Source organism: Streptomyces roseicoloratus (genome assembly GCF_004117935.1).
GTDB classification, from domain to species: domain Bacteria; phylum Actinomycetota; class Actinomycetes; order Streptomycetales; family Streptomycetaceae; genus Streptomyces; species Streptomyces roseicoloratus.
The window spans coordinates 1-57,671 of record NZ_SDOY01000110.1 but is presented as its reverse complement, the minus strand read 5'-3'; the positions used below and the strand labels follow the sequence as shown (position 1 = coordinate 57,671).

Here is a 57,671-nt window from a genome sequence, read left to right as displayed (position 1 = left end):
CATCCGCAGGATCTTCCCGCCGAGCGAGCCCTTGTCCTGGGCGAGCCCGGTCCGGCCCGTCTCGCCGGTCCCCGCGTACAGCATCCCGTCCGGTCCGAAGGCGATCCGCCCGCCGTTGTGGACGAAGCCCTTCGGGATGCCCGTCAGGACCGGCTCCGGCGCGCCGAGCCGGTCGCCCGCCCCGCCGCCGTACCGCATCCGGACGATCCGGTTGTCCTCGTCCGCCGTCAGGTACGCGTACACCCAGCCGTCCCGCACGGCCAGGCCCATCAGGCCGCCCTCGCCGCCCGGCACCACCCCGGGCACCTCGCCCAGCGGGGTCTGCCGGCCCGTCCGCCCGTCGACCCGGGTGATCGTCCGCTCGTCGCGCGAGGAGACGAGCAGGTCACCGCCGGGCAGCCCGGCCAGGCCCCACGGCGACTTCAGGCCGTCGGTCAGCGTGCCCGCGACCCGCACCGTGCCCGCGGCGGGCGCCGGCGGCGGGGAGGCAGGCGGCGGCGAGGAGGCGGACGGGGGAGCGGAGGCGGACGGGGGAGCGGAGGCGGAGGGACCGACGGCGTCCCCGTCCCCGTCCGACGCACATCCGGCGGCCAGCAGCAGTGCGGCGACGCCCGCCACAGCGGCCACGAACCCCCGGCCCCGGCGTCCTTCGCGGTCTCGCACGTGGTTCCGAACCATGCTGCGGCCCCTTCCGGCGCGGCGGCCCCTCGTCGTGAACGCCGCTCGTCCCGATCGGGTTCCCGCCATCGGCGGCGTGAACCCGCTGCCGCCCGGCGGACCGGGGCCGGACAGGCCCCGGGCCGAAGAGGACGGCTCAGTCCCAGGATCCCCTGGCCGCCGGCAAAGCCGCGATCTCCGCGAGGTCCGTCGTGTCGAGGCGCAGGTCCGCGGCCCGCGCGTTCTCCACCGCCCAGCGTTCCCGCTTGGCGCCCGGGACCGGGATGACGTGCGGGCCGCGGGACAGCACCCAGGCCAGGGCGACCTGCGCCGGGGTGACGTCCGCGCCGTGCCGGGCCGCGATCCGGCGCAGCCCCGCCACCAGCGGCTGGTTCGCCGCCATCATCTCGGCGGTGAAGCGCGGGTGCCGGGCGCGCGGGTCGTCCGCCTCGAAGCCGCCGCCGGGCGTCAGCGTCCCGGTCAGGAACCCGCTGCCCAGCGGCATCGCCGCCAGGAAGCCGACACCGCGTGCCGCGCACCACGGCAGCAGCCGCCCCAGGGCCTCGGGCGACCAGACCGACAGCTCCGCCTCGACCGCGCTCACCGGGAAGACCTGCTGGATCCGCTCCAGCTGCCGGATCGTTCCCTCGTAGCCGCCGCCCGGCGCGCCCCGCCGGGCGGACCGGGCGTCCACGGCGCACAGACCGAGCGCGCGGACCTTGCCCGCCCGCACCAGGTCCGCCATCGCGCCCCAGGTCTCCTCCACCGGCACCTCGGGATCGGCGCGGTGCAGCTGGTACAGGTCGATCACGTCGGTCTGCAGCCGCCGCAGCGAGGCGTCGCAGGCCCTGCGGACGTACGCGGGACGGCCGTTGGCCACCATGTGCCCGTCGCCCACGAGCAGCCCGCACTTCGTCGACACGAAGGCGTCCGCCCGGCGCTCCTTCAACACCCGCCCCAGCAGCAGCTCGTTGGTGAACGGGCCGTACATGTCGGCGGTGTCCAGCAGGTTCACACCGGCGTCCAGGGCCGCGTGCACCGTCCGCAGCGAGCGGTCGCCCCGCCGTTGCGAGGCGCTGTACGCCCAGCTCATCGGCATGCATCCGAGGCCCACCGCCCCCACACCGAGCGCCGCCGCCCCGATCGTCCTGCGCTCCACCTGCCGGTACCCCTCCCTGTGCAGCCCCCAAAGTAACCAATGGCGCACGGGATTCTTCGCATAGCCTCCCGGTCATGACACTCGACGACACCGCCGCTGACGTGTGGCTTCCGATTCCCGCGGACGAGATCGACGGACTTCCCGAACCGGGCGCGTCCGGCCTGAACTACCGCTTCTGGGACGGCGGGCCGGAGTTCCCCGCCGATCCCGCCCGCTGCGCCTTCTACGTCGTGCCGTACATGAAGGGCGAGGAGGTCGCCGTACGGCCGCTCGGCGGCATGGCCTCGGTGAGGATCGTGCAGACCCTCTCCGCGGGCGTCGACCACGTCACCCCCGGCATCGGCCTGCTGCGCCCCGGCGTGCGCCTGTGCAACGCGAGGGGCGTGCACGAGGCCAGCACGGCCGAGCTGACGCTCGCGCTCGTCCTCGCCTCGCTGCGCGGCATCCCCGGCTTCGTGCGCGGCCAGGACGCCGAGGAGTGGCGGGCCGGCTTCTACCCGGCGCTCGCCGACAAGTCCGTGCTGATCGTGGGCTACGGATCGATCGGCGCGGCCATCGAGGACCGGCTCGCGCCCTTCGAGTGCGCGCGGGTGACGCGCGTCGCGCGCTCGGCGCGCACCACCGTTCACGGTCCGGTCCACCCGCTCACGGGGCTGCCCGCGCTGCTGCCCGAGGCCGACGTGGTGGTGCTCTCCACGCCGCTCACGCCCCAGACCCGTCACCTGGCCGACGCCGGCTTCCTCGCCCGGATGAAGGACGGCGCCCTGCTCGTCAACGTGGCGCGCGGCCCGGTCGTGGACACCACCGCGCTCCTGAAGGAGGTGGAGAGCGGCCGGATCACCGCGGCGCTCGACGTCACCGACCCGGAGCCGCTGCCCGCCGGACACCCGCTCTGGCACGCTCCCGGCGTGCTGATCAGCCCTCATGTGGGCGGCTCCACCTCGGCGTTCATGCCGCGCGCCAAGCGGCTGATCGCGGCGCAGGTCACCCGCTTCGCGGCGGGCGAGGAGCCGGCGAACGTGGTGCTGACCACCTGAGCCGGCGCCGGAGGGCGTGCGCCCCCGAACGCGCTCCTCACAAGCCCCCTGTCCGTCACGGAGAGTACTGTGACCCTGTCCCTGAGTGACGATCCTGGTGTATGGTCCCGGAGCGGGGGACTGCGTCGAGAACGGGCAGACGCTGGGGAGCGAAGTGACGGGACATCAGATTCCGAGGGGGGCGACGGGTGAAGCACGGCCGGGCGTCCCACGATCCGACGCGGCGGTGCCGCCGGCCATCCCCGCGCGCCTCACAGCCGCCCTGCCGGACCGGCCCGTCCCGGACCAGCCCGACCGCACGTCCGGGGCCGACCGCACGTCCGGGGCCGACCGTGCCTCCCGGGCCGACCGTGCCTCCGTGTCCGGCGGTCCACCGCCGGTCGCGCCCGGACCCGACCGTGTCGCCGAGCCGGGCGCCGTGGCCGCACCCGTACCCGTGCCGCGCGCGGGTGACGGCCCGCCCGGCGGGGGCGGCGGACGGGGTGCCGGTGGCGGCGGGGCGCCGCCCGGGGATTCCGCGCCCGACAGCCTCTGCGGGCGGCACGACGAGGTCTCCGGCGGCTGCGGCGGGCACGAGGCGGCCGCGTCGGACCGGTCGCGGACCGGGTTCGCCGGCCAGTCCGCGCACGAGCATCCCGGCGAGGCCCCGGAGGAAGCGGTGACCACCGGCACGCTCGCCCGGCGGCGGCCCGTCGCGGCCGGCGGGCCTGGGCCGCGGGCCCGCACCGGCGCACCCGGGCAGCCGGGGCCGGGCCAGGACGGGGCAGTCGCCCAGATCGGCCTCGGTCTCCTCTGCGGCGGATACGCCACCGGCGCCGCCCTCGGCTGGGGATCCGAGCAACTCGCCCTCGTCATGGGTGACTTCGGCCTCAGTGCCGCCGCGCTCGCCGCCGCCGTCTCCTGCTTCCGCTACGCCCGGGGCCACGGGCACGGCTTCCGCCACGCCTGGTACCTCTTCGCCTTCTCGTCGTTCATGGCCGCCGCGGGCAACGCCGTCTGGGGCTGGTACGAGGTCGTGCTCCGCCGGGAGGTGCCGAGCCCCTCCGTCGCCGACCTGTGCTTCCTGCTCTTCGCGCCGCCCGCCATCGTCGGCCTGCTCGTCCTCGCCAAGAAGCCCGTGACCCGCGCCGGCTGGGTCTGTCTGGCCCTCGACGCCTGGCTGATCGGCGGCTCCCTGCTGACCCTGTCCTGGAGCCTCGCCCTCGCCCACACCGCGTACGTGCCGGGCGAGAGCGTGGCCCGGGCGGCGCTCTCGCTCGCGTATCCGCTGCTCGACATCGTGCTCGTCAGCATGGTCCTGGCGCTGCACTTCCGCCGCTCCCACATCAACCGCTCCGCGATCAACACCGCCATCGCCGCCCTCGCGCTCACCGTGCTGTGCGACGCGCTGTTCACCTCGCCCCTGCTGCGCGAGCACTACAGCTCGGGCCAGCTCCTCGACGCCGGCTGGTTCGCGGGCTCGCTGCTGCTCGCCTACGCGCCCTGGGGCGTGCGACGGCACGCCGAACCGCCGCCCCCCGCCGTCCGCGCCCGGCAGCCCCACAGCCGCCCGCTCGCCGGGTCGCTCGCCGCCCTCACGCCGTACCTCGCGGCCGCGGTCTGCACGCTCGGCATCCTGTACAACGTCGTCGAGGGACGCAGAGTGGACCGCGTCGTCGTCCTCACCGGCTGCACGGTCGTTCTCGCGCTGGTCGTCCGCCAGGGCATCATGCTGCTCGACAACATCGCCCTCACCCACGAACTGGCCCAGAAGGAGAACCACTTCAGGTCCCTCGTGCAGGGTTCGAGCGACGTCATCATGATCGCCGCCCCCACCGGGATACTCCGCTACGTCAGCCCCGCCGCCGCCGGAGTGTACGGCCGCGAGGCGGAGGAGCTGATCGGGTCCGAACTGGCCTCGCTGATCCACCCCGAGGACCTGGGCGCCGTCGTGCACGAGGTGCGCCGCTTCCTGGCCGCGCCGCCGTCCGAGGAGCCCACCACGCGGATCGAGTGCCGCTTCCGGTCCGGCCGCGGCGACTGGCTCAACGTCGAGTCCACCGTCAACCGCCACCAGGGCGGCCTGATCTTCAACAGTCGTGACGTGACCGAACGCGTGCGCCTCCAGGCCCAGTTGCGGCACAACGCGGAGCACGACCCGCTCACCGACCTGCCCAACCGGGCCCTGTTCACCGAGCGGGTGCGCGCGGCCCTGAGCGGCCGCCGGGCCTCCGACCCGGGCACCGCCGTGCTCTTCATCGACCTCGACGGCTTCAAGGCCGTCAACGACCGGCTCGGGCACCAGGCGGGCGACGAGCTGCTCGTCCAGGCCGCGCGCCGGCTCCACGACTCCGTACGGGCCGGCGACACCGCGGCCCGGCTCGGCGGCGACGAGTTCGCCGCGCTCATCCTCGGCGACGGCGGCCGTGACCGGGCCGAACGGGAGCGCCGGGTGCACGAGATCGCCGACCGGCTGCGGCGCACGCTCTCCCAGCCGTACCGCGTCGACGGCGGCGAGGTGCGGGTCGCCGCCTCCATCGGCGTGGCCTTCGCCGAGCCCGGCATCGGCGTGGGCGACCTGCTGCGCAACGCCGACCTGGCCATGTACCGGGCCAAGGCCGGCGGCAAGGACCGGGTCGAGCTCTACGCCCCGCAGATGCAGGCCGAGGTGGTCCGGCGCACCGAGCTGGCCGCCCGGCTGCGGACCGCGCTGCACGACGGCGAGTTCGCCCTGCTGCACCAGCCCGTGGTGGACCTGGGCACCGGCCGGATCGCGGCCGTCGCCGCGCAGGCCCGCTGGCGCTCCGCCCAGGGCATCCTCTTCACCCCGGCCGAGTTCCTGCGGGCCGCGGACGACGGCGAGCGCACCGCCGAGCTGGGCCGCTGGCTCCTGGAGGAGGCCGTGGAGCAGGCCGCCGAACGGGCCGGAACCGGCCACCGCACGCCGGTGACCGTCCGGGTCTCCGCGCGCCGCCTGCTGGACCGCTCCATGCCGCTCGGCTCCGTCGAGTCGCTGCTCACCCGGCACGGGCTGCCCTCGGGTTCCCTGATCCTCGAGCTGGCCGACAGCGACCCCCGGGACCCGAGGGTCTCCTTCGACGAGCTGGAGCAGCGGCTGGCCGCGCTGCGCCGGCTGGGCGTGCGGATCGCGCTCGACGGGTTCGGCAGCGGACACGCCGCCATCAACGCCCTCCGGAGGCTTCCGGTCGACATACTGAAGCTGGACCGGGGCCTGGTCGAGGGCATCGTGGAATCGGCCAGACTGCGGAAGATCACCAGCGGGCTGCTGAGGATCGCGGGCGACCTCGGGATGCAGTCCGTGGCCGACGGCGTGGACATGCCCGAGCAGGTCATCGCCCTGCGTTCCATGGGCTGCACCCACGGGCAGGGCATGGCCTTCTCGGGGCCGCTGGACGAGTACCGGCTGCGCCGCGCCCTGGTGCGGGACGAGTACCCGCTGCCCGGCGAGGTGGCGTTGACCGGCGGAAACCGTCCCCCGTCCCGTTCACATTCTGAGACTCCCGTCCCACCCACTTGACACTGACCGTGCGTCGGGGGGAGGGTCAGTGCCATGCGCACCCGAATTCTCGTACTTGGACAGCGCGTCGGCTGAGGCAGGCCCGGTAGAAGGCCCGCCTGAAACGCACCCGACGCGCTCCCCTCGCTTGCCTCCCGGCACGAGGGGTTTTTTGTTGCACCGAATCAACGCAAAATCGACGTAAACCCTCGCAAAACGCCTCGCACACCACCTCGCACAAACCCTCTGCTTCGAGAAGAGAATGCTGATGACCGAGCAGGCCACCGGGCACCATCCGCAGCCGCGGACCCGTAGCGGCGCACAGCCCGCCACCACCGTCGAGCACGTCACGGGTGCGCAGTCCCTCATTCGCTCTCTCGAGGAAGTGGGCGCCGACACCGTCTTCGGCATCCCCGGCGGCGCGATCCTCCCGGCGTACGACCCGATGATGGACTCGACGCGGGTCCGCCACATCCTGGTCCGCCACGAGCAGGGCGCCGGACACGCCGCCACCGGCTACGCGCAGGCCACCGGCAAGGTCGGCGTCTGCATGGCGACCTCGGGACCGGGCGCCACCAACCTGGTCACCCCGATCGCCGACGCCCACATGGACTCCGTCCCGCTGGTCGCGATCACCGGCCAGGTCGCCTCCAAGGCGATCGGCACGGACGCCTTCCAGGAGGCGGACATCTGCGGCATCACGATGCCCATCACCAAGCACAACTTCCTGGTCACCAGGGCCGAGGACATTCCGCGGACGATCGCCGAGGCCTTCCACATCGCCGCCACCGGCCGCCCCGGCCCGGTCCTGGTCGACATCGCCAAGGACGCCCTCCAGGCGAAGACCACCTTCAGCTGGCCGCCGCAGACCGACCTGCCCGGCTACCGCCCGGTCACCAAGCCCCACGCCAAGCAGATCCGCGAGGCCGCCAAGCTGATCACCGCCGCCAGGCGGCCCGTCCTGTACGTCGGCGGCGGCGTCATCAAGGCCGGCGCCACGGCCGAGCTGAAGGTCCTCGCGGAGCTGACCGGCGCGCCGGTCACCACCACCCTGATGGCCCTGGGCGCCTTCCCCGACAGCCACCCGCTGCACGTGGGCATGCCCGGCATGCACGGTGCGGTCACCGCCGTCACCGCGCTGCAGAAGGCCGACCTGATCGTCGCCCTCGGCGCCCGCTTCGACGACCGCGTCACCGGCAAGCTGGACAGCTTCGCCCCGTACGCCAAGGTCGTCCACGCCGACATCGACCCGGCCGAGATCGGCAAGAACCGCACCGCCGACGTCCCGATCGTCGGCGACGCCCGCGAGGTCATCGCCGACCTGGTCCAGGCGGTCCAGGCCGAGCACAGCGAGGGCAACAAGGGCGACTACGCGGCCTGGTGGAGCGACCTCAACCGCTGGCGCGAGACCTACCCGCTCGGCTACGACCTGCCCGAGGACGGCAGCCTGTCGCCGCAGCAGGTCATCCAGCGCGTCGGCGCCCTCGCCCCCGAGGGCACGATCTTCGCCGCCGGCGTCGGCCAGCACCAGATGTGGGCCGCCCACTTCATCGACTACGAGAACCCGCGCACCTGGCTGAACTCCGGCGGCGCCGGAACGATGGGCTACGCGGTCCCGGCCGCCATGGGCGCCAAGGCCGGCGCGCCGGACCGCCCGGTCTGGGCGATCGACGGCGACGGCTGCTTCCAGATGACCAACCAGGAACTGGTCACCTGCGCCCTCAACAACATCCCGATCAAGGTCGCCATCATCAACAACGGCGCCCTCGGCATGGTCCGCCAGTGGCAGACCCTGTTCTACAACCAGCGCTACTCCAACACGGTGCTGCACTCCGGCCCGGACGACGTCAACCCGGAGGCGCGGGGCACCCGCATCCCGGACTTCGTCAAGCTGTCCGAGGCCATGGGCTGTGTCGCCCTGCGCTGCGAGGACCCGGCCGACCTCGACAAGGTCATCGAGGAGGCCAACGCCATCAACGACCGCCCGGTCGTGATCGACTTCATCGTCCACGAGGACGCCCAGGTCTGGCCGATGGTCGCCGCCGGCACCTCCAACGACGAGGTCATGGCCGCGCGGGGCGTCCGCCCCGACTTCGGCGACGGCGAAGACGACTGAGACGAAGAGCGAAGGAAGAGACCCACACCATGTCCACCAAGCACACGCTCTCCGTCCTGGTCGAGAACACGCCCGGCATCCTCGCCAGGATCGCCGCCCTCTTCTCCCGGCGCGGCTTCAACATCGACTCGCTCGCCGTCGGCGTGACCGAGCACCCCGACATCTCCCGCATCACCATCGTGGTCAGTGTCGAGGACCTGCCGCTGGAGCAGGTGACCAAGCAGCTCAACAAGCTGGTCAACGTCCTGAAGATCGTCGAACTCGAGCCCAGCGCCGCGATCCAGCGCGAGCTCGTCCTGGTGAAGGTCCGCGCCGACAACGAGACCCGCTCCCAGATCGTCGAGATCGTCCAGCTGTTCCGCGCCAAGACCGTGGACGTCTCGCCCGAGGCCGTCACCATCGAGGCCACCGGATCGAGTGACAAGCTGGAGGCGATGCTCAAGATGCTGGAGCAGTTCGGCATCAAGGAGCTCGTCCAGTCCGGCACGATCGCCATAGGGCGTGGCGCCCGGTCCATCACGGACCGTTCGCTGCGCGCCCTCGACCGCAGCGCCTGACAGCAGTCCGCAGGCGACGGCGGACCGCGGGTCCACTCCCCGGTCCGCCTGTCGAGACCCGAAAACTTCACTCCCGCACCCCGCCGTACGGTGGGAGCAACACCAGCACCTCAAGGAGATTCCCAGTGGCCGAGCTGTTCTACGACGACGACGCCGACCTGTCCATCATCCAGGGCCGCAAGGTCGCGGTGATCGGATACGGCAGCCAGGGCCACGCCCACGCGCTGTCGCTCCGTGACTCGGGTGTCGACGTGCGTGTCGGTCTGCACGAGGGCTCCAAGTCCAAGGCCAAGGCCGAGGAGCAGGGCCTGCGCGTGGTCTCGCCGGCCGAGGCCGCGGCCGAGGCCGACCTCATCATGATCCTGATCCCGGACCCGATCCAGGCCAAGGTCTACGAGGAGTCGATCGCCCCGAACCTGAAGGACGGCGACGCCCTCTTCTTCGCCCACGGCTTCAACGTCCGCTTCGGCTTCATCAAGCCCCCGGCCGGCGTCGACGTCGCGCTGGTCGCCCCGAAGGGCCCGGGCCACCTGGTCCGCCGCCAGTACGAGGAGGGCCGCGGCGTCCCCGCGATCGCGGCCGTCGAGCAGGACGCCACCGGCAACGCCTTCGCGCTGGCCCTGTCGTACGCCAAGGCCATCGGCGGCACCCGTGCCGGCGTCATCAAGACGACCTTCACCGAGGAGACCGAGACCGACCTCTTCGGCGAGCAGGCCGTCCTCTGCGGTGGCGCCAGCGCCCTGGTGAAGGCGGGCTTCGAGACCCTGGTCGAGGCCGGCTACCAGCCGGAGATCGCGTACTTCGAGTGCCTCCACGAGCTGAAGCTGATCGTGGACCTCATGTACGAGGGCGGCCTGGAGAAGATGCGCTGGTCCGTCTCCGAGACGGCCGAGTGGGGCGACTACATCACCGGCCCGCGCGTCATCACCGACGCCACCAAGGCCGAGATGAAGAAGGTCCTCGCGGAGATCCAGGACGGCACCTTCGCCAAGAACTGGATGGACGAGTACCACGGCGGTCTGAAGAAGTACAACGAGTACAAGACCCAGGACGAGCAGCACCTCCTGGAGACCACCGGCAAGGAGCTGCGCAAGCTCATGAGCTGGGTGAACGACGAGGAGGCGTAAGCCTCCCGGCGCGGGGCCGGACACACCGTCCGGCCCCGCGCCACATCGTTGGACAGCCCGTCCAACCACGGACGGGTGATCCTTCCAACGAGGCGTACGACTCGCGTCGACGCACCACTACACTGCTCAACAACATCGCGTCTGGCCCACAGCGTCGTGCGCTTCCACGCGGCAAGCCCCCTCCACCGCTGCGGCCGTCGGGACGGCCGTCCGCACTGCCTTTGTGAGGACTCACGTGAGCTCGAAACCCGTCGTACTCATCGCTGAAGAGCTGTCGCCCGCCACCGTCGACGCACTGGGACCGGACTTCGAGATCCGGCACTGCAACGGCGCCGACCGCGCCGAGCTGCTCCCCGCCATCGCCGACGTCGACGCCATCCTGATCCGCTCGGCGACCAAGGTCGACGCGGAGGCCATCGCCGCCGCGAAGAAGCTCCGGGTCGTCGCCCGTGCCGGTGTCGGCCTGGACAACGTGGACGTCTCCGCCTCCACCAAGGCCGGCGTCATGGTCGTGAACGCCCCGACCTCCAACATCGTCACCGCCGCCGAGCTCGCCTGCGGTCTGCTCGTCGCCACCGCGCGCAACATCCCGCAGGCCAACACCGCGCTGAAGAACGGCGAGTGGAAGCGCTCCAAGTACACGGGCGTCGAGCTCAGCGAGAAGACCCTCGGCGTCGTCGGCCTCGGCCGCATCGGCGTCCTGGTCGCCCAGCGCATGTCCGCCTTCGGCATGAAGATCGTCGCGTACGACCCCTACGTGCAGCCGGCCCGCGCCGCCCAGATGGGCGTGAAGCTGCTGTCCCTGGACGAGCTCCTCGAGGTCGCCGACTTCATCACCGTCCACCTGCCGAAGACCCCGGAGACCCTCGGTCTCATCGGCGACGAGGCGCTGCACAAGGTCAAGCCGTCCGTCCGCATCGTCAACGCCGCCCGCGGCGGGATCGTGGACGAGGCCGCCCTCTACTCCGCCCTCAAGGAGGGCCGGGTCGCCGGCGCCGGTCTCGACGTGTACGCGAAGGAGCCCTGCACGGACTCCCCGCTGTTCGAGCTCGACCAGGTCGTCTGCACCCCGCACCTCGGCGCGTCCACCGACGAGGCGCAGGAGAAGGCCGGCATCGCCGTCGCCCGCTCGGTGCGCCTGGCGCTCGCCGGCGAGCTGGTCCCGGACGCGGTCAACGTCCAGGGCGGCGTCATCGCCGAGGACGTGAAGCCGGGTCTGCCGCTGGCCGAGAAGCTCGGCCGGATCTTCACCGCGCTCGCCGGCGAGGTCGCGGCCCGTCTCGACGTCGAGGTGTACGGCGAGATCACCCAGCACGACGTGAAGGTGCTCGAACTCTCCGCGCTCAAGGGCGTGTTCGAGGACGTGGTCGACGAGACCGTGTCGTACGTCAACGCCCCGCTGTTCGCGCAGGAGCGCGGCGTCGAGGTGCGCCTGACCACCAGCTCCGAGTCGCCCGACCACCGCAACATGGTCACCGTGCGCGGCACGCTCGCCAGCGGCCAGGAGGTCTCGGTCTCCGGCACCCTCGCGGGCCCGAAGCACCTGCAGAAGATCGTCGCGGTCGGCGAGTACGACGTGGACCTGGCCCTCGCCGACCACATGGTGGTGCTGCGCTACGAGGACCGTCCGGGCGTCGTCGGCACGGTCGGCCGGATCCTCGGCGAGGCCGGTCTGAACATCGCGGGCATGCAGGTCTCCCGCACGAACGAGGGCGGCGAGGCGGTGGTCGTGCTGACCGTCGACGAGACCGTCCCGGCGAACGTCCTGTCGGAGATCGCCGAGGAGATCGGCGCGGCCTCGGCCCGCTCCGTCAACCTGGTCTGATCCGCCGGGCGGCCCGGTCCGCTCCGGGCGCCGCCCGCCCGCTCGCACCCCGTACCCGGTCACTGGACATCCGTCTTACACGGTTGTCTAGCGGCCGGGTACAGTGCTGTCATGGGACACAAGGAAGACCTGCTCGAAGGCGCCAAGCGCTGCCTCCTGGAGAAGGGCTACGCCCGCACCACCGCCCGTGACGTGGTGGCCGCTTCGGGCACCAACCTGGCCTCCATCGGCTACCACTACGGCTCCAAGGACGCCCTGCTCCAGCAGGCGTTCCTGGCGCTGACCGAGGAGTGGGGCGACCAGGCCGGCGCGGCGGGCGCCGAGGGCGGTGCGGCGCTGCCGGCCGACCCGTACGAGCGCTTCCACGCCGTCTGGGAGCAGGTCATCGCCGCGGCCGGGCCGAGCCGGCCGGTCTGGAAGCTGCAGACCGAGGTCGTCACCCGCATCGACGACGACGAGAAGCTCCGCGAGGCCATCAAGGAACCGCAGCGGCAGGGCCGCCTCGGCATGGCCCAGGGCTTCCTCGGCGTCGACCCGGAGGAGGACCCCGAGAAGGCCAGGGTGGCCGGCCTGCTCTGCCAGGCCCTGGCGACCGGCGTGATGGTCCAGTGGCTGGTCGACCCGGAGACGGCGCCGACGGCGGACGACCTGACGGCGGGGCTCAAGGTGCTGATGGGGGCGGACGGCTGACCCCAACCTGCCGTGGCGGGGGCCGAGTTGTCTAGGGTGGACGGTCCGTGCAGCTCGACCTGCTCCGACCTCGGATGCCCTGACAGGGAGGCCCCGATGCCAGCGTCCCCGCCGCCGGAATTACCCCGGGACTCGTCGCCGGACGCGCCGCCGAGCGCACCGCCTCCGGCTCCGGCCGGGGCTCCCCGGTCAGGCCGGGCTCCGGCCGGGGATCCCGCGCCGTCACAGAGCCCCGGGCCGTCACAGAGCCCCGGGCCGTCACAGAGCCCCGGGCCGTCACCGGCCACCGGGCCTGAGCCCGCGTCCGCCGCACCTCGCCCGCCGGCGGCACCCGCATCCGCGCCCACGACGCCGCCCGTCACCGCGCCCCCGGCTCCCGCATCCGCGCCCCCGGCTCCCGCCACCGCGCCCCCGGCGCCGCCGGCCGAGCCGTCGTCCCTGGCCCTGGCCGTTGACGCGCACGTGGGCGGGACGGCGCATCTGACGCCGCGCAAGCGGCTGAAGGCCGTCGCCTGGTTCCTCGCCGGTGCGGCGGTGCTGGGCGCGCTGGCGTACGGCGGGTCCTTCGTCCTGGACCGGCTGACGCAGCCCAGCCGGGCGGAGCAGGACCAGCGGACCCAGGAGGACCTGGACCGGGCGGAGGCCCCGTTCACGGCCGGGGTCGACTACGACGACACCCCGCCCGGCCCCTGGAAGGTCGTCCTCGACCGCCCGCTGACGGCGGCCGAGCAGCGCAGGATCGCCGCCATGAGGGACCCCGGCGCCGCCCGCGAGTACCTCACGTCCCTCGGCGGGCGCACGCTCCGCTTCCCCGCCGCGTTCGAACGCCGCACGGACCTGGCGATGACGTACTACCCGCGCGACGCGACCGTCCTCCACGTCAACCTGTTCAGCAAGCGGCAGACCCAGCTGACGATCACGGCGATGGAGGCCGTGAACGTCTCCTGCCGACCGCCCACGGCCCGGACCGTCCTGGTCCTCCCGCCCCAGGGCGGCGCGGCCTATGACGGCGTGCTGTTCGACCTCGGGAAACCGGGCGCCGTCCCGATCATCACCGACGAGGGCGACGACCAGGGCCGGCCGTACTTCGGGCCCCGGAAGATCGACCTGGGCGACGGCGCCTCGCCCGGCGGGCTCCGCGTCGAGGCGGTCGCCAAGGGGGAGTCCTGCACCTGGGAGATCAAGGCCAAGTACCGGGACGCGTACCAGAGTTTCGGTTCGGTGATCCTCAAGGACGGCACGAAGCCCTTCTTCGCGGAGGCGGCGCCGGACCGGCCCGAACAGCTCTGGTACTGGGAGGCCTCCCGGCCGAACGGGCAGCAGTGGGTGCCGTGCCACCGGAAGCCGGCCGAAAGCGTCTGCGACGAATGGCGCCGGCTGCGGGCCGAGGCCCGTGCGGACCAGGGGTGATCGCATGACCGGGAGCCGGACCCGGGCGGTGCTCGCGGCCGCCGCCCTCCTCGCCGTCGTGACGGGCTGCACCGCCCGGCCCGCCGCGGACCCCGCCGCCCGCACCCCGACGCCCCGGGCCGCGCCGGGGCCCTGGGGCAGGGACCGGGTGGTGTCCGCGGAGTGCCTGAAGGGCGCGCGGTACGTCGCGGTCCGGGTCCAGTCATGGGACCCGGGCAGCTGGAAGCCGGTCGCCGAGCGGCTCTTCGACGTCCCCGAGTCCGTCGCCTTCTGGCAGGAGCCGGGCAAGGAGGCCGTGCTGACACCGCTGTTCGACCTGTGCCGGGAGAACCCCACGGACGCCGTGTACACCTCCGACGCCCTCGAACGCGTCGTGCCCCGCGTCCGGGCCGTCTTCGACCGGGACTTCACCAGGATGGCCGTGGTCCTGCGGACTTCCGACGGCCGGGGCACGCACGTCGGCTTCGTGGACGCGAAGGGGCTGACCGACCTCACCGCGCGGGACGCGCGCCCGGGAGCGAGCCGACGGGAGCAGAACGCCGTCCTCGCACCCGACGGCAGCCGCGTCTGGTTCACCTACGAGACCGCGGACGGCCGGGCCAGGATCGGCAGCCGCTCCGTCACCGGCGGCGCCGCCCTCCGCGACGAGGGGCCGGCCGCCGCCGCGAACCTGCCGCTCGTCGTCCTGGACGGGCCGCCGGCCCGCGCCGTCCAGGCGGAGATGGTGCACGTGTCCCCGGACGGGCGCCGCATCACGGCGGCGACCGAGGGCGGCGGTCCGGCGCTGCTCGACGTCCCGGCCCGGTCCACCGCGCTGACGGAGGCCGCCGCCGGTCGCCCCGGGGGCCTCGGCGCGTGCCTGCACGCGGTCGGCTGGTCGGCGCAGGACCGGCTGCTGTGCCGCACGCGGACGGGCGCGTTCCGGACCTTCGGCACCGCGCCGGGCGCCGGACCCGGGCCCGTCCTGACGGTGGCCGGCGGCGCAGGCGGCGAGGGGCTCGTCGTCTCCCCGGACGGCAGCCGCTTCCTCCTCGTCCAGCACCCGCCCGGCGATCCGTACGCCGGCTTCCGGGGGTTCCGGGTGGCGGGTACGGAACCGGGCGCACCCTCCGTGAAGGTGCCGGCCGAAGCCCTGAACGGCCACAGCCTGTTCCTCGAATGGCGCTGAGCCGCCCGGCGGACCTCGGCCCGGCCTACAGCCGCGCCGCCTTCAGCGCCATGTGCAGCAGCAGGCGGTCCTCGCCCGCGTCCAGGTCGAGGCCGGTGAGCTGTTCGACGCGGGAGAGGCGGTAGTAGAGCGTCTGGCGGTGGATGCCGAGGGCGCCGGCCGTGCGGCTCGCCTGGCCCGCGTGGTCGAGGAACACCTCGGCGGTGCGGGCCAGTTCGGCGTGGGCCGGGGCGAGCAGGGCGCGGACGGCCGGGTCCGGTTCGGCCGGGGGCAGCGCCGTGAGCATCCGGTACGGGCCGATCGCGGCCCACTGGGCGAGCGGACCCAGGTGCGGCTGGGCGGTCGCCGCGCGGGCGGCCGCGGAGGCCTCGCGCCAGGACGCGTCGAGGTCCGCGAGCCCGCGCCGGGGCGGGGCGATCCCGGCGACGGCCGCCGGACCCGCCGTGTCGCGCAGACGTCCGGCCGCGGCGGTGGCCGGGGAGAGGTTGTCCCCCGACCGCAGCCGCACGAGCACGGCGAGCGCCCGCGGCGCACCGGGCCCGGCGCCGGACGCGTACGGGGCGGGGCCGGCGGCGTACGGGCCGGAGGAGCCCGCCCCGGCCGCGGCGCCCGCACCCGCGCCCGCGCCCGTACCGGCCGGCGGGGCGGGCCCGGCGACGGGGCGCCACGGCAGGTCGCAGAGGGCCGCGGCGGCGGGGACCGCGCGGGGCGACGGGGCGGTTTCGCCGGGCCAGGGGGCGAGGCAGACCAGGGCGTGGAGGCCGTCGGCGTCCGGGCCGAGGGCGGTGCGCAGGGCGGCGACGGCCATGTCGTACTGCCAGCCGCGTTCCGCCGTCAGGGTGGCGCGCAGCTCGCGGGAGAGGTCGGCGCCGGCCCGCTCCTCGTCGGCGAGCAGCTCGCCGATCCGGGCGGCGACGTCCATGGCGGCGTTCAGCCGTTCGTGCGAGGGTCCCGGCTCGGCGTCGAGCAGCCAGACGTAGCCGAGGACGACGCCCCGGTGGCGTACCGGCAGACAGATCCGGTCCCGGTAGACGCCCGCGTCCGGGGCGGCCGGGATGCGGACCGGGCCGGTCGCCCGGGTGATGCCGAAGCCCTCGAACCAGGCGCGGACCGCCGGCGTCGACTTCCTGGTGAGGATCGAGCGCGTGCGCACCGGGTCCATGGCCGTGTCGTCGTCACTGTCGTGGGCGCCGAAGGCGATCAGCCCGAAGTCGCGGTTCTCCAAGGTCGCCGGAGTGCCGAGCAGCGCCGAGATCTCGTCGACCAGCTCCTGGTAATCGCCCTTCACGGCGCCATTCTCGCACCGATGCCGCCCGTGCTTCAGACATATGTCTGAGAGCGGGGCCACGGATGCGTGACAGCTGTAGATGGCGGACGATCGGAGCGATCCTTAGGTTTCACGGTGGTTATCCGTGCTGTTCCCGTTTCGTACCGAAAGATCGGGTACGGCGCCTTTCGTCACCCTGCCCTCTGGAGGTCCCCGTGCTGGGTCCCGTGATCCTCGCCGCGTCGCGCAGCGACAAGATGCGCCGTTTCGTGTCGGCCGCGCCCGGGACCAAGCAGGTCGTGGCGCGTTTCATCGCCGGCGAGACGGTGAACGACGTCGTCCCGATCGTCCAGGACCTGGCCGCCCGCGGCCTGGAGGTCACCCTCGACGTCGTCGGCGAGGACATCACCACCGTCGAGCAGTCCCACGCCGCCCGTGACGCGTACCTGGAGCTGATCGGCCGCCTCAAGGAGCTGGGCCTCGGCGAGCGCGCCGAGATGTCCGTGAAGCTGTCGATGTTCGGCCAGTCGCTGGACGTCGAAGGGGGCGGGTCCGGAGGGCTCTCCGCCGAGGGCGTCGGCGGGCGACGGGCGGGCGGCCACGAGCTGGCCCTCGCCAACGTGCGCCCGGTCGTCGCGGCCGCCGCCGAGATCGGCACCACGGTCACCCTCGACGCCGAGGACCACACCACCCTCGACTCGATGTTCGCCATCCACGAGGAGCTGCGGAAGGACTTCCCGCAGACCGGCTGCGTCATCCAGGCGTACCTCTTCCGCACCGAGGAGGACGCCCGCCGTCTGGCCGCCGCCGGCTCGCGCGTGCGGATCGTGAAGGGCGCCTACAAGGAGCCCGCGTCCGTCGCCCTCCAGGACAAGGCCGAGATCGACAAGGCCTACGTGCGGATCATGAAGATCCTCATGGAGGGCGAGGGCTACCCGATGATCGGCTCCCACGACCCGCGGCTGATCGCCGTCGGCCAGGAGCTGGCCCGCCGCGCCGGGCGCAAGCCGGACGAGTACGAGTTCCAGATGCTCTACGGCATCCGCACCGAGGAGCAGAACCGGCTCGCGGCCGAGGGCCACCGGATGCGCGTCTACACGGCCTACGGCACCGACTGGTACGGATACTTCATGCGCCGCCTGGCGGAGAAGCCGGCCAACCTCCTCTTCTTCGTCCGCTCGATCCTCACCAAGGGCTGAGCCCACACCCCTCAGAAGGAGTTCCGCGAACCATGGACGCTGTGACCCAGGTCCCCACTCCGGTCAACGAGCCGGTGCACGGCTACGCCCCCGGCTCGCCCGAGCGCACCCGTCTGGAGGCCAAGCTCAAGGAGCTGGCCGACAACCCCCGCGAGCTGCCGATGACCATCGGCGGCGTCAAGCGCATGGGCGGCGGCGAGGAGTTCAAGGTCGTCCAGCCGCACAACCACAAGGCCGTCATCGGCACCTTCCGCGGTGCCACCCGGCAGGACGCCCAGGACGCCGTCGACGCCGCCCTGGCCGCCGCCCCGGCCTGGCGCGCGATGTCCTTCGACGACCGCGCGGCGATCATCCTGCGCGCCGCCGAGCTGCTGGCCGGCCCGTGGCGCGAGACGCTGGCCGCCTCCACCATGCTCGGCCAGTCGAAGACCGCCCAGCAGGCCGAGATCGACACCCCGTGCGAGCTCGTCGACTTCTGGCGCTTCAACGTGGCGTACGCCCGCCAGATCCTGGCCGAGCAGCCGTCGGCGAACTCGCCCGGCGTCTGGAACCGCCTCGACCACCGCCCGCTCGAGGGCTTCGTCTACGCGATCACGCCCTTCAACTTCACGGCCATCGCGGGCAACCTGCCCACCGCCCCCGCCCTCATGGGCAACGTGGTGGTCTGGAAGCCGTCCCCGACCCAGACCCACTCCGCCGTGCTCCTCATGGAGCTCCTGGAGGAGGCCGGTCTGCCGAAGGGCGTCATCAACCTGGTGACCGGCGACGGCATCGCCGTCTCCGAGGTGGCCCTGAACCACCCCGACCTGGCCGGCATCCACTTCACCGGTTCGACCAGGACCTTCCAGCACCTGTGGAAGACGGTCGGCACCAACATCGAGAAGTACCGCTCCTACCCGCGGATCGTCGGCGAGACCGGCGGCAAGGACTTCGTCGTCGCCCACCCGAGCGCCGACCGCGCCATCCTGAAGACCGCGCTGACCCGCGGCTCCTTCGAGTTCCAGGGCCAGAAGTGCTCCGCGTCCTCGCGCGCGTACATCCCGGCCTCCCTCTGGAACGACGGCTTCAAGGAGGAGTTCGCGGCCGAGGTCGACGGCATCAAGATGGGCGACGTCACCGATCTGTCGAACTTCATCGGCGCCGTCATCGACGAGCGTGCCTTCGCGAAGAACAAGGCCGCCATCGACCGCGCGAAGAACGACCCGAGCTGCACGATCGTCGCCGGCGGCACGTACGACGACTCCGAGGGCTGGTTCGTCCGCCCGACGGTCATCGAGTGCACCGACCCGGAGAACGAGGTCTTCACGACCGAGTACTTCGGCCCGATCCTCGCCGTGCACGTCTACGAGGACGAGAAGTACGACGAGATGCTGACCCAGATGGAGTCGGTCTCGGACTACGCCCTCACCGGCTCGGTCATCGCGAACGACCGCGCCGCCGCCGCGTACACCATGGAGAAGCTGCGCTTCGCGGCCGGCAACTTCTACATCAACGACAAGTCGACCGGCGCCGTCGTCGGCCAGCAGCCCTTCGGCGGCGGCCGCGCCTCGGGCACGAACGACAAGGCGGGCGCCCCGCAGAACCTGATGCGCTGGACGCTGACCCGCGCCATCAAGGAGACGCTGGTCCCGCCGACGGAGTACGGCTACCCGCACATGGGCTGACGCCTCCGCCCCGCCTCCCGCACCGGAGGCGGCCCTGATCACCGCCCCTCTCCTCGGTCCCCCAACCGAGGACGGGGGCGGTTCTCATGTCCGGGGGCGTGACCCGGTGTCCGGCCCGCCGTGCTCGCGCGGACTCACGCGCTCGTGACGACGTGCCGGGTGAGGAAGTCGTCGATCAGCGAGGCGATCCGCGGGGCATGGGTCTCCAGGGCGAAGTGGCCCGTGGGCAGGAGGTGGACCTCGGCGTCCGGCAGGTCGCGACGGAAGGCCTCGGCGCCGGCCGGGACGAAGACCTGGTCGCCCTCGCCCCAGGCGGCGAGCAGCGGGACCCGGGAATCGCGGAAGTACTCCTGGAAGGCCGGGTACAGGGCGATGTTGGAGCCGTAGTCGGCGATCAGACGGGTCTGGATCTCGTCCTGGCCCGGGCGGGCCATCATCGCGGCGTCGTGGTGCCAGGCGTCGGGGTCGAGCAGCTCGCGGTACGCGTCGGGGACGCCGGTCTCGTACTGCCAGTGGATGCCGTCGAGGGAGCGGACGGCGCGGACGGCCTCCTCGGTCTCGGGCGTCCGCTCGGCGATCAGGGCGAGGACGGGGGCCCAGGCCTCCGCGCCGAGCCCTTCCTCGTAGGCGTTGCCGTTCTGGCTGATGATCGCGGTGATCCGCTCGGGGCGGGAGAGGGCGAGGCGCAGGCCGATGGGGGCGCCGTAGTCCTGGATGTAGAGGGCGAACCGGTCGAGGCCCAGGGCCTCGGTGAACTCCTCGGTGAGCGCGGCCAGGGCGGCGAAGGTGTAGTCGAAGGCGTCGGCGTCGGGGGCGTCGCTGTGGCCGAAGCCGAGGTGGTCGGGCGCGATCAGGCGGTACCGGTCGGCGAGCCGGGGCATCAGGTCACGGAACATGCGCGAGCTGGTCGGGAAGCCGTGCAGCAGAAGCAGGGCGGGCGCGTCGGCGGGACCCGCCTCGCGGTAGTGGATCGCGTGGCCGCGGACGGTGACGAAGCGGTGGCGGACCGGGAGCACGGACATGACCTCTAACCCCTTACGTACTGACGAGCGGTTACGAGGAGAGTCAAGCGTCCCCGTGTCTAACCTGTCAAGAAATTTTTGATGGTTAGAGGGTCCGCGGTGTGAGACTGGGCGCGTGACGATCTGGACCGCACCCACCCACGAACTCGGTACCGTCCGGCTCCGCGCCGTCCGGGAGCTGCTCGACCTCGCCTTCGAGGGCGACTTCTCGGACGACGACTGGGACCACACCCTCGGCGGCGTCCACGCCTGGATCGAGGACGAGCGCGGCCTCGCCGCGCACGGGGCCGTCGCCCAGCGGCGCGCGCTGCACCGGGGACGCTCGTACCGCGTCGGGTACGTGGAGGGCGTCGCCGTCCGCGCGGACGTGCGGCGGCGCGGACTCGGGGGCGCGGTGATGGGGGAGCTGGAGCGGGTGATCGACGGCGCGTACCTCTTCGGGGCGCTCTCGGCGTCGGCCGCCGGCGCGGCGCTCTACCGGGGCCGTGGCTGGCGGCTCTGGGGAGGCCCGCTCGAGGCGCTGGGCCCGGACGGGATCGTGCCGCTTCCCGATGAGGAGGACTCCACGTACGTCCGCCCGGCCGCCGGCCACCCGCTCCCGGACCACGGCGCCCCGCTCGTCTTCGACTGGCGGGACGGCGACGTGATGTGAGGCGACCCGGGCGGCGTCGGGCCGACGCGAGGCGCCGCCGGTCCTCGGGGCCCCGGGCCACCCTGGGGGCGGCGATCCGAGAGGAACCGCCCGGGGCCTGCCCGGGCCAGGATCCGGAAGACCGGCCTGAGCGTCCAGCCCTTCCCTGGCGACCAGCATCTTTCCGGTGTTCTCGCCGCGCAGCATGCCCAGGGACGCCGTCACGATGTTCTCGAAGCCCTCGACCACCGTCGTGTCGAGCTCCAGGCGACCGGACCGGAGGTGGGGCACGGCGAAGTCGTGGAGCTCCTCCTGGGCGTCCCGGTGGTTGCTCACCAGGAAGCCCTCCAGGCGGATGCTCTTCTCCACCAGGTCGAAGAGGTTGCGCGGGGCCGGCGGGGGAGCGGACAGGGAGTGGTACTGGGCGACCGCGCCGACCCAGGCGATCCGGCCGTGCTCGCGCAGGGCGGCGATCGAGGCCTCCAGGTGGTCACCGCCCACACCGTCCAGGACCACGTCGAGGCCGTCCGGGGCGGCCTTCGCGAGGAGTTCGGTGACCGGCCCGTCGTGGTGGTCGAACGCGGCGTCGAAGCCGAGCCGCTCGGTGAGGTAGGCGACCTTCCGCGCCGAGCCCGCGCTGCCGACGAGCCGCCCGGCGCCGAGCAGCCGCGCGAAGCGTCCGGCCGCCGTGCCGACCCCGCCGGCCGCCGCCGAGACGAACAGGTCCTCGCCGGGCTGCAGCCGGGCGACCCGGGTCAGGCCCACGTAGGCGGAGAGGCCCGTGCCGCCGAGCAGGCTGAGGTGCGCGGCCAGCGGGACGCCGGGGCCGAGGTCCGGCACCGGACGGACCGCGGACCGGGTGACCAGCGCGTGGGTCCGCCAGCCCTCGCGGTGCAGCACGAGGTCGCCGGGGCGCAGCGCCGGGTCCCGGGAGTCGAGCACCCGGCCGAGGGTGCGGCCTTCCATGGGCGCGTTCAGGGTCCACAGGTCGTCGCTGTCCATGGCCTCGCGGTGGTACGGGTCCACGGACCAGAGCAGGTTCTCGACCAGGGCCGTGCCCGGCTCGGGCGCGGGCACCGGGGACTCGACGAAGGCGAACAGGCCCGGAGTGGGGAAGCCGTCGGGTCGGGCGGTCTGCTGGACGGTGATCATGGTCTCGTTGGTCATGTCGCAGACCGTAGGAAGGAATCCGGCGGCCGGGCAGTAGGGTGCGTCGATGGCCACTGGCCGATCCATCGATCCTGCTCATAGTCCGAGGTGAGAGCCGAGATGACCGACCCCGAACGCTCGTACCCGGCGCCGCGTGAACTGCGTGTGCTGCTCGCCGTGGGACGCGAGGGCGGCTTCTCCGCCGCCGCGGCCGCGCTCGGCATGACGCAGTCCGCCGTGTCCCACTCCGTCCGCGCGAGCGAACGCAGGCTGGGTGCCGTCCTCTTCGTGCGGGGCCGCACCGGGGCCGTGCCGACGGCGGCCGGCGAGCGGGCGCTCGCGTACGCCCGGAGGGTGCTGCGGCTGCTGGACGTGATGGCGGCGGAGGTGCGGGGCGCCGCCACCGGTGGGGGCGAGGGCGGCGGGAGCGGGGTCGTCGCCGGGCCGCTGCGGATCGCGGCCTTCCGCAGCGCGGCCCTGCATCTGCTGCCGGGCGCCCTGGGGCGCCTGACGGCCCGTCATCCGGAGCTCGCGCCCGAGGTACGGATCGTCCGGGAGGTGGGACGCGGCACGGCGGGCGAGGTCCTCGACGGGCGGGCTGACCTCGGCATCGCGACCATCGGCACCACCTCGCCCGTGCCGCCCGGACTGGTCGGCGGCGTCCTCCTTGAGGAGGGGTACGCGCTGGTCCACCCGGCCGGGCATCCGGCGCCGCGCTCGCTGCCCCTGGTCGACTGGGTGGAGAACTGCAGCTCGTACACCCGGGAGTGGTGGGCCGCCCAGGAGTGGCTGCCGGCCGCCACGGTGGAGGCCGAGGACGACGGAGCGGTGCTCTCGATGGTGAGCAGTGGTTTCGGCATGGCCGTGATGCCGGAACTGTCCCTGACCGGAGCACCGTCCTCGGTGGAGATCACCGATCTCGGACCGGACCGCCCGACCCGCTCGGTCGGCTATGTCACCACCCCTGAGCTGGCGAAATCCCTCGCCGTCCGGGCGCTGATCCGCGAGCTGCGCGGCCGGGCGGACTGATCGCCGTCTCAGATAGTAGGAAGTCCGAGTAATTGTGGAGACAGATGCGGGGTTCTCGCCTAGCTTTGTAGGAGCCGAACGTCCCGCTCCATCGAGCGCAGGCGGACGCGAGCGCGACGCCCCCAGGCAGGCAACCCCTGCGGCGGCGCTCCCCGCCCCCTTCCGGCGCCTTCGATCACCATGCCGCTCCGCACCCGCACGTCCGGAGCACGGATCTCGAGGAGTCGATCCCCCATGGCCGCTCAGACCACCCGCCGCGTCCGCCACGCCGCCGCCCACTCGGCCGACGAGGCCCGCAAGAACGCCGCCGCCGCCCTCCAGCGCGCCCTCGACCGCCGCGACAACGGCGGCTCGACCGGTCACTGACCCGGCCCTCGGCGGGCGTCGGCCGGGTGCCCGCCCGCGCGGGCGCCGCCACCGCTCCGTCGCGCGGCCGTCCGTTCGTCCACATGGTGGACGGAGCGTGTCAGACGATGGGACGAAGAGTAGGGTGCCGACATGTCTCACAGCATCAATCTCGCAGTCATTCCCGGCGACGGCATCGGCCAGGAGGTCGTGGCCCAGGGCCTCAAGGTCCTCGCGGCCGCCCTTCCCCAGGACGTGAAGCTGGAGACGAAGGAGTACGACTTCGGCGCCCGGCGCTACCACGCCACCGGTGAGACCCTCACCGACGCCGACCTCGACGCCCTCAAGCAGCACGACGCGATCCTGCTCGGCGCGATCGGCGACCCGTCGGTCCCGTCCGGCGTCCTGGAGCGGGGCTTCCTCCTGAAGCTGCGCTTCGCGTTCGACCACCACGTCAACCTGCGCCCCTCGAAGCTGCTCCCCGGCGTCGCGACCCCGCTCGCCGGCCAGCCCGAGATCGACTTCGTCGTCGTCCGCGAGGGCACCGAGGGCCCGTACACCGGCAACGGCGGCACCATCCGCAAGGGCACCGAGCACGAGGTCGCCACCGAGGTCTCGGTCAACACCGCCTTCGGTGTCGAGCGCGTGGTCCGGGACGCCTTCGCCCGCGCCCAGGCCCGCCCCCGCAAGAAGCTGACGCTGGTCCACAAGAACAACGTGCTGACCTTCGCGGGTCACCTGTGGACGAACATCTTCCAGAAGGTCGCGGCCGAGTTCCCCGAGGTCACGACCGACTACCTGCACGTCGACGCCGCGACGATCTTCCTCGTCACCGACCCGGCCCGTTTCGACGTCATCGTCACCGACAACCTGTTCGGCGACATCATCACCGACCTCGCCGCGGCCGTCTCCGGCGGCATCGGCGTCGCCGCCTCGGGCAACATCAACCCGACCGGCGCGTTCCCGTCGATGTTCGAGCCGGTCCACGGCTCCGCGCCGGACATCGCCGGGCAGGGCAAGGCCGACCCGACGGCCACCGTCCTCTCCGTCGCCCTCCTGCTGCGCCACCTCGGCTACGAGGCCGAGGCCGCCCGGATCGAGGAGGCCGTCGCCGCCGACCTCACCGAGCGCGGCGACGCGGTCCGCAGCACCGAGGAGATCGGCGACGCGCTCGCGGTACGCGTAGCGAGCTGACCCGCCGCTGACCATCTCACCCAGCCGCCGGGTCGCACCTCGCACCCGGCGGCTGTACCTGTGCGGTCGCGGGGTGCCACCATCGAACCCCGGACCGCGTACACACCGTTTCGTGCACCGGCCCCCACGCGCGATAATCGAACGTGGGGCCGCGGCATGCGGTAAAGCTCGGACGTCCTAGCAGTGCTTGCGAGACTGCGGAGCGGCGTGAGCGCGGTCCGACCCACACAACCGGTGAAGGACAAGCACTCATGACGACGCCCACCATCGAGCTCAAGCCCTCCTCCAGCCCGCTGTCCGACGCGGAGCGCGAGGCGATCCTGGCCAACCCGGGATTCGGCCGCCACTTCACCGACCACATGGTCACCGTCCGCTGGACCGAGGGCCGCGGCTGGCACGACGGCCAGCTCGTGCCGTACGGCCCGCTCTCCCTCGACCCGGCGACCAACGTCCTGCACTACGCCCAGGAGATCTTCGAGGGCCTGAAGGCCTACCGCCGCCCCGACGGCTCCGTCGCCAGCTTCCGCCCCGACGCCAACGCCCGCCGCTTCCAGCGCTCCGCCCACCGGCTCGGCATGCCCGAGCTTCCGGTCGAGACCTTCATCGAGGCCTGTGACGCCCTGGTCCGCCAGGACCAGGCCTGGGTCCCGGAGCACGGCGGCGAGGCCTCGCTCTACCTGCGCCCGTTCATGATCGCCACCGAGGTCGGCCTCGGCGTCCGCCCGGCCAACGAGTACCTCTTCGTCGTCATCGCCTCGCCGGCCGGCCCGTACTTCCCGGGCGGCGTCAAGCCCGTCTCCATCTGGGCCTCCGAGGACCGCGTCCGCGCCGTCCCCGGCGGCATGGGCGACGCCAAGACCGGCGGCAACTACGCGGCCTCCCTGCTCGCGCAGGCCGAGGCGGCGGAGAAGGGCTGCGACCAGGTCTGCTACCTCGACGCGGTCGAGCACAAGTGGGTCGAGGAACTCGGCGGCATGAACCTGTACTTCGTGTACGGCAACAAGATCGTCACCCCGGTCCTCAGCGGCTCCATCCTCGAGGGCATCACCCGCGACTCGCTGCTCCAGGTCGCCCGCGACCTCGGCTACGAGGCCGAGGAGGCCCGCGTCTCCATCGACCAGTGGCAGGAAGACACCGCCGACGGCACCCTCACCGAGGTCTTCGCCTGCGGCACCGCCGCCGTCATCACCCCGGTCGGCACGGTCAAGTCCGCCCGCGGCGAGTGGCAGCAGTCGGGCGGCGAGCCCGGCGAGGTCACGATGCGGCTGCGCGAGGCGCTGCTCGGCATCCAGACCGGCAAGGCCGAGGACGTCCACGGCTGGATGCACGAGCTGGGCAAGTAGCACGCGCGGCAGGCCCCGACGACGACGGCCTGTCCGGCCACGATCGCCGGACAGGCCGAGGTCCCGGTCCGCGGGATCGGTCCGCACTCCGCGGTCCGCACTCCGCGGTCCCGGTCCGCGGTTCGCGGTCCGCGGGGCTACGACTCCGAGTCCACCAGGGCGCCCGGGACGGTCACCGTCCCGGGCGCCTCCGCGTCGTCGGCGGCAGCCCTCGGCGCCGCCGTCAGCACCGCGTACAGCGCGCCGCCCACGATCCCGGACAGCACGAAGCTGCAGTCGATGCCGCCGGTGAGCGCGAGCAGCGGGCCCTCGTAGAGCGGGGTCGAGACGGCGGCCAGGCCCACGGCCGCGCCGATCGCCCAGGAGACCGTGGCGCGCGGGTGCCAGCCGGCCGAGAACCAGTAGACGCCGCCGCGCGAGCGCCGGTTGTAGACCTGGAGCGCCTCCGCGTCGTACGCGCCGCGGCAGCGCACGTGTCCGATCAGGGTGATGACCGCCCACGGCGTGCCGATCGCGGTGAGCAGCAGCACGAAGGAGGTCATGGCGGTCTGCGCGTCCGAGGCGAAGTGGCCGAGGAAGACGAACGCGGTGGCGACCGCCGCGACGACCAGGGTGGCGCGGGCCCGGGTGGCCTTCGGCAGGATCGCGTCGAGGTCGAGGCCCATCGAGTACAGCATCAGTCCGGCGTTGCCGACGGAGCCGGCGGTCGCGGCGATCAGCAGCGGGACCAGGTACCAGGCGGGCGAGGCCGCGACCAGCGGCCCGGCGTAGTCGGTGCCGGCGCGGGCGGCGAGCGCGGTGAAGGTGCCGAAGAGCTGCGGCACGAGCAGGCCGACGAGCAGGCCGAGACAGGTGGCCCGCCAGACCTTCTTCGGGCTGTGCTTCTCCGGCGAGACGTACCGGGTGTAGTCGCCGAGCAGCGTGATGAAGGCGACCGGGCCGCTGAGCCCGGCGGCGACCGCCGAGAGCAGCCAGGTCGGCCAGAACGAGCCCAGCAGGTACGGGGTGTCCGGTACGGCCGCGGTGGTGAAGTCGCCCGCGTACGCGACGAGACCGACCGCGAGCAGCACGGTCATGGCAACGGCCAGGGCCTTGCTCAGCTTGAGCAGCAGCCGGTAGCCGTAGACCGCGCCGACCACGGTGAGCGCCGCGAGCAGCGCGTACACGGCGGCGTGCGCCGCGCCTCCGGTGGGCAGCCCGACCAGGCGCTCCAGCGTGCCGACCATCACGTCGCCGCCGATCCACAGGGTCAGCGCGGTGTAGCCGAGGGAGAGCAGCAGGCCGACGACCGAGCCGACCAGCCGTCCGCGCACGCCGAAGAAGGCGCCGGACGAGGTGGACAGGTTGGTGGCGGTGCGCAGCGAGATCAGCGCGAGCGGGGCGGTGACGGCGATGCCGACGAGGGTGCCGGCGACCACGGACGTCACCGAGGCCCACAGGCCGAGGCCGAAGGAGACCGGCAGCCAGCCGAAGACGATCACGCCGAGGCAGAGGTTGGAGCCGAGCAGGATCGAGACGAGGTCGCGGGGACCGCTGGTGCGTTCCACCTCGGGGATGGTGTCGACTCCGCGCTGTTCTATCGCCATGGGGACTCCCGGGGGACTGGGGTGGGGGCGGGGCGGGGGAGTGGGGGGTTCGCCGGAATTTAGAGCGGCACTCAATGTCTGCCAATGTGACGCATCGGCGGCGGCCACGTCAATGCTTGGAAGATGGCTCGACAACATTTAGAGTGGCACTCAAACAGGAGGTGTACGGAAGTGCGACTGACCCCCACGGAACGCGACCGGCTGCTGCTCTTCGGTGCCGCCGAGCTCGCCCGCGCCCGGCGGGCCCGCGGCCTGCGGCTCAACGTGCCCGAGGCCACGGCCCTCATCGCGGACACCGTCTGCGAGGCGGCCCGCGACGGCAAGCGACTCGCCGAGGCGATCGAGGCGGCCCGCTCCGTCCTCGGCCCCGAGGACGTGCTGCCCGGTGTCGCCGACGTCGTCACCGAGGTGCACGTCGAGGCCGTCTTCGACGACGGGTCCCGGCTCGCCGTGGTCTCCGACCCGATCGGCGGAGGCTCGCTGGGAGCGGACGCGCCCGGCGCGCTGCTGCCCGCGCCCGCGGACGAGGAGCCCGCCCCGGCGCTCACCCTGACCGTCCGCAACACCGCCGCCGTCCCGGTCAGCGTCACCTCGCACTTCCACTTCTTCGAGGCCAATCCGCGCCTCGACTTCGCCCGCGCCGCCGCCTACGGCATGCGGCTCGCGATCCCGGCCGGAGCCTCCTTCCGCTTCGACCCGGGCGGCGAGGCCGAGGTCGGCCTCGTGCCCATCGGCGGCGCCCGGGTCGCCATCGGCTTCGCCGGCCTCGTCGACGGCCCGCTGGACGCCCCGGGAGCGCGGGAAGAGGCCCTCCGCAGGGCCGCGGCCTGCGGTTATCTCGGCGCGGGCACCACCCCCGACTACCTGTCCTCGGCGCCGTTCGCGACCCCGAAGGAGGAGAGCTGATGGACCCCTACGAGTACGCCTCCGTGCACGGCCCGCGCGCCGGTGACCGGGTGGTCCTCGGTGACTCCGGACTCGTCGTGCGCGTCGAGTCCGACTCCCAGCGGCGCGGCGACGAGTTCCTCGCCGGCTTCGGCAAGACGGCCCGCGACGGACTCCACCTGAAGGCCGCGGCCGTCCGCGAGACCTGCGACGTGGTCATCAGCAACGTCCTGCTGCTCGACGCCGTGCAGGGCATCCGCAAGGTGTCGATCGGCATCCGCGAGGGCCGCATCCACGCCATCGGCCGGGCCGGCAACCCGGACACCCTCGACGGCGTCGACGTCGTCGTCGGCACCGGCACCTCGATCGTCTCCGGCGAGGGCCTGATCGCCACCGCCGGAGCCGTCGACACCCACGTCCACCTGCTGTCGCCGCGCATCATGGAGGCCTCCCTCGCCAGCGGCGTCACGACCGTCATCGGGCAGGAGTTCGGCCCGGTCTGGGGCGTCGGCGTCAACTCGCCGTGGGCCCTGCGCCACGCCTTCAACGCCTTCGACGCCTGGCCGGTCAACATCGGCTTCCTCGGCCGCGGCTCCTCCTCCGACCCGGCCCCGCTGGTGGAGGCGCTCGCCGAGGGCGGCGCGTCCGGCTTCAAGGTCCACGAGGACATGGGCGCCCACACCCGGGCCCTCGACACCGCGCTGCGGGTCGCCGAGGAGCACGACGTCCAGGTCGCCCTGCACTCCGACGGCCTGAACGAATGCCTCTCCGTCGAGGACACCCTCAAGGTCCTCGACGGCCGGACCATCCACGCCTTCCACATCGAGGGCTGCGGCGGCGGGCACGTACCGAACGTCCTCAAGATGGCGGGCGTGCCGAACGTCATCGGCTCCTCCACCAACCCCACACTGCCCTTCGGGCGGGACGCGGTCGCCGAGCACTACGGCATGATCGTCTCCGTCCACGACCTGAAGACGGACCTGCCCGGCGACGCCGCCATGGCGCGCGACCGCATCAGGGCCGGGACGATGGGCGCGGAGGACGTCCTGCACGACCTCGGCGCGATCGGCATCACGTCGTCGGACGCGCAGGGAATGGGAAGGGCCGGCGAGACCGTACGCCGGACCTTCGCCATGGCCGGGAAGATGAAGGCCGAGCTCGGGCCCATGGAGGGCGACGGCGCGCACGACGACAACGCGCGCGTCCTGCGCTATCTGGCCAAGCTCACCATCAACCCGGCGATCGCCCACGGCCTCGCACACGAGATCGGCTCGGTCGAGGTCGGCAAGCTGGCCGACATCGTGCTGTGGCGGCCCGAGTTCTTCGGCGCCAAGCCGCAGCTGGTGCTGAAGTCCGGCTTCCCCGCGTACGGGGTCGTGGGCGATCCGAACGCCGCCACCGACACCTGCGAACCGCTGGTGCTGGGCCCGCAGTTCGGCGCCCACGGCGCCACCGCGGCCGACATCGCGGTCGCCTTCGTCGCGCAGGCCGCGATCGACCTCGGCGGCGACCGGCTGCCCACCCGGCGCCGGCGCGTCCCGGTCCGCGGCACCCGCGGCATCGGCCCCGCCGACCTGCTCCTCAACTCGCGCATCGGCGACGTCCAGGTCGACGGCCACACCGGCCTCGTCTCGCTCGACGGCTCGCCGATCCGCTCCGAGGCGGCCGAGTCCGTCTCCCTGAACCGCCTCTACTTCCTCTGACCCGCTAGGACCCGAACCCATGACGTACCGCATGCCCGCCGAGTGGACGCCGCACGAGCGCACCTGGATGGCCTGGCCCACCCACAACTCCACCTTCACGAACGAGGAGGAGCTGGCCGCGGCCCGCGAGGCCTGGGCATCCGTGGCCCGCGCCGTACGCCGCTTCGAGCCGGTCACCGTGGTCGTGGCCCCCGGGGAGGCCGCCTCGGCCCGCGCCCTGCTCGGCGACGGCGCGGAGCTCCTGGAGCGCGAGCTCGACGACGCCTGGATGCGCGACATCGGCCCCACCTTCGTCACGGACGAGCAGGGCGGACTGGCCGCCGTGGACTGGGTGTTCAACGGCTGGGGCGGCCAGGACTGGGCCAGCTGGGAGCACGACTCCAAGATCGCCCGCCATGTCGCGGACGCGGCCGGCGTCCCGGTGCTGAGCAGCGCCCTGGTGAACGAGGGCGGCGCGATCCACGTGGACGGCGAGGGCACCGTGCTCCTCACCGACACCGTGCAGCTCGGCTCCGGCCGCAACCCCGAGTGGAACCGCCAGGAGGTCGAGGCCGAGATCCACGCGAAGCTCGGCACCACCAAGGCGATCTGGCTCCCGCACGGCCTGGCCGGCGACTACGGCCTGTTCGGCACGCAGGGCCACGTCGACATCGTCGCCGCCTTCGCCCGCCCCGGCACCGTCCTGGTCCACAGCCAGCAGAACCCGCTGCACCCCGACTACGAGCGCTCCCGCCTCTACGTCAACCTCCTGCGCGGCCAGACCGACGCCCAGGGCCGCCCCCTGGAGGTCATCGAGGTTCCGGCCCCGACCGTCCTCAAGGACGAGGAGGGCGACTGGGTCGACTACTCGTACATCAACCACTACCTCTGCAACGGCGGCGTCGTCCTCTGCGCCTTCGACGACCCGCACGACGAGGTCGCCGCCCAGATCTTCCGCCGCCTCTTCCCGGAGCGCGAGGTGGTCCTGGTCGACGCCCGCGAGATCTTCGCCGGCGGGGGCGGCATCCACTGCATCACCCAGCAGCAGCCGGCGGTCTGAGCGGACCGGTACGCGCGCACCCGGCTCCGCTCCGTCCCGGACGGGGCCGGGGTGCCCGGAAGGCCCGGCGGGCAGTCACCGCACCACGGCCCATCCTGTAGAACGTACGAGTGAGTCAGAGCAGCGACCCGACCCCGACCCCGGCCCAGAAGCCGACCCCGACGCCCGCCCCCGCCGCCCACCCGCGCCGGCGCAACCAGGCCGCGCCGCCCCGTGAGGACGTGCTCGCCGCGGCCATGGACACCATCGCCGAGCGCGGGCTCGACGGGCTGACCATGGCCGGACTCGGGCGGCAGGTCGGAATGAGCAGCGGGCACCTGCTCTACTACTTCCGCACCAAGGACGAGCTGCTGCTGCAGACCCTGGAGTGGAGCGAGGGCCGGCTCGGGGCCGAACGCAGCGCCCTGCTGTCCGCGCCCCGGACCGCTCGGGAGCGGCTCGACGGATACGTCGACGTGTACGTGCCCGACGGGCCGCGCGACCCGCACTGGACGCTCTGGCTCGAGGTCTGGAACCGCTCGCAGAACGCCGACGACGACGCCCGCGCCCGGCAGGCCGCCATCGAGGGCGCCTGGCACCGCGACCTCGTCGCGATCCTCGCCGAGGGCGTGTCGCGTGGCGAGTTCCGGCCGGTGGACCCCGACCGGACCGCGCACCGGATGCGGGCGCTGCTCGACGGCTTCAGCGTCCACGTCGCGGTCGGGCTGCCCGGCACCGGACGCGACCAAGTCCTCGCGCACGTAACGGAGTTCATCGCCGAAACCCTGCTTCCGTGACCGTTAGGCACGTAAGTACACATGATCGTTGTCCCGTGCACCCTTGTTGCCGCAGGGCAGCCTCCGGCACGGTTCGGGGCCATGGGACGAGAACACTGGAAGAAGATCTGGGTCGGTTCGGCCGGCAACATGGTCGAGTGGTTCGACTGGTTCGTCTACGCGAGCTTCGCGACCTACTTCGCGGGGGCGTTCTTCCCCGAGGGCAACGACACCGCCAAACTCATGAACACCGCCGGCATCTTCGCCGTCGGCTTCTTCATGCGCCCGGTCGGCGGCTGGCTGCTCGGCCGGGTCGGTGACCGCAAGGGCCGCAAGGCGGCCCTGACCCTCACCGTCACGCTGATGTCCGCCTCGGCCCTGCTCATCGCCGTCGCCCCCACCTACGCCGTCGCCGGCTACGGCGGCGCCGCCGTCCTCCTCGTCGCCCGCCTGCTCCAGGGCCTCTCCGTCGGCGGCGAGTACGCCGCCAGCGCCACCTACCTCACCGAGGCCTCCGCCCCGAAGCACCGCGGTTTCGCCTCCAGCTTCCAGTACGTGTCGATGACGGCCGGCCAGATCCTCGGCCTCGGCCTGCAGATCGTCCTCCAGCGGACCATGTCCGCCGAGGCCCTGCACAGCTGGGGCTGGCGCGTCCCCTTCATCGTCGGCGCCCTCGGCGCGGCCGTCGTCTTCTACCTGCGGCGCACCATGCTGGAGACGGAGGTGTACGAGGAGAGCGCCGACGCCGGCGTCGCGAGCGCCGACAAGGGCACCGTGAAGGCCCTGTGGGCGCACAAGCGGGAGGCCTTCCTCGTCATCGCGCTCACCATGGGCGGCACGGTGGCCTACTACACGTACACCACCTACCTCACCAAGTACCTCTCCAACTCCGCCGGACTGCCCAAGCAGACCGCGACCCTGGTCTCCTTCTGCGCGCTGATCGTCTTCGCCTGCCTCCAGCCGCTGGCCGGCCGGCTCTCCGACCGGATCGGCCGCCGCCCGCTGCTCATCACCTTCGCGGTCGGCTCCACCCTGCTCACCGTGCCGATCATGACGATGCTCCAGCACGCGGGTTCCTTCTGGCCGGCCCTCGGCCTCTCCCTGCTCGCCCTGGCCGTCGTCACCGGCTACACCTCGATCAACGCCTGCGTGAAGGCCGAGCTGTTCCCCACCGGCATCCGCGCCCTCGGCGTCGCCCTGCCGTACGCCATCGCCAACGCGCTGTTCGGCGGCACGGCCGAGTACGTGGCCCTGTGGTTCAAGGACGCGGGCGTCGAGTCCGGCTACTACTGGTACGTCGCCGGCTGCGCCGCCGTCTCCCTCGTCGTCTACCTCACCATGCGCGAGACCCGCGACATCGACCTCGGCAGGGTCGGCCGCACCGCCCCGGGCGAGCCGGCTGCCGCCGCCGCGCCCGTACCGTCGGGCAAGGCCGCCGTCGATTCCGCATCGTGAGATTCGCGTCCACCGCCGCGCGCGGGTGTGGCAGACTGCCGACGTGCTTGCTACCGCCATGATTATCGGCAGCAGCGCGCCGGTCCGCAGTGACCGCTGACCGCGGGACCCCAACCCCCGCGGCGGTGGACACCGTGCCCCAGACCCGCGCGCAGACCTCTCGCACCCGCGAGGGGCTTTTTCGTTTTCCGGCCCCACCATCGCCGGAAACGGACAGCGCGTGAGAATGGGGGCAAGTGGATCCAGACCTTCCGGAGCCACATCCGACAGGAGCCAACACAGTCATGACCACGGAGAACGGTGAGAGCGGGCGCCAGGGCGCCGGGCACGTCGACGACAGCTTCCATGTCTTCGACACCACGCTGCGCGACGGCGCGCAGCGCGAGGGCATCAACCTGACGGTCGCGGACAAGCTGACCATCGCACGCCACCTCGACGACTTCGGCGTCGGCTTCATCGAGGGCGGCTGGCCCGGCGCCAACCCGCGCGACACCGAGTTCTTCGCCCGCGCCCGCCAGGAGATCGCGTTCCAGAACGCCCAGCTCGTCGCCTTCGGCGCCACCCGCCGCGCCGGCGGCAACGCCGCCGAGGACCCGCAGGTCAAGGCGCTGCTCGACTCCGGCGCCCCGGTGATCACCCTCGTCGCCAAGTCGCACGACCGGCACGTCGAGCTCGCGCTGCGCACCACCCTCGACGAGAACCTGGAGATGGTCCGCGACACCGTCTCCTACCTGCGCTCCCAGGGCCGCCGCGTCTTCGTCGACTGCGAGCACTTCTTCGACGGCTACAAGGAGAACCCCGGCTACGCCAAGGCGGTGGTGCGCACCGCGCACGAGGCCGGCGCCGACGTCGTCATCCTCTGCGACACCAACGGCGGCATGCTCCCCGCCCAGGTCCAGACCGTCGTCGCCACCGTCATCGCCGACACCGGCGCCCGCCTCGGCATCCACGCCCAGGACGACACCGGCTGCGCCGTCGCCAACACCCTCGCCGCCGTGGACGCCGGCGCCACCCACGTCCAGTGCACCGCCAACGGCTACGGCGAGCGGGTCGGCAACGCCAACCTCTTCCCGGTCGTCGCGGCCCTGGAGCTCAAGTACGGCAAGCGGGTCCTCCCCGACGGCGCCCTCGCCGAGATGACCCGGATCTCGCACGCCATCGCCGAGGTCGTCAACCTCACCCCGTCCACCCACCAGCCGTACGTCGGCGTCTCCGCCTTCGCGCACAAGGCGGGCCTGCACGCCTCGGCCATCAAGGTGGACCCCGACCTCTACCAGCACATCGACCCCGAGCTGGTCGGCAACACCATGCGGATGCTCGTCTCCGACATGGCCGGCCGCGCCTCCATCGAGCTCAAGGGCAAGGAGCTCGGCGTCGACCTGGGCGGCGACCGCGCCCTGGTCGCCCGGGTGGTCGAGCGGGTCAAGGAGCGCGAGCTCCAGGGATACACGTACGAGGCCGCCGACGCCTCCTTCGAGCTGCTGCTGCGCGAGGAGGCGGAGGGCAGGCCGCGCCGCTACTTCCGCACCGAGTCCTGGCGCGCGATCGTCGAGGACCGCCCGGACGGCACCCACGCCAACGAGGCCACCGTGAAGCTGTGGGCCAAGGGCGAGCGGATCGTCGCCACCGCCGAGGGCAACGGCCCCGTCAACGCCCTCGACCGGGCGATGCGGGTCGCCCTGGAGCGGATCTACCCGCCGCTCGCCAAGTTCGAGCTGGTCGACTACAAGGTCCGCATCCTCGAAGGCCGCCACGGCACCGAGTCCACGACCCGGGTCCTGGTCACCACCAGCGACGGCAACGGCGAGTGGGCGACCGTCGGCGTCGGCGAGAACGTCATCGCGGCCTCCTGGCAGGCCCTGGAGGACGCCTTCACCTACGGACTGCTGCGGGCCGGCATCGACCCGGCCGAGTAGGAGGCCGTCGTCTCCGGGCAGGCTTCCGGATCCTCTCGGACAGAGGCCGCGGGTCCGCCCGGCACAGACGATCGTGGTGCGAAATGTCTGGTTTGCTCCAATCGGGGGTAGCGTCAAGGCATGAGGACCAGGCCGCTCCACCTCGCGTCGGCCCTCGCGGGCCTCGCCCTGCTGCTGCTCCTGGTCCTGGCCCCGTCCGCGGGGGCCAGGGCCACGGGCGTCTCCGACGCGGCCGCCGCCCTGAAACAGGGCCCGGTCTACGTGGACCCCGGCGCCGCCGACCAGCTGCCGGCCTCCGAGGCGGCCGCCCTCGCCCAGAAGATCAAGGACGCCGACAAGCCGCTCTTCGTGGCCGTGCTGCCCGCGAACGCACAGTTCCCGCCGGAGAACCTGCTGCGCAACCTGCGCACCGAGACCGGCGTGACCGGGCTCTACGCCGTACGGCTGGGCGACGGGTTCAACGCCGCCGCCGACCCCTCCGTAATGTCCCGCGACGCCGTGGGCAACCTCGTGACCGCCGTGCGCCAGCCCGGCGTGGACGCCGGGACCGAGCTGGACAACTTCGTCGACCAGGCACTGCCCACCATGCGCGGCTCGGCCCCGGCCTCGTGGGGCACGGCCGCCGGCGACGACGGCGTGCCGGTGGCCGGTCTGGTCACCCTCGGCGCGGTCGTCGTGGCGGGCGGCGCCGGTGCCTACGCCGTCACCCGCCGCAACCGGCTCCGCCGGGAGGCCGAGGAGCGCGCCGCCCTCGACCGGCTGCGGGTGGTCGTGGACGAGGACATCACCGCCTTCGGCGAAGAGCTGGAGCGGCTCGACTTCCACCCGGCCGAGGCGGGCGCCGACGACGCCATGCGCGGCGACTACGAGCGCGCCCTGGACGCGTACGACAAGGCGAAGTCCCTCATGGGCTCCGCCACCCGCCCGCACGACGTACGCCCGGTCACCCGGGCCCTGGAGGACGGCCGCTGGTCGCTCGCCGTCCTCGCCGCCCGCCGCGAGGGACGGGCGCTGCCCGAACGGCGCCCGCCGTGCTTCTTCGACCCGCGCCACGGCCCCGCCGCCGAGGACCGGACCTGGGCCCCGGCGGGCGGCTCGGCCCGCCAGGTCCCGGTCTGCGCCGCCGACGCGGCCCGCCTCGACGACGGACTCGACCCACGCGCCCGCACCGTCGACACCGACGACGGCCGACGCCCCTACTGGGAGGCGGGCCCGGCCTACGGCCCCTGGGCCGGCGGCTACTTCGGCGGCGGCATGCTCCCCGGCCTCCTGGTCGGCACCATGCTCGGCTCGATGCTCTCCACCCCGGCGTACGCGAGCGAGTACGGCGGCGGCGACTTCCAGGACTTCCAGGGCGGCGACTTCTCCGGCGCCGACTTCAGCCCCGGCGACTTCGGCTCGGGAGACTTTGGCGGCGGCGGGGGCTTCGACGGCGGCGGAGGCTTCGACGGAGGCGGCGGGTTCTAGGCCGGTCCCGGCCGAGGGGCGGTCACACCAGTGGCTTCACCGACATCAGCAGATGGCGGTGGGTGCTCTCGCCGTCGTCCGTCGCGTCCGTGATCAGGGCGCGCTGGCCCGGGCCGAGGAGGTGGAGGGTGAGGCGCGGGGCGTCGAAGGAGGCGAGGGCGTCCAGGAGGTACGCCGGGTTGAAGGCGACCGTCATCGCCGGGGCGCCGGTCAGCGCGGCGGGCAGCCGCTGGGAGGCGACGTCGTCCTCGTAGCCGGCCTGGAGGTGGACGGTCGTGCCGTCGAAGGCGAGCTGGACCGGGCTGTCGCCCTCGGCGACCACCGCCACCCGCTTCACCGCCTCGACCAGCGGGGCCCGCTCGGTCACCGCCACCGCGTGCTCCCCGAGCGCGAACAGCTTGTCGTGCCGGGGCAGGCGGCCGTCCAGGAGCCGGGTGGTGGCGCGCAGGCCGTCGCTCTCGAAGCCGAGCAGCCCGCCGTCCAGGGCCAGCCGCAGGGTGCCCGCACCGGCGAGCGAACGGGCGATCTCGGTGAGCCGGCGGGCCGGCACCACCACGTCGAGCGGCGCCTTGGAGCCGTCGGCGCCGGCCTCGGGCTTCCACTCCATGGTCCGCACCGCGTACCGGTAGCGGTCGGTCGCGGCCAGCGTCATCGTCGTGCCGTCCAGGCCGAGCCGTATCCCGGTGAGCACCGGCAGCGCGTCGTCCCGCCCGGCCGCCACCGCCACGTGCCCGACCGCCGCGGCGAACGCGTCGGCGGCGACCTCGCCGCGCGCGGCGGGCAGCGCCGGCCGCTCCGGGTAGTCGTCCAGGGGCAGCAGCGAGAGCCCGAAGCGGGCCGCGCCGGCCGTCACCGCGAGCCGGCCGCCGTCGGTCGCGCAGCCGACCGGGCCGTGCGGCAGCACCTTGCAGATGTCGAGCAGCCGCCGCCCGAGGACCAGCGCCCGGCCGTCCCGCAGGACCTCGGCGTCCACCTCGATCCGTGCCGAGGCCTCGTAGTCCAGGCCCGACACCGCGAGCCGTCCGTCCGCCGCCTCCAGGAGCAGGCCGCCGAGCACGGGCACGGGGGAGCGGGCGGGCAGCACGCGGGCGGCCCAGGCCACGGCCTCGGTCAACACCCCGCTGTCGATACGGATTTCCATGCCGCCGACGCTAACGGCCGCCACTGACAACGGCCGGGGCACTGACCACGGCCGGGGCACTGAGAGCGGCCGGGGCACTGACCACGGCCGGGGCACTGAGAGCGGCCGGGCACTGACAGCGGCCTCCACCGGCAGCCGCCGGGAATGACGGCGTGCCCTTGATCGTTGGGCCCTTCGAGACCGCACGCGCGAAGACGAGGGGGAGTGCGCGATGAGCGAGGTCCACGGCACCGTGGCGCCCGGATTCGAGTCCGTACGGGAGGAGTTCGCGGGTGTCGTCGCGAGGGAGGCACGGGACGGCGGCGCCCAGCTCGCGGTCTACCACCGGGGCCGGCCCGTGGTCGACCTGTGGGGCGGTGACGGGGTCGACGGCGACGCGCTGCTCGCGCTCTACTCCTGCGCCAAGGGCGTCACCGCACTGGTCACCGCGCTCCTCGTCCAGGACGGCGCGCTCGAACTCGACCGTGAAGTGGCCTCCTGGTGGCCGGAGTTCGCCGCCGAGGGCAAGGGTGCGGTCACCTTGCGCCAGCTGCTCGCCCACCGCTCCGGGGCCATCGGCACCGCCGACGGCTTCACCCCCGCGGAACTCGCCGACGACCGCCTGGTCGCCGCGCGGGTCGCCGCCCACCGCCCGTACTGGGAGCCGGGTGCCGGCCACGGCTACCACGCCCTGACCTTCGGCGCGCTGGTCGGCGAGGTGGTGCTGAGGGCCACCGGCCGCACGGTCCGGGAGCACTACGAGGAGCGGATCAAGGAGCCCTACGGGCCCGACTACCACCTCGGCCTGCCCGAGGAGCTCGAGGCCCGTTTCCGCCCGGCGCTCCCGGCGAGGCCGACGCCCGCCCAGGAGGCCTTCCAGGCCGCGAACCCGGTCGCCGCCGACAGCCTCCTGGCCGTCGCGTTCGGCCTGCACGCCGAGCCGCCCTTCGACATCGTCGGCTACGGGAACTCCCGCGCGGTGCACGCCGCCGCCCCGCTCTCCGGCGGCGGCGTCGGCAGCGCGCGCGGCCTGGCCCGGGTGTACGCGGCGGTCGCCGGCGAGCTCGACGGCCGGCCGCCGCTGCTGAAGCCCGAGGTCCTGGCCGAGGTGTCCCGGCCGCACTCCACCGGCACGGACCTGGTGACCGGCGAGCGGAACGCCTTCGGCCTGGGATTCGTCCCGCTCGCCACCCGCCACCCCGAGCTGGGCACGACCGCGGTCGGTCACAGCGGCGCCCCCGGAGCCCAGTCCTTCGCCGATCCGTCCCGGGCCCTCGCCTACGTCTACGCCCGCCGCCGTTTCGCCTTCGCCGGCGGTCCCGGCGCTCCGGAGAACGACCGGCTCATACGCGCGGTGACGGCGGCTGCGGACCGGGCCGCGACGGCCTGAGCGCGACGGCCCGAGCGGGACGGCCGGGAAACACCACCGCCCGGCAGCCCTGGGGGCTGCCGGGTCCGGAGGGGTGCCGCTGGCTGGCCGGCCGGGGCCGGTGGGGCTCAGGCGGCGTTCTTGACGGCGGAGATGTCGAAGTTCAGCTTGACCTTGTCGCTGACCATGACGCCGCCGGTCTCCAGGGCCGCGTTCCAGGTCAGGCCCCAGTCGGAGCGCAGGATCTCGGCGGAGCCCTCGAAGCCGACCCGCTCGTTGCCGTAGACGTCGGTCGCGGAGCCGTTGAACTCCAGGTCGATGGCGAGCGGCTTGGTGACGTCCTTGATCGTCAGGTCGCCCTTGACGCGGTACTTGTCGCCGCCGAGGTGCGCGGCCTCCGTGGAGCGGAAGGTCATCAGCGGGAAGGCGTCGGCGTCGAAGAAGTCGCCGCTGCGCAGGTGGTTGTCGCGGTCGCCGATGCCGGTGTCGATCGAGGCGATCCTGACGTCGATGGCGGCGCTGGAGCCGGCCGGGTCCGAGCCGTTCAGCTTCAGCGTCCCCTCGTGCTCGGTGAAGCTGCCGCGGACGTTGGTGACCATCGCGTGGCGGACGGTGAAGCCGATGCTGCTGTGCGCCGGGTCGATCGCGTAGTCGCCGGTCAGCGCGGCCAGGGCCGGGTCGACGGGGAGGGTGGCGACGGCGGTGGCGGCGGACTCGGTGGTGTTCTTGCGGCCGAAGAGACCCATGACGTGCTCCTTGGGGGCGGTGTGGGGGAGGCGCTTCTCGCGCTTTCGTTGAACCTTCAACGACATCGACCATAGACCTATTCCGTTCAAGTTTCAACATCTTTGGAAAAGGATCATCCGGACGGCCGTCTCCGGTCCCGTACGCCCTCTGGCGGACGCGCGTAGAACTCGGGCACCATCTCCCCTGCGCGGTCCGCACCGCGCCCGCACCGCGAGCACCACCTGCACAGCGTCCCCGTCCCCACGGTCACCCGCAGGAGGCCCCGTGAAGCTCCGCCCCGTCCTCACGGCTCTCGCCCTCGTCCTCGGCGCGCTCTTCGCGCCCGGCTTCGGCGTCCTCGCCACCGCCACCGACGCCCATGCCGTCACCAAGATCAGCCACGCCACCGCGACCTCGATGTTCCGCGAGGTCGGCATCACCTGGTCCTCGTCCGGCGGCTGCTCGAACCGCTACAACGCGACCTGCACGTCGTTCGACCAGCTCAACCTCGCCACCGCGCAGGGCGCCCAGACCCTCAAGCGGGCCAGCGGCTGCGCCCTCAACATCACCGGGGGCGCCGAGACCGGCCACGCGAGCGGCACCTACTCACACTGGAACGGCTACAAGCTGGACATGTCCAAGTACACCTGCGTCGGCAACTACATCAAGAACACGTTCACCTACATCGGCCTGCGCGGTGACGGTGCCCCGCAGTGGAGGTCCGGCGCCGGCAACGTCTACGCCGACGAGGGCAACCACTGGGACGTGACCTTCTACAACTGCGGCGGCTGCTGACCCGCCGACGGCGCCACGGCGGGCTTGTGTAGAAAACCTACAATCACCCGGGGTGTCTGGCTGTCGACTCGAGCTGGTGGGCCAGATGGTTCTGTCATGCCCCGCCAGGATTCGACACGGAGGACTGTACGGAGTCGACGGCGGGGTTTTCTTGTGTGAGTTCGTAGGGTCGGTACATGACCGTTGTGGACCAGATCCCGAGCGAGCCCGCTGACGCCCGTGGCCGTGTGGCCGAGCTCCACGAGCTGCGCGAGCAGGCTCGTCGAGGCCCGAGTGACCGGGCGACCGAGGCGCAGCACGCCAAGGGCAAGCTGACCGCTCGCGAGCGCATCGAGCTGCTGCTCGACCCTGGTTCCTTCAGCGAGGTCGAGCAGCTGCGCCGGCACCGCGCGCAGGGCTTCGGTCTGGAGGCCAAGAAGCCGTACACCGACGGTGTCATCACCGGCTGGGGCACGGTGGAGGGCCGCACGGTCTTCGTCTACGCCCACGACTTCCGGATCTTCGGCGGCGCCCTCGGCGAGGCCCACGCCACCAAGATCCACAAGATCATGGACATGGCCATCGCGGCCGGTGCCCCGCTGGTCTCCCTGAACGACGGCGCCGGCGCGCGCATCCAGGAGGGCGTCTCCGCCCTCGCCGGCTACGGCGGCATCTTCCAGCGCAACACCAGGGCCTCCGGCGTCATCCCGCAGATCTCGGTGATGCTCGGCCCGTGCGCCGGCGGCGCGGCCTACAGCCCCGCGCTGACCGACTTCGTCTTCATGGTCCGCGAGACCTCGCAGATGTTCATCACCGGTCCGGACGTCGTCAAGGCGGTCACCGGCGAGGAGATCACCCAGAACGGCCTCGGCGGCGCCGACGTCCACGCCGAGACCTCCGGCGTCGCGCACTTCGCGTACGACGACGAGGAGACCTGCATCGCCGAGGTGCGCTACCTCCTGTCGATGCTCCCGCAGAACAACCGCGAGAACCCGCCGACCGCCCCCTCCGAGGACCCGGCCGACCGCCGCTCGGACGTGCTGCTCGACCTCGTGCCCGCCGACGGCAACCGCCCGTACGACATGCACAAGGTCATCGAGGAGCTCGTCGACGAGGGCGACTACCTGGAGATCCACGAGCGCTGGGCCCGCAACATCATCTGCGCCCTCGCCCGCCTGGACGGCCAGGTCGTCGGCATCGTCGCCAACCAGCCGCAGTCACTGGCCGGCGTCCTGGACATCGAGGCGTCCGAGAAGGCCGCGCGCTTCGTGCAGATGTGCGACGCGTTCAACATCCCGATCATCACCCTTCTGGACGTACCCGGCTTCCTCCCTGGTGTAGACCAGGAGCACGGTGGAATCATCCGGCACGGCGCGAAGCTGCTGTACGCGTACTGCAACGCGACCGTGCCCCGGATCTCGCTGATCCTGCGCAAGGCGTACGGCGGCGCCTACATCGTCATGGACTCCCAGTCCATCGGTGCCGACCTGACCTACGCCTGGCCCACCAACGAAATCGCGGTGATGGGTGCCGAGGGCGCCGCCAACGTGATCTTCCGCAAGCAGATCGCGGAGGCCGAGGACCCCGAGGCCATGCGCGCGCGCATGGTCAAGGAGTACAAGGCCGAGCTCATGCACCCGTACTACGCCGCGGAGCGCGGCCTGGTCGACGACGTCATCGACCCCGCCGAGACCCGCGAGGTCCTGATCAAGTCCCTCGCGATGCTCCGCACCAAGCACGCCGACCTGCCGTCCCGCAAGCACGGCAACCCGCCTCAGTAAGAGGAGCCCACGAAGTGACCACGCCTGCCACGGACAACCTTCTCCGCGTCGAGAAGGGCCACGCCGACCCCGAGGAGCTGGCCGCCATCACCGCGGTCCTGCTCGCCCGCGCCGCCGCCCAGCCCGGCGAGCCCGCCCACCGCGGCCGCTCCACGGCCGGCTGGCGCCGCCTCGAGCGCGAGAACGGCTTCCGCGCGCCGCACAGCTGGCGCTGACGCCGGCGCGCCGGCGACGACACGGCGGAGGGCCGGAACCCATCGGGTTCCGGCCCTCCGCCGTGTCACGGCCCGTGCCACCGCCGTGCACGAGTAGTCAGGAGATCAGCGCCTGGATCAGCGCGATGACACCCCAGACCACGCCGATCAGGACGCCGAGCACGATCGCCAGGAAGGTCAGTCCCAGGGCGATGTCGCCCTTGGTGAGAGGCGGAGGCGTCTCGCGGGCGCCGGCCGCCGCCTCGGAGGAGCCGGCGGAACCACTCCCGGTCGCCTTGCGCGCCGCGTTCGCCGTCCCTCCGGCCGGCGTGGCCTTGGGTGTCGAGGTCTTGGCCGTCGTGGCTTGGGGCGCCGTCGGCGGTGCGTTCTTCGGCGTCGCCGTCGTCCTCGCCGTCGGCTGGGACGCGGCCTTCGCGGCGGTCGGCTTGGTGGTCGCCTTCGAGGACGGGGTCGCCGCCGGTTTCGACGACGCCGCGGACGCCGCGGATGCCGAGGACGAGGCCCTCGACGACGAGGCCCTCGACGACGAGGCCGTCGAGGACGCCGTCGGGGAAGTCGACGCCGTGCGCGACGAGCCCGTGCCCCGGCCGCTCCTCCCGGCCCCGCCCGGACCCGCGACGAACGGGTCGTGGTGACCGTTCGCCGCGTGCGCGCACCACGGGCAGGACGTGAGGTGCCCGCCGTAGTGGTGGGCCGGCACCGTGCGGCACTCGACGACGGACTCCTTCGCCTCGTCGAGCGCCTGCAGCCACTCCGCCGACGAGGGACGGCGTGCCGGCTCGCGCCAGCCCGGGCCGAAGGCCTGCCGGGCGAGCCGTGCCACCTCGGGCGGCAGCCACCGGACCGGCAGCTGCCGGTCCGGCACGCGCATCCGGTCGGGACACACCAGGAACGAGCTTCCGGCGAGGATGTTGTCCTTACGGGTCGACTCGGCCGGCCCTTGTCGCGGAGTGCCGTCGTACGGGTGGTTGCCCGCGGTCAGCAGCTGGTAGACGAGCACCGCGAGCGCGAAGTCGTCCGAGTGCCGGGTGGCCGGCCCGCCGCTGTGCCGCTCGGGCCCCGCACAGTCGTCCGTGAACACGTCGCTGCCGAAGAACTCACCGGTCAGCGAGTCGGTGAAGGCGAAGGAGTCGCAGTCGAGCAAGGTGACGAAGCCCCGCTGGTCGGCGACCGCGTTCGCGCTGGACAGATCGCCCGCCAGGACGTTCCGCTCGTGCAGCTGCGCCGTCATGTACGCGAGGTTGGAGGCCACGCCCAGCAGGAACCGCCAGTGCGCCCGGCCCCCGTACCGGCGCAGCCGCTCGCGCTTCTGGAGCAGCCCGCTCAGCTGGACGTGGTTCGCCGGGTCCAGGAACGGCATGGCGTAGCCGACCGTACGCCCGCCCGTCTCGATCAGCTGCAGCGGCCACGCCAGCATGGGCGGCTGCCCGGGGGTGAGCCGCTCGCCGGCCAGCGGATCGGCGCGCAGCATCGCGGTGAGCCGGCGCAGCTGGGCCGCGTCGGGCGACCGGTCGTAGATCTTGCCCGCCAGGTGGGTCCGTTCCGCGAGGGCCCACACGCTGCCCTGCCCGCCGGTGCCCAGGGGACGGCCCTTGCGGGTGATCGGGGTGCCGTCGCCGAGCGTCAGGTCGACGTGGTCCGGGACGGCGCCGTCGCCGTCGTCGGAGGCGCTGTCAGGGGTGTCGTCAGTGGTCGTCATGTCGTATCGCCCACAGGAGAGTCTTGTCGTCCCCGGTCACTCGGGAGATCTGGTCGGAGGCGAGGAAGTCCTTCAGCCGGTGGTCCTCCTCGTCGTGGTCGTAGTCGGCCCGGGCGAGCCGGTCGAAGAGATGGCCGACGAACGCGTCGTGGGGCAGCGGATGCCCTCCGGGGGAGCGGCGCAGCAGGGCGTGGGTGAGCCCGTCGGTGGACAGCAGCACCCCGTCGATCCGGTCGTCGCGGACACAGTCCACCCGCAGCCGGCCGAGTGCCGTCGGCGAGCCGAGGAAGACGGTCTCGTTGGCGTACTCGCTGCCGGAGGGCGGCTGGGGCAGGAGGTGGTACGAGGCCGGTGCCGCGGCCGCGGAAGGCGGGGGCGCCGCGGGGCCCGCCTCCCCGTCGGCGCCGCCGCCGGCGACACGGTCGGCGGCCCGGGCGGCGGCTCCCGGTGCGCCGCGGCCGGTGACGTCCGGCGCGGCGAGGGCGGAGTGGCTCTCCGCCCGTACCAGCACCAGACCGTCGCCGACCGACGCCTGACCGAGCCAGCCCTCGGCGGCCACCACCACCGTGAGGGTCGTGGCATAGGGACTCGCGGGCCCCGCGCACCAGTTCAGGAACTCGGCGCGGACCTCGCGGAACGCCTCGGTCATCAACTCCGTGCGACTCCGCGGGTCGTCGCCGTGCCGCCACGGCGCGGCGATCGGCGCGAAGGCGTCGACCGCGAGCCGCACCGCCGCCCGCGCGCCCTCGCCCGAGCGCTCCGCGCTGCCCGCGCCGTCCGCCACCGCGAGGACCAGTCCGCCCGGGGTCTCCCGGTGCAGCCAGGCGTCCTGGCAGGGCTTGCTGTCGCGCAGGTGCCGGTAGCCGACCGAGCTGATCCCGTGCACCCGCCAGCGGCGGGACGGCCGGCCCCGCGGCCTCACGCGGGGACCTGTCCGCCGCCGCGCCGGCGCTTGAGCCGGGCGAAGATCTCCTGGAACTCGGCCTCGTCGGCGCCGCCCTGGGTGGCCCGGGCGCTGTGCGACATCGCGGTGAGCAGCTCGGCGAACGGGAAGCCGTCCAGCCAGGCGTGGTAGTGCGGGGCCAGCTCCTTGAGCACCCCCTCGGCCCCGGAGTGCCGCTCGCCGACGCCGACCGCGAACAGCCGGAAGCGGCGCTCCTCCTCGGCCCTGCGCAGCTCCGGCAGCAGGTCGCGGTACGCGTGCGAGAACCGGCCCTGTTCGTCGCTCGGCGCGCCGTCCGTGACCACGCAGATCTGCGGGCGGTAGTAGGTGAGGCCCTCGTCGCGCAGCCCCGCCTTGTAGTCGGCGACCACCTCCATGGCGAGCCGCAGCGCCCGGTCCATGAGCGTCACTCCGTGCGCGCGCAGCAGCGGCGGCCGGAACTCGTGCGCCGGTACGAACGGGCTGTGCGGCCAGCGCGGGGCGACCGCGCCGAGCGGCGTGGCGCCCTGCCACACGGTGATGCCCTCGTCGCCGCCGAAGGTGATGAGCGCGACGTCGACGGCGGCGCTGAGCGCGGTGTCCTCGGCGAGGCTCTCCGCCCAGGACGCGAGGGCCTCGTTGAGCGCGTCGATCGCCTTGCTCTGGGTGAGGGAGGAGGAGGTGTCCAGGCAGAGCAGCAGCGGCAGCCGCTGGGCGCTGTCGAACTCGAAGCCCATGTACGGCACGGGGAGCGGGGCTTCGTCGGGACTTGCGGTCGGGTACACGGCTACTCCGTCGAGCGAAGGGTGGGGACGTGGAAGGTGAAGGCGGAAGCCTGTGGAGACGGTGCGGGAGAGGGAGGCGGTGGAAGGGGAGCGGAGGCGGGCGGACGTGGTCAGGGGCCGGCGGTCACCGGAGGGGCCCGGCGATCAGCAGCGGCGGATCGGTGTCCGGCGTCACGGTGACCCTGACCGGGTCGCCGGGCCGGGGATAGGCGTCGGCGGGACCCCGCCAGCGGGCCCGGTACAGACCGCCGTCCCACTCGACGTAACCCTCGGGCCGGAGCCAGGTGACGGCGGTGACGACGGCCCGGCAGCCGGTTCCGAGCGGCAGCGTGTCGGCCGCGCGCCCGGCCGTGGCGCCGGGCGCGGACGCCGAGTCCGCGAGCGGGCCGGTGTCCGGGCCGGGCCCCGCGGGCTCGGCCTCGGGTGGCGTCCGTGGATGCGGCCGCGCCGGGGGGCCGGGGCGCTCCGCGGGCCGGGCGGCCCGCGGAAGGGCCCTGGGTTCGGGTGCCGGTTCCGGTGGGGCGGGGCGGTGCGGTGCGGGCTCCTCCCCGCGGAGGTGCCATCCGCGCGGAAGCTCGGGCGGCCGGCCCTGCGCGGGGTCCGGGGCGGACGCCGCCGGCGTCTCCGGGGCCGGACCGGTTCCGTCGTCCTCGGGACGCGGGCCCGATGCGGCCCTGAACGGGAGCAGGGCGGAGGCGGCGTCGATCGCGCTGCCGAGCAGGGAACGCCCGGTGGCCACGGCCCACAGGACGTCGTCCTGGAGCCGAGGCGACCGCCCGGGCCGGCTCCGCGGCCGCGGAAGCCCGGGCTTCCCGGATTCCGCCCCGGATTCGACCCCGGACCCGGGCCCGGTTCCGCCACCGGGGCCGGCCCCGGGTCCGGTCCCGGATTCCGTCCCGACGTCGGACCCGTACCCGGCGCCGAGGCCGGACCCGGACCCGCCCCTGGCCCCTCGCGCGCCGCGTACGTCGGACCCCTCCACCTCCGAGCCATCCACCTCCGAGCCGCGCATCCCCGAGCCGCGTGCCTCGACGCCGCGTGCCTCGACGCCGCGTGCCTCGACGCCGCGTGCCTCGACGTCGCGCGCCTTCGAGGCGTACGGCTCCGGCCCGCCCGCCCCGGTCCCGTACGGCTCCGGCCCCGTCAGTTCCCGACGGCCCGTCCGGCGCGGCCCGGAACGGCGTTCACCGGCCCCGGACCCTCCGAACCCGGACCCTCCGAGCCCGGACCCTTCGGCCCCGGGCTCGCCGGATCCGAGTTCCCCGGCCGCGCGGTCCCGTGCCCGCCGTTCCAGGGCTCGTCGCTCCCGCAGCCGCCGTTCCTCCTCCCGCCGTTCCGCCCGCAGCTCCTGCGCCCTGCGCTGGTCCCGGCGCCGTTCCTCCCGGCGCTCATCGGGGTCGTCGTGGCTCCCCGAACCGGGGAACCAGGAGCCCGTGCTCGCCCAGAGGCCGACGAGCAGGATCACCAGGGGCAGCACCGTGAAGGCCAGGATCAGCGCCGGCGGCTCCACGGGATCACTCCGGTCCGGCGAGGTCATCGGTGCTCCGCAGCACGAATCCGAGGTCGTGGCACTCGCGCAGGAGCCGCACCGAGCGGTCGAGCAGCCCGTCGAGGGTCGTGGCGAAGCCGGTGGCGGTCAGATGGCAGACCAGCGGCAGGGTGAGGACCGCGGACAGCAGCGGCTCGTCGCTCCGGGCGTCCCCGAGCACCGCCGTCGGGGTCACCTCGCGGGCGTTCCACGCGGTCGCGGCCGCCGCGGTCGGCGCGAGCCGGTCCGCCGGGACGAGCGTCCCGTCGGACACGGCGACCACGAGCGATCCGGCGGCCCGGCTGACGTCCACGGTGAGCCGGGGCCCGGACGGGCCGCCCGCCTTGGTCTCCAGATACAGCGCGCCGTCCTCGGTGTGGACGGGCTCACCGCGCCGGCGCGCCCACTCCCACGTCAACGACTCCCAGCCGTCGAGGAGTTCGACCACGGGCTCATCGGGCATGCTGCAGAACCGCCTTCCGGATCAGCGGACGGGAGAGCCCCGACGCGAGCAGCCGGGCGGCGACCGGGCGCAGGGCGCAGCCCTCGCCGGCGCCCGGCGGCCCGGGCACATGGCAGTGGTGCGGGGGATCGGCCACGGGGACGGTGGGCTGCCGGGGCGGCCGGACGGGCGGACGGCCGGGTCCGGGCGGGGGCTTCACGAGGGCGCCGAGCTCCGCCATCAGCCGTTCGGGCAGCGGCCGTTCGGCCGGCGCGGGAGACAGACAGGCGCGGACGACCGAGGCGAGCGCGGGCGGCACGCCGGTGAGCCGGGGCGGCATGCCCTGGTAGATCCGCAGGGTGGCCGGGAGCCCGTGCCCGAAGGGCAGCAGTCCGGTCGCGGCGAAGGCCAGGACCACGCCCAGCGCGAACACGTCGACGGCGGGCGTCGGTTCGCCGCCGCGCAGGCTCTCCGCCGGCACGTAGCCGTGGGTGCCGGGCGGGGACTGGGGGTCCGTCAGGCCCTTGGTGGCGCTGTGCGAGCGGACGATGCCGAAGTCGATGATCCTGGGCTCGCCGTCCTCCAGGATGATGTTGGTGGGCTTGAGGTCCCGGTGGATGAGTCCGTGGGCGTGCACGCCCGCCAGCGCCTCGGCGAGCATCGCGCCGAGCTCCGCCACCCGCCGCTCGCCCAACGGGCCCCTTCTGCGGACGTGTTCGTCCAGGGTGGGACCCTCCACGTAGCGGGAGGCGAGCCAGAAGGGCGGGGTGGCGGTCTGGGCGTCGTACAAGGGGAGCGTGTACGGACTGCGCACGTCGCGCAGGGCCTCGACCTCGCGGTGGAAGCGCACCCGTCCGGTGTGGGAGTGGGCGAGCTCGGTGCTGATCACCTTGACGGCCAGCCGCAGTCCGCCGGGCGTGCGGCAGAGGTACACCTTGCCCATCCCGCCGTTGCCCAGCGTGCGTTCGACCGTGAAGCGCCCGATCCGGCGCGTGCCGTCCAGCGAACCCATGTCTCCCCCCGAGGTCCCCGTACAACGTACTGGGACGCCGGTGCCGGCGTGACCGGTTTCACGACGAAGGCCGTGTCCCCCTTCCGGGGGACACGGCCTTCGGGGGCGTGCGGCGGCGGGACGACTACCGCAGGCGGGCCATGAGGGCGTGCTCGACGAGGGTGATGAGCGCGCTCTTCGCGTCCGCGCGGTGGCGGGCGTCGGTGGTGATGATCGGGGTGTCGGGGCCGATCTGGAGCGCCTCGCGCACCTCGTCGGGCGTGTACGGCTGGTGCCCGTCGAAGCCGTTGAGGGCGATCACGAAGGGGAGGCCCGAGTTCTCGAAGTAGTCGACCGCGGGGAAGCAGTCGGCGAGACGGCGGGTGTCCACGAGCACGACGGCGCCGATGGCACCGCGGACCAGGTCGTCCCACATGAACCAGAAGCGGTCCTGACCGGGCGTACCGAAGAGGTACAGGATCAGGTCCTGGTCCAGGGTGATGCGGCCGAAGTCCATGGCGACGGTCGTCGTCGTCTTGTCGCCCGTGTGGGTGAGGTCGTCGATGCCCGCGGAAGCGGACGTCATCACGGCCTCGGTTCGCAGCGGGTTGATCTCCGAGACCGCGCCGACGAACGTGGTCTTGCCCACGCCGAAGCCACCCGCCACCACGATCTTCGCGCTGGTGGTTGAACGGGCCGCACCGCCGCTAGAGCTTGCGAAGTCCACTGAGCACCCTTTCGAGCAGTGTCACGTCTGGCTGACCGCCGGCGGCCTCGTCGCCGCCGGGCTGGTGGATGGCGACGAGTCCGGCCTCGGCCAGGTCGGCGACGAGAATCCGGGCAACGCCGAGGGGGATGGAGAGGAGGGCCGAGATCTCCGCGACCGACTTGATCTCGAAGCACAGCCGGCAGATCCGCTGGTGCTCGGGCAACTGGCCCTGCAGCCGGGCCGGGTCGGCCGTGGTGCTGACCAGCGCCTCGATGGCGAGCTGGTAGCGCGGCCTGGTCCGGCCACCGGTCATCGCGTACGGACGCACCAGCGGGTTGTTCCCGCCCGAGCTCCCCGAGCCGCCCTGACCGCCCCGGCGGCCGGCCGGAGCGGCGGGCGCACCGGCGTGCGCGGGCTGGGAGTGCGGCTGCTGGTAGGGCTGTGCGGGTCTGCTCGGCGTGGAGGGAAAGTTGTACCGGTTCTGCGCGGGGTCGCCGAGCGGCGCCTGATGCGCGTCAAAACCGTTGTAGGGGCTTGCGCCCGGGGGTGTACCCACGTGTCCTCCTCCGACTGCCTCGCAGCCCCATGTCCCTTGGAACCGCGCCACCGCACCCTACGGTGCGGTGACGAGAAACGCACTGTCTGTCTGCTAGTTGAGCAGACTTCCCTGGAGTTCCGCGCGCAGGTCGGGCGTCAGGACGCTTCCCGCGCGGTCGACGAGCAGGGCCATCTCGTAGCCCACGAGGCCGATGTCGGACTCGGGGTGGGCGAGCACGGCCAGCGAGGAGCCGTCCGAGATCGACATGATGAAGAGGAAGCCCCGCTCCATCTCCACGACCGTCTGGTTGACCGCGCCGCCCTCGAAGATCCGGGACGCGCCCGCGGTCAGCGAGGTCAGCCCGGACGCGACCGCCGCAAGCTGGTCGGCGCGGTCCCGGGGGAATCCCTCGGACATCGCCAGCAGGAGGCCGTCGGCGGAGACCACCACCGTGTGGGACACCCCGGGGGTGTTGTCCACGAAGTTGGTGATCAACCAGTTCAGATTCTGCGCCGCCTGGCTCATCGCGCTCACACTAACGCTCCTGGTTGTAGGTGTTGCCCGGGCCGAGGCCCGATCCGTTCGTGTCCGTACCCGCGGTGCGTCCCTGCTGGACGCCGCGGCGCAGGTTGCTCAGCCTGCCCCGGACGTCCTCCGGTGCGCGGGAGACCTGGGGGCCGCCCTGCGGGGTCTGCTCCGCGGCGCCCTCGACCAGGTTGGCCTTGGGAACCCGTCGCGGAAGGCCGGAGGGGGTGACCCCGCCCGCCTTCGGGTCGCGGAGCTTCTCGGCCCGGGTCCAGCGCTCGTCGTTGGCGGAGCGCCATTCCCCGGAACCGTCGGCTTCCGTGCCGGCCGGTCCGGCGTTCCGGTCCGGCGACGCGGGCTGCGCCGGCCGCTGGGTCTGCGACGCCTGCGGGGCGACGCTGCCGCGACGGGGCAGACCGGCGTCGGTCAGCGCGTGGCCGGCGTCCGGGCCGGTACCCGGCGTGGCACCGGGACGGTCGAAGCCTACGCGGTCGCGGTCCTGTTCGGGAGCGGCCTGGGCAGATTCCGGTTCCGTTCCGAACGCCTGCGCGAAGCCGTCGCCATAGCCGGCCTGCTGCTGCCACTCGGCCTGCTGGGACTGGGGTTCGTAGCCGTTCTCGTATCCCTGGTGGCCGTTCACGCCGCCGTCGTACGAGGCTTCCGCATATGCCTGGTCCCGGTACGACCCGTCGGTCTGCCCGTAGCCGTCGTAACCCTGCTCGGCGTAGCCGAAGGCGTCCTGGCCCTGACCGTGCTGCGGGTCCTGGGAACCCTGCTGCGCGTACTCCTGCGCGTAGTCCTGCTGGTACTCCTGCGCGTACTCGCCGCCGTACGGCTGTGCGTAGCCCTGCTCGTTCCCCTGCGGTACGTACGTCTGCTGCGCGGGCTCACCCGCGGCTTCCTCGTACGGCGCGTGGTCGGGGCCCTGGTGGTGCACCTGGGCCTCCAGGGCCGCCCGGCGCTCCTCGCGCATCAGGGAACGGTTCACCGGGTCGAGCTGGCGCTCGTCGCCCTGCTGCTCGTAGCGCGAGTCGTCGAAGCCGAGTTCGGCGGCGGTGCGCATCGGCTGCGCCTGCGGCTCGAACGCGGAGAGCGACTGCTGCGGGATCATCTGCGAGACGGTGAAGTCGTCCTGCAGCGGCGCCTCGCCACCGCCACCGTGCGTGATCGCGTCCGGCAGCATGACCAGCGACGTGGTGCCGGCCTGCTCGCCCGACGGGCGCAGCTGGACACGGACGCCGTGCCGGTCGGCCAGCCGGCCGACCACGAACAGGCCCATGCGCTGCGAGACGGCGGCGTCCACGGTCGGCGGGTTCGCCAGCTTGTGGTTGATGTCCGCGAAGTCCTCGGCGGTGAGTCCGATGCCCTTGTCGTGGATCTCGACCATGACGCGGCCGTCCGGGAGACGGGTCGCGGTGACGCGGACCTTGGTCTGCGGGGAGGAGAACGTCGTGGCGTTCTCCAGGAGCTCGGCGAGCAGGTGCACGAGGTCGGTCACGGCCTGGCCGTGGATGTCGGCCTCGGGGACGCCCTCGATCTCGATGCGCTCGTACTGCTCCACCTCGGAGGCGGCGGCGCGCATGACGTCGACCAGCGGGACCGGCTGGTCCCAGCGGCGGCCGGGGTCCTGGCCGGCGAGGACCAGGAGGTTCTCGCCGTTGCGGCGCATACGGGTGGCCAGGTGGTCCAGGCGGAAGAGGTTCTCCAGCTGGTCCGGGTCGGCCTCGTTGTTCTCCAGGTCGGTGATGAGGGTCAGCTGGCCCTCGATGAGCGACTGGTTGCGCTGCGAGAGGTTGGTGAAGATCGCGTTGATGTTGCCGCGGAGCAGGGCCTGCTCGGCGGCGAGCCGGACGGCCTCGCGGTGCACCTGGTCGAAGGCGCGGGCGACCTCGCCGATCTCGTCCGTGGAGTCGATCGGGATGGGCTGCACGCGGGTGTCGACCCGGCCGGGCTCGGTCCGGGAGAGCTGGTCGACCAGCATCGGCAGGCGCTGCTCGGCGATGCCGAAGGCGGCCGTGCGGAGCTCGCGCATGGAGCGGCTCATCTGGCGGGCCATCAGACCGGCCAGGATGAAGGCGGCGAGCAGGGCGATGACGGTGATGCCACCGGTGACGTAGGCGTCGGTCTTGGCGTCCTCGGAGATCTCGGCGGCCTCGGTCACGGCCTTGTCGACGAGTTCCTTCTCGACCTCGGTGTAGCCGTCGAACTTGGCGGTGGCGACGGCCATCCAGGTGTCGGAGGTGATGCTCTGCTTCTTCAGGTCCGCGATGGCCTCGGCGTCCTTGGCGGAGCCGATGGCCTGGGCGACGCCGGCGTAGACGGAGGTGTCCTTGCCGCTGCCCTTGGGCAGCTCGATGCCGAGCGCCGCCATCTTCTTGGCGCCCTCGGCGGACTTGCCGGCCATGACCTGCTTCAGCCGCTCGACGTCGGCCTCGGTGCCGCCGGACTGGAACTCGCCGAGAGCGATCTGCTCCAGGTAGTTGTACGAGTTGAAGGCGACCGACTGCTGGGCGAAGACCTCGTCCTTCTGGCTGGGCCGGACGAGCAGCTGGGTGCCGATGGAGCGCTGGAGGGACTCGGCGGCCTTCGCCAGCTGGACGGCGTAGACGGTACGGCCGTAGCTGGTGATGTTGCCGGTGCCCAGGCCGAGCTCGTTGGAGAACTCCATGAGGTAGTGCTGGCACTCGGTGTAGCCGAGCTGGGTGTTCACCGGGTCGAGCGAGCGGGTGTACGCGACCTTGCGCAGCTCCTGGAGGCGCGGCTCGGCGTCCCGGAAGAGCCGGAGGCGGCGCTCGAGGCCCTGGCCGCTCGGCATGTTCTTCACGGCCTCGTCGAACGTGACCTTGGCGGCGTCGGTGGCGGCGTAGGCCTGGGTGACCTCGTCGCTCTGGCGGTCCGCGGCGGTCTTGGCCTTGAGCAGCGGTGCGGCGGTGAGGTCACGCTCGTTGAGCAGCGCCTGGCCGTAGTCCGAGGCGGCGCGCACGATGAGCGCCGTCTTCTCGGCGTCCTGCGCCTCCTGCCAGGTGTCGATGGCCCCCTTCACCTGGAAGCCGCCCATGACGAGGCCGACGAGCACGGGTATGAGGAGGATCGCGTTCAGCCTGGTGGGCACGCGCCAGTTGCGCGGGGACAGCTTGCTGGTGCTGCCCTTGCGGCTCGGGGCCGTCGGTGCAACGGGCTCGTCCACGGGCACGATCGGCCCCCGGGACGGCGGCGTGAAGTTGCCCCGCGTCTGCTGCTCTGCGGAGCTTTCCTTGCTTCGCCTCACTCGACCAACAACCTCTCGGCGCCGGCACCTGCGTTGTGCCGGGTTTTTCGTTCAGGGCCGTACTACTCGGGAGTTCATGAATTCCAGCACGTGAAGGGGGTCCCCTCCAAACAGTGCGAAGCAGCCGGTTTCCGCGCCCCGCGGCACAGATAAAACGGGCATAAAGAGCGAGCCCCGCCAAAAGGCGGGGCTCATGTGAGCGCAGCGGCACCGATCGGATGCGTCGGGTGTCCGAGGGGTCCCAATTCTCTGTCGAAACGTTATGAACCGGTGGAACCATCGGAGGCGGTCGTGTCCAACGACACAGACCGCCCCCAAAACCTCTACGACAACTGACGTATATCAACTTCTCCTTGAGGTGTACTACTTCAACCGCGCCATGAGGGCGTGCTCGACGAGGGTGATGAGCGCGCTCTTCGCGTCCGCGCGGTGCCGCGCGTCGGTCGTGAGGATCGGGGTGTCCGGCCCGATCTGGAGCGCCTCGCGCACCTCGTCGGGCGTGTACGGCTGGTGCCCGTCGAAACCGTTGAGGGCGATCACGAAGGGGAGGCCCGAGTTCTCGAAGTAGTCCACGGCCGGGAAGCAGTCGGCGAGGCGCCGGGTGTCCACGAGCACGACGGCGCCGATGGCACCGCGGACCAGGTCGTCCCACATGAACCAGAAGCGGTCCTGACCGGGCGTACCGAAGAGGTACAGGATCAGGTCCTGGTCCAGCGTGATGCGGCCGAAGTCCATCGCCACCGTGGTGGTCGTCTTCCCACCGGTGTGGGTGAGGTCGTCGATGCCCGCGGAAGCGGACGTCATCACGGCCTCGGTCCGGAGCGGGTTGATCTCGGAGACCGCGCCGACGAACGTGGTCTTGCCCACGCCGAAGCCACCCGCCACCACGATCTTCGCGCTGGTGGTCGAGCGGCCCTGGGAGGCGGAACCGCTAGAGCTTGCGAAGTCCACTGAGCACCCTTTCGAGCAGTGTCACGTCCGGCGTGCCGCCGGCCTCTCCGTTGCCCGGCTGGTGGATGGCCACCATGCCGGCCTCGGCCAGGTCGGCCACGAGGATGCGGGCCACACCGAGCGGCATCGACAGGAGCGCCGACACCTCGGCCACCGACTTCACCTCACGGCAGAGGTGGCAGATGCGCTGGTGTTCCGGAAGCAGCGTGGCCAGGTGCGCCGGGTCGGCCGTCGTGCTGACCAGCGCCTCGATGGCGAGCTGGTAACGCGGCCTGGTCCGGCCGCCGGTCATCGCGTACGGACGGACCAGCGGCTGGTCGCCCTCAGCTCCGTAACCGTCGTCTATCGACGCGCCGTACGGATCGTGAGAGGCGGGGGGCGGGGTCATGAATCCTCCGGGCGTGACAGCAGAACCTTCTGCCGTCTGATGGGGCCGGTGGGGGGCCGGATGGGGCGGCCGGACGGTGAACGGGTCCCGGGCGGTGCGGAGGGGCGCACCGCCCGGGGCGTGTCCTTACGGGTACGGATACGAGGACGGACAGGGAGAGAAGGGACGGTCGGAAAGGCTGCCGGACGGAGGCCCGGCCCGGACCGGTACGACTAGCGCAGCAGGCTGCCCTGCAGCTCCGCGCGCAGATCCGGGGTGAGCACGCTGCCCGCACGGTCGACGAGCAGCGCCATCTCGTAGCCCACGAGGCCGATGTCGCACTCCGGGTGGGCGAGCACGGCCATCGAGGAACCGTCCGAGATCGACATGATGAAGAGGAAGCCGCGCTCCATCTCCACCACGGTCTGGGCCACGGGCCCGCCCTCGAAGATCCGGGACGCCCCCGCGGTCAGCGAGGTCAGTCCGGACGCGACCGCCGCAAGCTGGTCGGCGCGGTCGCGGGGGAAACCTTCGGACATGGCAAGGAGCAGTCCGTCGGCGGAGACCACCACCGTGTGGGACACCCCGGGGGTGTTGTCCACGAAGTTGGTGATCAACCAGTTCAGATTCTGCGCCGCCTGGCTCATCGCGCTCAACTAACGCTCCTGCTGCTGGGTCGGACCGAGAGGGAAGGAACCCGTGGTGGAGTTGCCCGCCTGACGGCCCTGCTGGATACCGCGGCGCAGGTTGGTGAGCCTGCCGCGGACGTCGTCGGGTGCACGGGACACCTGGGGGCCGGCCGACTGGGCCTGCTCCTGGGCGGTGCCCGGCACGAGGTTGGCCCGCGGCACGCGCCGCGGGAGCCCGGAGGTGGTGACACCGCCGGCGGCGGGCTTGCGCACCCGCTCGGCCTGGCGCACCAGCTCGTCGTTGGGCGAGGTCCGCCAGGAGGCGGTCTGGCCGTTGGACCGGCCCGCCTCGGGACGCTGCTCGCCGGCCGAGCCCGGGCGCTCGGCGACGACGGGCGTCTGCATCGTCCGCTCGACGTCCGGCACGCCCTGGGCCGGGGCCTGGTGCGGCTGCGGCTGACCCGGGTACTGGCCGGCGTACTGGCCCTGACCCTGGTTCCGGTCCGGCTGCTGACCCTGGGGCCGGCCCGGGTTCTGGCCGTTCTGCTCCTGCCCCTGCGGGAACCAGTTGGTCTCCAGGGTGTCGTACAGCGGCGTGCGGCCGTCACCGGAGTGCGGCGCCGGCGGCAGGGCCTCCGGCTGACGCGGCTGCTGGAGCTGGGGCTGGCGGGGCTGCTGCGGCTGCTGCGGCTCGTTGGCCGTGCGCTGGCGCGGGGCGGGAGCCGGCGCCTGCGGGGCCTGCCCGGGCGCCTGGGCCTGCGGGACGTACGGCTGGTGGCCGAACTGCTGCCCGGGGGCCTGCTGCGGAGCCTGCTGGGGCGCGCCGAAGTCCGGACGCGCGAACTGCGCGGTGGACGCCGGGTCCTGGGCACCGCCCTGGTAACCCTGCGGGGCCGTCGGCTGCGGAGCCTGCCGGGGCTCCTCGTGACCGCGCGGCGCGTCCAGCGGCGTCATCTCCTGCTGCGGCCTGCGGACCGGCTGCGCCGGGTCGTTGCCCCAGCTCGCGGCCTGCGGCCGGGCGGGCTGCTGCTGCGGCTGCCGACCGCCGCCGGGCAGCTCGCCACCCGGGTAGCCGTTCCCGTCCTGGCGGGGCTCCTGCGGCTGCTGACCACCCTGCGGGGCCTGCGGCCGCTGACCCTGCGGACCGCGCGCGGCCTGGTTGTTCTGGCCGCCCCACACGTCCGTACGGGACGGGATGGCGCTCTGCGCGCCGCCCACGAAACCGCCGGGGGCACCGGCACCGGGACGCTGACCGTCCTGCGGCACGGGCGGCAGCTGCTCGGTCTGCGGACCCTGGGCCTGGGCGGGAGCCTGGCCGGGGCTGCGCTCCTGGAAGAAGTTCTGGCCGCTCGGACCGTTCTGGCCCTGCGCGCCGCCGTCACGGCCGGGCAGCGCCGTGCGGTTCGCGCCGGCGGCGAGCCGGCCGCCGGGCGCGCCCGGG

The 57,671-nt window shown here is 72.9% G+C and carries 47 protein-coding genes and 2 pseudogenes (1 of these 49 running past the window's edge); 27 read left to right on the top strand and 22 right to left on the bottom strand.

The window, feature by feature from the left end:
* Together ESG85_RS12770 and ESG85_RS12765 are read right to left on the bottom strand one after the other, a co-directional pair.
* Positions 1-678, bottom strand: partial view of a PQQ-dependent sugar dehydrogenase gene (locus ESG85_RS12770; RefSeq protein WP_128978608.1) — the 5' portion only. The gene continues 528 nt to the left of window position 1, outside the view; 678 of the gene's 1,206 nt are visible here — the first part of the coding sequence; its start codon is at positions 676-678; its stop codon lies off the left edge, out of view.
* Positions 679-814: 136 nt separating this feature from the next.
* Positions 815-1,816, bottom strand: a complete 1,002-nt coding sequence (locus tag ESG85_RS12765; RefSeq protein WP_128978605.1) for an aldo/keto reductase — start codon at positions 1,814-1,816, stop codon at positions 815-817.
* 74 nt (positions 1,817-1,890) lie between these two features.
* Here ESG85_RS12765 and ESG85_RS12760 point away from each other — a divergent pair, with 74 nt between their 5' ends.
* From ESG85_RS12760 to ESG85_RS12705, 9 genes are all read left to right on the top strand, one after another.
* The gene (locus tag ESG85_RS12760) at positions 1,891-2,853 is read left to right on the top strand and encodes a 2-hydroxyacid dehydrogenase (RefSeq protein ID WP_181019022.1); all 963 of its coding nucleotides are present in this window, start codon (positions 1,891-1,893) and stop codon (positions 2,851-2,853) included.
* Between the two features lie 775 nt (positions 2,854-3,628).
* On the top strand, positions 3,629-6,370 hold the full coding sequence (locus ESG85_RS12750) for a putative bifunctional diguanylate cyclase/phosphodiesterase (protein WP_246094970.1): 2,742 nt from the start codon (positions 3,629-3,631) through the stop codon (positions 6,368-6,370).
* Between the two features lie 241 nt (positions 6,371-6,611).
* On the top strand, positions 6,612-8,465 hold the full coding sequence (locus ESG85_RS12740) for an acetolactate synthase large subunit (protein ID WP_128978598.1): 1,854 nt from the start codon (positions 6,612-6,614) through the stop codon (positions 8,463-8,465).
* A gap of 29 nt (positions 8,466-8,494) precedes the next feature.
* Positions 8,495-9,022 carry an acetolactate synthase small subunit gene (gene ilvN / locus ESG85_RS12735; protein ID WP_128978596.1) on the top strand — a complete coding sequence of 176 codons (528 nt, stop codon included), beginning with the start codon at positions 8,495-8,497 and terminating at the stop codon, positions 9,020-9,022.
* A 125-nt stretch (positions 9,023-9,147) separates the two neighbouring features.
* Entirely contained in the window at positions 9,148-10,149 is a 1,002-nt protein-coding gene (gene ilvC, locus ESG85_RS12730; protein WP_128978594.1) for a ketol-acid reductoisomerase, read from the top strand.
* A gap of 235 nt (positions 10,150-10,384) precedes the next feature.
* Complete coding sequence (gene serA / locus ESG85_RS12725) at positions 10,385-11,974, top strand: phosphoglycerate dehydrogenase (protein WP_128978592.1); 1,590 nt, start codon at positions 10,385-10,387, stop codon at positions 11,972-11,974.
* A gap of 111 nt (positions 11,975-12,085) precedes the next feature.
* Positions 12,086-12,664 (top strand): TetR/AcrR family transcriptional regulator, encoded by a 579-nt coding sequence (locus tag ESG85_RS12720; protein WP_128978589.1) that lies wholly within the window; start codon positions 12,086-12,088, stop codon positions 12,662-12,664.
* A 462-nt stretch (positions 12,665-13,126) separates the two neighbouring features.
* On the top strand, positions 13,127-14,074 hold the full coding sequence (locus ESG85_RS12710) for a hypothetical protein (protein WP_128978586.1): 948 nt from the start codon (positions 13,127-13,129) through the stop codon (positions 14,072-14,074).
* A gap of 4 nt (positions 14,075-14,078) precedes the next feature.
* Positions 14,079-15,242 (top strand): TolB-like translocation protein, encoded by a 1,164-nt coding sequence (locus tag ESG85_RS12705; RefSeq protein ID WP_128978584.1) that lies wholly within the window; start codon positions 14,079-14,081, stop codon positions 15,240-15,242.
* A 25-nt stretch (positions 15,243-15,267) separates the two neighbouring features.
* Here the strand turns inward: ESG85_RS12705 and ESG85_RS12700 are convergent, their stop codons facing one another.
* On the bottom strand, positions 15,268-16,530 hold the full coding sequence (locus ESG85_RS12700; protein WP_128978582.1) for a PucR family transcriptional regulator: 1,263 nt from the start codon (positions 16,528-16,530) through the stop codon (positions 15,268-15,270).
* A gap of 194 nt (positions 16,531-16,724) precedes the next feature.
* Here ESG85_RS12700 and ESG85_RS12695 point away from each other — a divergent pair, with 194 nt between their 5' ends.
* Both ESG85_RS12695 and pruA read left to right on the top strand, forming a co-directional pair.
* Entirely contained in the window at positions 16,725-17,708 is a 984-nt protein-coding gene (locus ESG85_RS12695; protein WP_128978580.1) for a proline dehydrogenase family protein, read from the top strand.
* 32 nt (positions 17,709-17,740) lie between these two features.
* Positions 17,741-19,372 (top strand): L-glutamate gamma-semialdehyde dehydrogenase, encoded by a 1,632-nt coding sequence (gene pruA / locus ESG85_RS12690; RefSeq protein WP_128978578.1) that lies wholly within the window; start codon positions 17,741-17,743, stop codon positions 19,370-19,372.
* A 134-nt stretch (positions 19,373-19,506) separates the two neighbouring features.
* Here pruA and ESG85_RS12685 read toward each other — a convergent pair whose 3' ends face one another.
* Complete coding sequence (locus tag ESG85_RS12685; protein ID WP_181019021.1) at positions 19,507-20,394, bottom strand: alpha/beta fold hydrolase; 888 nt, start codon at positions 20,392-20,394, stop codon at positions 19,507-19,509.
* Between the two features lie 115 nt (positions 20,395-20,509).
* On the opposite strand from ESG85_RS12685, the gene ESG85_RS12680 reads away from it, so the two are divergent.
* Entirely contained in the window at positions 20,510-21,046 is a 537-nt protein-coding gene (locus tag ESG85_RS12680) for a GNAT family N-acetyltransferase (RefSeq protein WP_128978742.1), read from the top strand.
* 150 nt (positions 21,047-21,196) lie between these two features.
* Here ESG85_RS12680 and ESG85_RS12675 read toward each other — a convergent pair.
* Positions 21,197-22,192, bottom strand: a pseudogene (locus ESG85_RS12675) (zinc-binding dehydrogenase); the annotation flags it as partial.
* 102 nt (positions 22,193-22,294) lie between these two features.
* Here ESG85_RS12675 and ESG85_RS12670 point away from each other — a divergent pair.
* The 4 genes from ESG85_RS12670 (at position 22,295) to ESG85_RS12660 (ending at position 26,085) form a co-directional block, all read left to right on the top strand.
* On the top strand, positions 22,295-23,203 hold the full coding sequence (locus ESG85_RS12670; RefSeq protein ID WP_128978576.1) for a LysR family transcriptional regulator: 909 nt from the start codon (positions 22,295-22,297) through the stop codon (positions 23,201-23,203).
* Positions 23,204-23,437: 234 nt separating this feature from the next.
* A complete protein-coding gene (locus tag ESG85_RS36605; RefSeq protein WP_281288032.1) occupies positions 23,438-23,569 on the top strand; it encodes a hypothetical protein in 132 nt (43 codons plus the stop codon).
* A 132-nt stretch (positions 23,570-23,701) separates the two neighbouring features.
* Positions 23,702-24,742, top strand: a complete 1,041-nt coding sequence (locus tag ESG85_RS12665) for a 3-isopropylmalate dehydrogenase (RefSeq protein WP_128978574.1) — start codon at positions 23,702-23,704, stop codon at positions 24,740-24,742.
* Positions 24,743-24,993: 251 nt separating this feature from the next.
* Positions 24,994-26,085: a branched-chain amino acid aminotransferase gene (locus tag ESG85_RS12660; RefSeq protein WP_128978572.1), complete on the top strand. Its 1,092-nt coding sequence runs from the start codon at positions 24,994-24,996 to the stop codon at positions 26,083-26,085.
* Between the two features lie 137 nt (positions 26,086-26,222).
* Here the strand turns inward: ESG85_RS12660 and ESG85_RS12655 are convergent, their stop codons facing one another.
* The gene (locus ESG85_RS12655; protein ID WP_128978570.1) at positions 26,223-27,671 is read right to left on the bottom strand and encodes a cytosine permease; all 1,449 of its coding nucleotides are present in this window, start codon (positions 27,669-27,671) and stop codon (positions 26,223-26,225) included.
* A 171-nt stretch (positions 27,672-27,842) separates the two neighbouring features.
* Between ESG85_RS12655 and ureA the strand changes: the two genes are divergently transcribed.
* The 7 genes from ureA to ESG85_RS12620 all read left to right on the top strand — a co-directional run bounded on the left by ureA (position 27,843) and on the right by ESG85_RS12620 (position 36,891).
* Complete coding sequence (gene ureA, locus ESG85_RS12650) at positions 27,843-28,577, top strand: urease subunit gamma (protein ID WP_128978568.1); 735 nt, start codon at positions 27,843-27,845, stop codon at positions 28,575-28,577.
* Positions 28,577-30,259 carry an urease subunit alpha gene (locus tag ESG85_RS12645; protein ID WP_128978566.1) on the top strand — a complete coding sequence of 561 codons (1,683 nt, stop codon included), beginning with the start codon at positions 28,577-28,579 and terminating at the stop codon, positions 30,257-30,259. Before ureA ends, ESG85_RS12645 begins: the two co-directional genes overlap by 1 nt.
* Before the next feature lie 19 nt (positions 30,260-30,278).
* Positions 30,279-31,298 carry an agmatine deiminase family protein gene (locus ESG85_RS12640; protein WP_128978564.1) on the top strand — a complete coding sequence of 340 codons (1,020 nt, stop codon included), beginning with the start codon at positions 30,279-30,281 and terminating at the stop codon, positions 31,296-31,298.
* Between the two features lie 236 nt (positions 31,299-31,534).
* Positions 31,535-32,074, top strand: a complete 540-nt coding sequence (locus tag ESG85_RS12635; protein WP_246094968.1) for a TetR/AcrR family transcriptional regulator — start codon at positions 31,535-31,537, stop codon at positions 32,072-32,074.
* 81 nt (positions 32,075-32,155) lie between these two features.
* Positions 32,156-33,508, top strand: coding sequence for an MFS transporter (locus ESG85_RS12630; RefSeq protein WP_128978562.1), 1,353 nt, complete (start codon positions 32,156-32,158; stop codon positions 33,506-33,508).
* Positions 33,509-33,792: 284 nt separating this feature from the next.
* A complete protein-coding gene (gene cimA, locus ESG85_RS12625) occupies positions 33,793-35,424 on the top strand; it encodes a citramalate synthase (RefSeq protein ID WP_128978560.1) in 1,632 nt (543 codons plus the stop codon).
* A 120-nt stretch (positions 35,425-35,544) separates the two neighbouring features.
* On the top strand, positions 35,545-36,891 hold the full coding sequence (locus tag ESG85_RS12620) for a hypothetical protein (RefSeq protein ID WP_128978558.1): 1,347 nt from the start codon (positions 35,545-35,547) through the stop codon (positions 36,889-36,891).
* Between the two features lie 22 nt (positions 36,892-36,913).
* Here ESG85_RS12620 and dnaN read toward each other — a convergent pair whose 3' ends face one another.
* Complete coding sequence (dnaN, locus tag ESG85_RS12615) at positions 36,914-38,032, bottom strand: DNA polymerase III subunit beta (RefSeq protein WP_128978556.1); 1,119 nt, start codon at positions 38,030-38,032, stop codon at positions 36,914-36,916.
* Positions 38,033-38,243: 211 nt separating this feature from the next.
* Between dnaN and ESG85_RS12610 the strand changes: the two genes are divergently transcribed.
* Entirely contained in the window at positions 38,244-39,401 is a 1,158-nt protein-coding gene (locus tag ESG85_RS12610; protein ID WP_128978554.1) for a serine hydrolase domain-containing protein, read from the top strand.
* A gap of 107 nt (positions 39,402-39,508) precedes the next feature.
* Here ESG85_RS12610 and ESG85_RS12605 read toward each other — a convergent pair whose 3' ends face one another.
* Complete coding sequence (locus ESG85_RS12605) at positions 39,509-40,126, bottom strand: YceI family protein (protein ID WP_128978738.1); 618 nt, start codon at positions 40,124-40,126, stop codon at positions 39,509-39,511.
* Positions 40,127-40,391: 265 nt separating this feature from the next.
* Between ESG85_RS12605 and ESG85_RS12600 the strand changes: the two genes are divergently transcribed.
* From ESG85_RS12600 to ESG85_RS12590, 3 genes are all read left to right on the top strand, one after another.
* Complete coding sequence (locus tag ESG85_RS12600; RefSeq protein ID WP_128978553.1) at positions 40,392-40,901, top strand: hypothetical protein; 510 nt, start codon at positions 40,392-40,394, stop codon at positions 40,899-40,901.
* A gap of 176 nt (positions 40,902-41,077) precedes the next feature.
* Complete coding sequence (locus tag ESG85_RS12595; RefSeq protein WP_128978551.1) at positions 41,078-42,661, top strand: acyl-CoA carboxylase subunit beta; 1,584 nt, start codon at positions 41,078-41,080, stop codon at positions 42,659-42,661.
* 14 nt (positions 42,662-42,675) lie between these two features.
* The gene (locus ESG85_RS12590) at positions 42,676-42,876 is read left to right on the top strand and encodes an acyl-CoA carboxylase subunit epsilon (protein WP_128978550.1); all 201 of its coding nucleotides are present in this window, start codon (positions 42,676-42,678) and stop codon (positions 42,874-42,876) included.
* Positions 42,877-42,973: 97 nt separating this feature from the next.
* Here the strand turns inward: ESG85_RS12590 and ESG85_RS34960 are convergent, their stop codons facing one another.
* The 14 genes and pseudogenes from ESG85_RS34960 to ESG85_RS12520 all read right to left on the bottom strand — a co-directional run.
* On the bottom strand, positions 42,974-44,575 hold the full coding sequence (locus ESG85_RS34960; protein WP_164986230.1) for a hypothetical protein: 1,602 nt from the start codon (positions 44,573-44,575) through the stop codon (positions 42,974-42,976).
* The gene (locus ESG85_RS12580; RefSeq protein WP_128978548.1) at positions 44,562-45,497 is read right to left on the bottom strand and encodes a PP2C family serine/threonine-protein phosphatase; all 936 of its coding nucleotides are present in this window, start codon (positions 45,495-45,497) and stop codon (positions 44,562-44,564) included. The genes ESG85_RS34960 and ESG85_RS12580 overlap by 14 nt, the downstream gene beginning before the upstream one ends.
* Entirely contained in the window at positions 45,494-46,282 is a 789-nt protein-coding gene (locus ESG85_RS12575; protein ID WP_246094960.1) for a vWA domain-containing protein, read from the bottom strand. The genes ESG85_RS12580 and ESG85_RS12575 overlap by 4 nt, the downstream gene beginning before the upstream one ends.
* A 124-nt stretch (positions 46,283-46,406) precedes the next feature.
* Entirely contained in the window at positions 46,407-47,021 is a 615-nt protein-coding gene (locus ESG85_RS12570) for a hypothetical protein (RefSeq protein WP_128978546.1), read from the bottom strand.
* Between the two features lie 775 nt (positions 47,022-47,796).
* On the bottom strand, positions 47,797-48,273 hold the full coding sequence (locus ESG85_RS12565) for a hypothetical protein (RefSeq protein ID WP_128978544.1): 477 nt from the start codon (positions 48,271-48,273) through the stop codon (positions 47,797-47,799).
* Positions 48,263-49,264, bottom strand: coding sequence for a serine/threonine-protein kinase (locus tag ESG85_RS12560; protein ID WP_128978542.1), 1,002 nt, complete (start codon positions 49,262-49,264; stop codon positions 48,263-48,265). The genes ESG85_RS12565 and ESG85_RS12560 overlap by 11 nt, the downstream gene beginning before the upstream one ends.
* A gap of 124 nt (positions 49,265-49,388) precedes the next feature.
* Positions 49,389-49,970 (bottom strand): GTP-binding protein, encoded by a 582-nt coding sequence (locus ESG85_RS12555; RefSeq protein ID WP_069978110.1) that lies wholly within the window; start codon positions 49,968-49,970, stop codon positions 49,389-49,391.
* Positions 49,951-50,508, bottom strand: coding sequence for a DUF742 domain-containing protein (locus ESG85_RS12550; RefSeq protein WP_128978540.1), 558 nt, complete (start codon positions 50,506-50,508; stop codon positions 49,951-49,953). The genes ESG85_RS12555 and ESG85_RS12550 overlap by 20 nt, the downstream gene beginning before the upstream one ends.
* A gap of 93 nt (positions 50,509-50,601) precedes the next feature.
* A complete protein-coding gene (locus ESG85_RS12545; protein ID WP_128978734.1) occupies positions 50,602-51,015 on the bottom strand; it encodes a roadblock/LC7 domain-containing protein in 414 nt (137 codons plus the stop codon).
* A 10-nt stretch (positions 51,016-51,025) separates the two neighbouring features.
* Positions 51,026-54,283: a sensor histidine kinase gene (locus tag ESG85_RS12540; protein WP_128978539.1), complete on the bottom strand. Its 3,258-nt coding sequence runs from the start codon at positions 54,281-54,283 to the stop codon at positions 51,026-51,028.
* Between the two features lie 363 nt (positions 54,284-54,646).
* The gene (locus tag ESG85_RS12535) at positions 54,647-55,234 is read right to left on the bottom strand and encodes a GTP-binding protein (RefSeq protein WP_128978537.1); all 588 of its coding nucleotides are present in this window, start codon (positions 55,232-55,234) and stop codon (positions 54,647-54,649) included.
* Positions 55,215-55,622 carry a DUF742 domain-containing protein gene (locus ESG85_RS12530; protein WP_128978535.1) on the bottom strand — a complete coding sequence of 136 codons (408 nt, stop codon included), beginning with the start codon at positions 55,620-55,622 and terminating at the stop codon, positions 55,215-55,217. The genes ESG85_RS12535 and ESG85_RS12530 overlap by 20 nt, the downstream gene beginning before the upstream one ends.
* Positions 55,623-55,834: 212 nt before the next feature.
* The gene (locus tag ESG85_RS12525; protein WP_128978732.1) at positions 55,835-56,248 is read right to left on the bottom strand and encodes a roadblock/LC7 domain-containing protein; all 414 of its coding nucleotides are present in this window, start codon (positions 56,246-56,248) and stop codon (positions 55,835-55,837) included.
* A 9-nt stretch (positions 56,249-56,257) separates the two neighbouring features.
* Positions 56,258-57,671 (bottom strand): annotated as a pseudogene (locus ESG85_RS12520) (hypothetical protein); the annotation flags it as partial.

What these genes read in the sequence shown, in the direction of transcription:
- ESG85_RS12640 (WP_128978564.1), top strand. Translation starts at nt 30,279, where the DNA reads ATGACGTACCGCATGCCCGCCGAGTGGACGCCGCACGAGCGCACCTGG.
- ESG85_RS12660 (WP_128978572.1), top strand. Translation starts at nt 24,994, where the DNA reads ATGACGACGCCCACCATCGAGCTCAAGCCCTCCTCCAGCCCGCTGTCC.
- cimA (WP_128978560.1), top strand. Translation starts at nt 33,793, where the DNA reads ATGACCACGGAGAACGGTGAGAGCGGGCGCCAGGGCGCCGGGCACGTC.
- ESG85_RS12705 (WP_128978584.1), top strand. Translation starts at nt 14,079, where the DNA reads ATGACCGGGAGCCGGACCCGGGCGGTGCTCGCGGCCGCCGCCCTCCTC.
- ESG85_RS12655 (WP_128978570.1), bottom strand. Translation starts at nt 27,671, where the DNA reads ATGGCGATAGAACAGCGCGGAGTCGACACCATCCCCGAGGTGGAACGC.
- ESG85_RS12605 (WP_128978738.1), bottom strand. Translation starts at nt 40,126, where the DNA reads ATGGGTCTCTTCGGCCGCAAGAACACCACCGAGTCCGCCGCCACCGCC.
- pruA (WP_128978578.1), top strand. Translation starts at nt 17,741, where the DNA reads ATGGACGCTGTGACCCAGGTCCCCACTCCGGTCAACGAGCCGGTGCAC.
- ESG85_RS12545 (WP_128978734.1), bottom strand. Translation starts at nt 51,015, where the DNA reads ATGAGCCAGGCGGCGCAGAATCTGAACTGGTTGATCACCAACTTCGTG.
- ESG85_RS12530 (WP_128978535.1), bottom strand. Translation starts at nt 55,622, where the DNA reads ATGACCCCGCCCCCCGCCTCTCACGATCCGTACGGCGCGTCGATAGAC.
- ESG85_RS12630 (WP_128978562.1), top strand. Translation starts at nt 32,156, where the DNA reads ATGGGACGAGAACACTGGAAGAAGATCTGGGTCGGTTCGGCCGGCAAC.
- ESG85_RS12595 (WP_128978551.1), top strand. Translation starts at nt 41,078, where the DNA reads ATGACCGTTGTGGACCAGATCCCGAGCGAGCCCGCTGACGCCCGTGGC.
- ESG85_RS12760 (WP_181019022.1), top strand. Translation starts at nt 1,891, where the DNA reads ATGACACTCGACGACACCGCCGCTGACGTGTGGCTTCCGATTCCCGCG.
- ESG85_RS12525 (WP_128978732.1), bottom strand. Translation starts at nt 56,248, where the DNA reads ATGAGCCAGGCGGCGCAGAATCTGAACTGGTTGATCACCAACTTCGTG.
- dnaN (WP_128978556.1), bottom strand. Translation starts at nt 38,032, where the DNA reads ATGGAAATCCGTATCGACAGCGGGGTGTTGACCGAGGCCGTGGCCTGG.
- ESG85_RS12685 (WP_181019021.1), bottom strand. Translation starts at nt 20,394, where the DNA reads ATGTCCGTGCTCCCGGTCCGCCACCGCTTCGTCACCGTCCGCGGCCAC.
- ESG85_RS12670 (WP_128978576.1), top strand. Translation starts at nt 22,295, where the DNA reads ATGACCGACCCCGAACGCTCGTACCCGGCGCCGCGTGAACTGCGTGTG.
- ESG85_RS12645 (WP_128978566.1), top strand. Translation starts at nt 28,577, where the DNA reads ATGGACCCCTACGAGTACGCCTCCGTGCACGGCCCGCGCGCCGGTGAC.
- ESG85_RS12720 (WP_128978589.1), top strand. Translation starts at nt 12,086, where the DNA reads ATGGGACACAAGGAAGACCTGCTCGAAGGCGCCAAGCGCTGCCTCCTG.
- ESG85_RS12665 (WP_128978574.1), top strand. Translation starts at nt 23,702, where the DNA reads ATGTCTCACAGCATCAATCTCGCAGTCATTCCCGGCGACGGCATCGGC.
- ESG85_RS12635 (WP_246094968.1), top strand. Translation starts at nt 31,535, where the DNA reads ATGGACACCATCGCCGAGCGCGGGCTCGACGGGCTGACCATGGCCGGA.
- ESG85_RS12565 (WP_128978544.1), bottom strand. Translation starts at nt 48,273, where the DNA reads ATGCCCGATGAGCCCGTGGTCGAACTCCTCGACGGCTGGGAGTCGTTG.
- ESG85_RS12620 (WP_128978558.1), top strand. Translation starts at nt 35,545, where the DNA reads ATGAGGACCAGGCCGCTCCACCTCGCGTCGGCCCTCGCGGGCCTCGCC.
- ESG85_RS12740 (WP_128978598.1), top strand. Translation starts at nt 6,612, where the DNA reads ATGCTGATGACCGAGCAGGCCACCGGGCACCATCCGCAGCCGCGGACC.
- ilvN (WP_128978596.1), top strand. Translation starts at nt 8,495, where the DNA reads ATGTCCACCAAGCACACGCTCTCCGTCCTGGTCGAGAACACGCCCGGC.
- ESG85_RS36605 (WP_281288032.1), top strand. Translation starts at nt 23,438, where the DNA reads ATGGCCGCTCAGACCACCCGCCGCGTCCGCCACGCCGCCGCCCACTCG.
- ESG85_RS12560 (WP_128978542.1), bottom strand. Translation starts at nt 49,264, where the DNA reads ATGGGTTCGCTGGACGGCACGCGCCGGATCGGGCGCTTCACGGTCGAA.
- ESG85_RS12610 (WP_128978554.1), top strand. Translation starts at nt 38,244, where the DNA reads ATGAGCGAGGTCCACGGCACCGTGGCGCCCGGATTCGAGTCCGTACGG.
- ESG85_RS34960 (WP_164986230.1), bottom strand. Translation starts at nt 44,575, where the DNA reads ATGACGACCACTGACGACACCCCTGACAGCGCCTCCGACGACGGCGAC.